Here is a 47,186-nt window from a genome sequence, read left to right on the forward strand (position 1 = left end):
AAATAAACAAGCAATTAACGATAAAAATCAAAATGGGGAATGAGCAAAAGCTCTCCCCCATTTTGTCAACAGCCCCCATGGAGCCCTTTCTTTAAACGGGCTCTTTATATGTGCTTTCCTTAATGGATGTGATTTATAAAGGAAGTTAATTCTTATCCTTATGTTATACTAGAAGAACTAAAATTAATTATAGAAGTATAGGAGTGCTGAAAGATGTTTGGAAATTCTTCCAATTTGACAGATGGCATTTATTTTGGAGAATCGTTACCACAACAAATCGCTAAACACATTTTAAAAAAAATCATTGAAGGTGAAATAGAAGCTGGAGAGAAAATCGTCGAAGAAGACATTTCCAAAGAATTGAACACTAGCCGTGCACCCGTACGGGAAGCCCTATATCTATTGCAGGTTGACGGTATTGTTGAGAGGATGCCGCGGCGGGGAACGATCGTCAAGCCATTTTCACAAAAGGAAATCATTGAATATAATGATGTTACGATCGGGTTGATCCAGATGGGCATTGATTTTTCCCAAGGGAAGTGGCATGCAGAAAATAAGCAATCATTACAAAGGCATTTGGAAAGTGCAACCGATGAGTGTGAAAATAGGAATGTAATCGAGTATCAAAAAAGGGCAACACAGATATTTCGCTATATTTTTTCAATCGCTAATAATAAAGCATTATCAAGATTTTTTGAAGAAGCCAGTCATATCCTCATGGTTTTTGCCCAAAGTCAGTGGAATACGGAAACGATGGAAAACTTCCATTTCAGATTAAAAATGTCCATTGAGGCCATTCTAGAAGATGATTTCGTTAAAGCAAAAAATGAAATTCATGAAGCCTTGAGTCGTGGAGTGATGTAGAGTCTTTGACTCTAAAATCAAATTGTCGACAATCGACAAAAATAATGTTATGATGTAATCGTATTCAAACAAGAATATCATCACCAAGATTAAAGGGAGAAGGGAGGATATTATGCAAGCATTCGATTTTACAGAAAAAGTAGCAATTGTTACCGGCGGCGGCGGGGGTATCGGCCGGGCAGCGTCTATTACACTTTCAGAAAATGGAGCCAAAGTGGTTGTTGTAGACCTTTCCGAAGAGGCTGGCCTGCTAACGGTAAATAAAATCAAAGAAAACGGCGGCGAAGCGAAATTTGTAAAGGCCGATGTTACAAAGGAAGACGACATTAAAAATTATGTTCAAAAAACGATAGATTCCTATGGCAAAATCGATATTTTCTTGAATAATGCCGGGTGGGAAGGCAAAATAATGCCTCTTATCGATTATCCTACTGAGGTTTTCGATCAATTAATGTCAATAAATGTACGCGGCGTTTTCTTGGGCTTAAAACATGTATTGCCCCATATGATTGAACAAAAAAGCGGGGCAGTCGTGAATACAGCTTCCGGAGCGGGTTTACTGGCAACGCCAAACATGGTGGCGTATGGCGCAAGTAAACATGCAGTTCTTGGAATGACGAAAACAGCTGGTGTCGAAGTTGCTCCACATTGTGTCAGGGTGAATGCGGTCTGCCCAGGTGTCATCAACACGGCTATGATGCGGTCGATTGAAAGCGGATTTGGCCAAGGTGATTCCGCGGCAGCAGAAACGGCTAGAAAACAGTTGGAAGCAACGACTCCGGATGGCCGGTATGCTGAGCCTCAGGAAATCGCAAATCTAATGATGTATCTAGTATCCGATCTTTCCAGCCACATTACGGGTCAAGAACTTGTAATCGACGGAGGGGCCATTTTAATCTGATAAGCAAAAAACTTTATTAAAGGGGGACCCATAGATGAGTTTAAAAGGAAAAGTCATAATAATTACAGGAGCGGGCAGCGGAATTGGTAAGGAAACGGCATATAAATTAGCTGAACAGGGAGCTATTGTCGTAGCGGCTGATTATAATGATGTTGCCGCTAAGGAAACGGCTGAATCTATTCAACAAAAGGGAGGCACGGCATCTTTTGTGAAAGTGGACGTAGCTAAAGCGGAAGAATTGGAAGCGATGGTCGAAGCAGCAATTGCCAATCATGGCACCATCAATGGCATATTCAACAACGCTGGAATTGGACTAGTAAAACCATTTTTGGAAATGGATCCAGAATCATACCACAGAGTCGTTGATGTTGACCAACACGGCGTATATTATGGCATGTATTATGCAGCAAGGAAGATGGTGGAGCTTGGTGTAACTGGGGCAACGATCGTTAATACCGCTTCTATATATGGGACAATGGTTTCAATTGGCAGCTTTAATTACCATGCCGCAAAAGCTGCAGTCATCGCCATGACTAAATCCGGTGCCATTGAACTTGCGCAATATGGGATTCGTGTCGTCGGCGTTGCACCAGGTTTCATCGAAACGCCGATCATTGGTGAAGATCCAGAGTTCCTGGACAGTTTGGCACAACTTCATATGAGGAAAAAATTGATTCAGCCAGAAAAAGTTGCTGAAGTTGTAACGTTCTTGTTCTCTGAAAAAGCGGACGCCATTAATGGACAAGTCATCCCTGTTGATGATGGATTCTTAAGCTTTAAAGGATAATTATAATCAAAGGATTTTCGAAATAACTTAAAAAGGGAGTTTTGACAAATGAGCGAACGATTCGATGACAAAGTTGTAATCATTACTGGGGCAGGATCAGGGTTAGGACAAGCAGCCGCATTGGAATTGGCTAAAGAAGGGGCTAAACTTTCATTAGTTGATTTAAACGATTCATCTTTGGAAGTGACAAAAAATTTAATCTTGGAAATTGCACCAAAATCGGACGTGCTTCTGGTCACTGCAGATGTATCGGATGAAGAAGCAGTAAAGAACTATGTAGACCAAACAATCAACAAGTATGGAAGAATCGATGCATTTTATAATAATGCGGGTATCGAAGGTAAACAAGCCCCTATGGCTGAATACGATAGCAAAGTTTTCAACAAAGTGACGGACATCAATATCAATGGTGTGTTCTATGGTATGAAATACATTCTGCCAATCATGAAAGAACAAGGATCAGGGGCAGTTGTGAACGTGGCTTCCGTAGGTGGAATTCGTGCTGTGCTTAACCAAAGTGCTTACGTTGCGAGTAAGCATGCTGTTGCAGGCTTAACGAAAACAGCTGCCATAGAATATGGTCAATATGGAATCAGCATAAATGCCATTGCACCAGGAGTTATCTTAACGGCAATGGTAGAAGGCTCATTCAGGCAAATAGGCGGGGAAAATTGGGAAGAAGCAATGGCGGATTTCGTCAGTGTGAATCCTAAGAAACGCTTTGGTAAACCTGAAGAGGTCGGCCGTTTAGTCGCCTTCCTATTATCAGGGGAATCGGAGTTCATCAACGGGGCTGTCATTCCGATTGATGGCGGACAATCTTCACAATACTAAACGTGTAAAGGGAGTGACAGTATTAGGTCACTCCCTTTTTAATCGTATCCTTTATTTTATGACCAAATGAATTCAAATTTTAAAAATCAGAAACGAAATACGAACCATTAGAATAGTAGCGGAACTCATAAAAAAACGCCATATTAAGGCGCTTAACCAACATTAAAGAAACCAATCGTTACTTTTCTTTATCGTGAAGATTATCTTCATATTCAGTTTCCAACATACCATACAGACCATTCATCTCTTGTTCATCTGGATCTGCTCCAAAGTCGTTCGTGGATTTTTCGTCAAGGATTTCTTCTTTATCATTCTTCTTATCCATACATAACACCTCCAACTATTAGGATGTCTCATTGTCCAAATAAATATACTAAAGTGACTCAGGTACTTTTAGGATTTCTTGCGGCTAAGTTCAGAGATTATAGATAGAATACCAATTTCATTATCCTGAACATTTAATGATATTCTAAATAGTTATTACTCTTACTATTTGTTAAGATATAAATATATAACCTAGAGATAACGGAGAGAGAATGTGAAGAAGAAACGAAAGAGATCTAAGAATGTTTTTGTCATTTTCATCCTGATTTTTGCATTTTTGCTTATAAAGGAGATCATGAAAAGCCCATATTCCGAAAATGTTTCCACATCAGTAAATTCGCTTGATTCTTTTGCGAACGTAAAAAAGTATAGTACACTTCTCCGCGACGAGCTGTCTAAATACGGACTTGAGGAGCATACTTCGACATTGATTGCCTTGATGCAGCAGGAAAGCCGAGGACGGGGCGGTGATCCAATGCAGGCATCTGAGTCGGCGGGGCTTGACCCGAATACAATCACAGATCCAACGGAAAGCATTAAGTATGGAGTGAAACATTTCAATAGGATCAATGAATATGGCAATGAAAAGGACGTGGATTTTGCTACGATCATTCAAGCTTATAACATGGGAATTGGTTATATTGATTTCGTTGCAAATAAAGGGGGCAAGCATACTGAAGAGCTTGCGAAGAAGTTCTCCCTGCTTCAGGTCGAAAAAAACCCCACCCTCTATGATTGCGGCGGAGACAAAGAGAATTTCCGATATCCATATTGCTACGGTGACTACTCATACAGTGCAAAGGTAACGAAGAATATCGATGAACTTGACAGTATATCGGCACAAGCCGATGGGGAGTGAGGGGGAACAAAAAGCCTACTGAATGAAGCAGGCTTTTTGTTCATGGTCTACCTCTTTTGTGGAGTTCATAAAAAACCATTGTCATGTATTGTTCAACCATGGAAGGAGAGCGTAATGTTTATAGAGTTTCCCGGATTCCTCAATGATTTGTGAAAGAAGGATATCAATGGAATCAAGTAAAGAGTTTAAGGCTTGTTTAACAGAACCACTTTCAAATTGCTCTAAGGGCACAGGTAACTCTTCCTCGTCCAAAATAAAATGTGACCCATCCGGAAGCACCATGATATCAATGATCAAATCTTCAAAAGATAACAACTTATCAGCCATATATGTATTTTTTACAATATTAAAATAGGAACCTAAATAATTACCTTCATTATCTCTCCAAATGTATAAATTATAAGGGCGGTCTTTCCAATAATAAGCAATCGTATAACTTCCAGTGGGTATATTTAATTCTATAGGACCCGCTTTCATCGTGAACGCATCCATGATTTCATGAAAAAGCACGACATGATGATTTTGTGCTTTTAACAGCAAACAGGTATGTTCTACAACAAAAGAGTCATAGCGGGTTTTTCTTTCAATTATTTCATCGCCACGTTGAAGTGTTGTTGTAAATATTTTGTCCATCATTTTATTTCTCCCTTAAAAACCATCTAGATCAGCCATTTGTTTCTTTTCTATTTTGGTAAATATCAAAACCTAATTTCACAAGTACCGAGAAATTAGGTGTTAACTTCTTCAAAATCGTTCACTCTTCTGAAATAATCATCTTACCAGAAAGGTGTTTATTGGAACTTATCCATGATACGCCTGCTTTAAAGTTTTAATGTCAATTTTCTTCATTTGGAGCAGCGCTTTCATCATTCTTTCCGATTTTTCAGGATTGGAGTCGTTTACCATCTCGGTTAGATTTTCTGGGATGATTTGCCATGACACGCCAAATTGATCTTTCAGCCAACCGCACACTTGCGCCTTTTCATCTCCCGCTTCGGAGAGTTTCCCCCAATAATAGTCCAATTCTTTTTGATCCTCGCAATGGATGATAAATGATATTGCCTCTGTGAATTTGAATTGCGGACCGCCATTTAATGCTACGAATGCTTGTCCTTCCAAATCAAATTCCACGGTCATCACAGATCCCTCTGGCTTTCCATGGATTTGGTTTCCTTCATTTCCATAGCTAGTGTTTCTTCGGATCCTAGAATTTTCGAAGATGGAAGTGTAGAACTTCGCCGCCTCTTCAGCTTGTGAATCAAACCACAGGTTAGTTGTGATTTTTTGAATTTTGTTTTTCATTATTTTTCTCCTTTATTGTTTTCATGTATAGCCAGGATAATTAAATTTGTTATTATGATTATGGAAATGCGAAAGATTAAATACCTTGAAATTACCGTTTTACTATACACCATTTATCATGAACCAAGAAAATGATATAAGGTTAGGGTATGTATCCAACCGATCATTTAACTAATCCCTTTAATCCTTGGTGATGGAAATACAAAAGGATATAGAAACTTTTCATTTGTGAAAAGTCCTATATCCAAATTTCGTTTCTCAGCTCTCGAAGTTAAATTGCCATTGGATTCCGAATTTATCCGTTAATTGACCGTAAATTTTACTCCAAAATGTTTCTTGAAGCTCCATCCCAACCTTACCGCCTTGACTAAGTTTATTAAAGATCGATTTAATTTCATCCAAATCCTTACTAACAAATGCCAAGCTGATATTATTTCCTTCGACAAAAGGCATGCCAGGAAAAGCATCGGAAAACATGACATTGCTTCCATTAATACTTAGCCTTGTATGCATGACTAAATCTTTTGCTTCTTCTGGAAGAGTAAATTCCGGATTAGGCGGTGTTTCCCCAAAGGTCATGATATTAGGTGATGCCGTTCCAAAAACCTCTGCGTAAAACTCTACTGCTTCTCTACAATTCCCATTAAAATTAAGATATGCATTAACTGACATTTGTTTCACTCCTATTATTTTATACTTTTTTGCCACAAGATTCATACACCTATTGTATTGAGTGTTGTTAAATTTTCTTGCAATAGATTTCCTTTTACCGGACGAAAAATTCCGGTGGCTCAATCCCGAGTGTTCTGAGATAAATATATCCCTGTCCTCTGTGATGGATTTCATTTTCGAGGGCATATTGAAGTCTCTCAAAGTGGCTTTGTGAGGGTCCGAAAAAGGGATCCTTTTCAACCGCTTCAAGTGTTTCCTCGGTAATTTCCTCCCACAGTTTTCTAGTATCTTGCCTTACTGCTTCGCATGCAGAGATTAGTGCCTCTTTTGTAGAAAGTGCAGCAAACGAATCTGGAAACTCCCATACACTAAGTGCAATTCCACGCATATATCCAGTTTCAATGTTCATGATTTCTTTAACCATCTCGGCGAAAGGGCGAAGCTTCACGGCCGGTGTATAGTGAAATAATTCTTCTTCAGGAAAGGCTTCAAGTACCCGCATTGTCAATCTCCTGTTGCCTTCTAATATATTTAACAATCCTTCTTTCGATAGAAACATTATTTACCTCCTTTGATAGATACTCTATAGAATTTCTGTGAAAAATCGAAAAGTCCTGCAAATTCCAGTATATAAAGATCGGTCAGTTTTTTTAATGTAACTACCTGGGCAGATTCAAGATTATTAATGGTATGAGTATGATTCTGTATATCATTTTTCTTCTACACTTGATGGAGTGCTAGTGACATAAAAAGAAGAGACGGTCTTTATTCCAAAAAGAGAGATAAAGTTATGTTACATTAACTGTGGAAGCGCAATTTCTGGAAGGTCATTTGAATTATGTAGGAGATAAAACTAAGCAAAATTCGTAAAATATTTGACTAATGGAGCATAATCAATTTATCCTTTTTTTACTTAAGGTGTACAGGTTTCAAAAACAGAAAATGATTGTTTTTAACATTATTTTACTTCTTAATAAGCGGAGAGAAGTTTGGTGGATATTGCTTAAATCTTACATTTATTATAGGATTCAAGTAGTCATATGTTTCCATCGCAAAATATGCTAAAAAGGAAAGAGTATCAATAATAATGGAACCATCAGAAAGGGAGAGTAGCAAATGATTAATAATGTCGGTCAAATTATGTTATATGTAAATAACCAGGATGAGTCATTGAAATTTTGGACAGAAAAATTGGGGTTTAGCGTAGTTTCTGAAGAAGATAACGGCCAAGGCTTGAGATGGATTGAAATTGCCCCAACAAAGGAAGCACAAACTAGTATCATCCTGCATAACAAGGAATTCATTGCTAAAATGCAGCCTGAATTAAATCTTAATACACCCTCGTTAATGTTTTACTCGGAAAACATTGATGAATTATATAAAGACTTTTCGGAGAAGAATATCAAACTGGGGGAACTTGTAAAGATGCCTTCTGGAAGAGTATTTAATTTTGCTGATAACGAAGAAAATTACTTTGCGGTCATGGAAAAAAAGTGACTCACATAGCAAATGATTAAAAACATCAAAACGACTATGGAAACTTTTTTAGTCGTTTTGATATGTCATGACATCATGTTATATCGCTTAATAAAGTATTGGTCCTATTTAGTCAGCAGGCCGTGGTCCAGCGGCAATTCCAGAGTTTTCAACAGTCATGATCGGTCGAATGGTTATATCTCCATTCACGTAAATTTGACAGGATAAACGCAAATGATCCTCCATTCCTTTTTCCTCAAAGACCTTTTTTTCTTTATTTGTGACTTCCAAAAAATCACCTGCCAATATTTCCACTCTGCAAGTTGTACATTTTGCCTTCCCTCCACATCTGTGGAGAATATTTATACCGTTATCTTCCATCGCTAATACTAACTTTTTTCCCATTTCAACTTCAAAAGTTCCTTGGTCAAATACAGTTACGTAAGGCATTTTATACCACCTCATATTAATTATAGGATATCTTCCAACGGGTCATTAACATATTTATTCTCTTACCTTGTCCATATGACAGAAAAAAATGTGAAAAAATCATTACTGATTGTTAAACCCCATTCTTTAAACAAAGTGCCTATCTCATTAGATGAATAATTAATTATCTTGAAGACAAACTTTAAGTAGATTGGAAATTATAGATTTAAAAAGCTTCAAGTAGGTCCAAATACGAAAATAATTATGGTTTACTTAAAAAAAGAGTGAAAAATAAAGGGGAGGCCCTGTCTGTGAATAATGGTAATTGTGATTTTTCACCAATGAAACAAGTTTTAAAAGAGGATATTCGCCAAGTAATAACGGCATTACAGGATAACTTAGAAGCAATGGGTGATGAAAATTATTGCCTTCTTGGAAATTTTGAAAAAATTAAAGAAAAGTTTGTATACATTGATATGAAAGCAGCAACATTTTATTTAAACTGTTATTTGTCACCGTTTACGGACAAATATCCCGAATTATCAACTTGCGTTCAAAATTTATCGAATTTGAGACATGGCGGGTTGATTGTGATTCAACGGGGAGATCCCCTTGATTCATTGATTCAGCCCGGTATTTCAATAGGAGCGGAGTTAACCCATTCTTTATTGGAATCGATTTTTTTTCCTGGAAATCCACTGCATGATGGTGCGGTTTTGGTTAGTCAAAACCAGATTGTTTCAGCAGCAAATGTCCTTCCGCTTTCAGACAGGTCAACCGGGGAAAAAAAACTGGGAACACGCCACCGCTCTGCTTTGGGTTTATCTGAACGGAGTGATGCCCTTGTATTGGTAGTATCAGAGGAAACAGGAAGAGTTTCATTTGCATTGAATGGGAAACTGTACCCAATTAATACACACGGGCCTATATAGAATTATTAAGACCATAAGTCACAGGGTAATTATAATGTTCCAGATAATTCACACCTGGAATATTCAATCGCATAAATAAGTAATCGCTGGATCCTTTTTAGGCTTTTGTAATTTATAGCTTATTTTATCAGAATTACAGGTACAGAAAATTTCATGAATTAATCAACCCGGTGATTTTTACCGGGTTTTTGGTTGCTTTTTATATAAAAAAAGGCATATGATAAAACAGGAGATTAAATCAGAAAAGATATAAAACGAAAGAGGATTTATAAATGATAACTATTAAAAGTGAACGAGAAATACATTTGATGCATGAAGCAGGCAAACTTCTTGCTGCGACACATAGAGAAATCGCTAAAATGATAAAACCGGGCATCACGACTTGGGAAATTGAAGAGTTTGTCGATAAATACTTGGCAGAGCATGGTGCGACACCTGAACAAAAGGGCTATAACGGCTACAAATATGCAACGTGCGCATCTGTGAATGATGTAATTTGTCACGGCTTCCCGCAAAAGAAAGCCTTGAAAGAGGGAGACATCGTAACGATTGATATGGTGGTAAACCTTAACGGCGGTCTGGCCGATTCAGCTTGGACATATGCAGTCGGGAAAGTTGAAGAAGAGGTTCAGCGTTTGATGGATGTAACCAAGGCTGCACTATATAAAGGCATCGAGGCTGCACGGGCAGGAAATCGTCTTGGGGATATTGGTCATGCAATTCAGTCATATGCAGAAGGTGAAAAGTTTTCTGTTGTCCGCGATTTTACAGGACACGGTATCGGTAAAACCATGCACGAAGACCCAACCGTTTTACATTATGGTAAACCAGGTAAAGGCGCCCGTCTAAAAGAAGGCATGGTCATCACGATCGAGCCTATGTTGAATGCAGGAACATGGCATATGAAAATGGACCAAGACGGCTGGACGGCGAGAACGGCAGATGGAAAGCTTTCCGCCCAATATGAACATACCCTCGTCATTACAAAAGAAGATCCGATCATTTTAACGGAACAGTAAACAAAAAGAAGAAACGGCCTTATCATAGGCCGTTTTCTTCTTTTTGTTTTAAACTATTTCACAATAAACCTCGACAGAATATTCGGAATTCTCCTATCCCACAATAGATCGAATCCAAAAAATTAGTACTAGGCAGTTTGGCATTAAAAACTTTACTATTATGTGGCAGCACAGGATAATAAGGGAGAAGGAAGAAATGTTTTTTGATGAGTTCATAAAACTGGATATAAAGGGGGTTTTGACAGTGAAGAAAGGGGAAAAACTGTCTACAACGGCTGAATCGGTCGGGTTGAGCCAGCGGGAATTTTTAACGATTTTTTTACTTCATTCTTTGAGAATTAAGGCGAATTATCCAAGGGCGATTCATCAGGACCTAAAAAATACGTTTACTGGAAAAGTGCATAGCTATGACTATTTATGTAAAATATCCAATACGCTTGTCGAATCCAACCATTTATCACTATATACGAATAAGGGAAGGAATTATTATCAGATAACTGAAAAAGGAAAAGAACTTTACATATGGTACCAAGAGAATTTCCTGGAACGGTTTTCCGAGGTGAAAAAGGTCATTGACCGGTTCATGTACGATTTAAGGGGATCTGGTGAAAATCCCTCGGTTCTCAATGAACTTCCTGAAGAATACAGGTCATATTTCTCGAAAATAATATCGGTAAAGGATCTTGTACGCTATGTTACTTTAAAAGCCGCTTTCACTAAGAAGCCCATTTACATGGGGGAAATTGGCGATCTGCTTAAAAATCAGTTCGGTTGGATAGCATCAAACGGCTATTTATATGATTTATCTCATGAAATGGAAGAGAACGGCCTTCTTGTCGGCAGGTGGGAAAGTGAAAAACGAACAAAACGATATTTACGAATCACCGATGAAGGGCAGCATCATTACAAACAGATTGCGGATTCGGCCGCTTTTCAAGTCCAGGAAATCCAAAAATACATGGCTAGTGTCGTTATGTTCTTAAAAGAAAAGTCTTAAAGGATTATTAGAAATGGGGCCCTTAAGTTTGTAAGGAGATTCAAGTTACATGCTTAAATTGACTCGATCAAGGGTAAATGTTACTTAAAAACACTTCTTAACAAGGGGGAATGCGTAATGGGAGAAAAACACGATGAAATAGGAAGCATATTCAGTTTCATTAAAGGCCAAGTAGATAAGCTTCCCATTTCACAATCGAAAAAGAACAAAATGCTCGACCAACTCTTAAAGCTTAAAACAATGACAGTTGATGCAAGGGAACCGCGAATTGCCCTTGTAGGAAGGCGCGGATCTGGAAAATCATCACTGATCAATGCGATGTTTGGTCAGGAAAGGCAATATGTCAGTTCTGTTAAATCTGGAACGGGTAAGGGAAAATGGCTTTGGTACCCGAGTGATGCTGAGCCCAAAATTCGTTTGCTGGATTCCCGTGGGTTGGGTGAGAGTGAAGCTCCTACGGAAGAATTTGAAGAAGAAACACCAATGGACGAATTGATAAAAGCGGTAACCGAAGAACAGCCCGATGTTTTTCTTTTCTTGATTAAAGCAAAAGAAACGGATTCACGGATTGAAGAAGATCTGCAAGAGTTGAACAAGCTGCGCAAGGTCGTAAAAGAGATCCACCATTATGATGTACCCGTCATCTGTGTGGTCACCCAAGTGGATGAACTAGATCCACCACATTATAAACAAGCACCTTTTGATGCCAACCCTAAGAAAAAAAAGAATATTGATGAAGCCATTGCTTTGATGTCCAAGCGATTTAACGAAAGTGAAATCCCACTATTGAACATTATCCCGATTTGCTCATATATTGACTTTGATGAAGGTGGAAATATTGATTATGATATGCGTTGGAACATCGATTTGCTTTCAGATTACTTGATCGAGGCCTTACCCAGCGAAGCGAAGCTAAAGACGGCCAAAGCGATTCAGAGCCAATTCGTTAAGAAGAAATTCGCGCGGACGATTGTGGGAACGTTTACGGCAATCACCGGATTAATAGGTGCAGAGCCAATACCTTTTGCCGATTTTCCCATATTGACCGGCATTCAAGGGTTGATGATTGTGGTAATTGGTTTTATCGCGGATAAAGACATCAATACCAAAACGGCAAGTGAATTCATTACAGCATTAGGGATCAATGTTGGAATCGGTCTTCTTGTCAGGGAAGGCGTCAGGGCTGCAATACGTTTCATACCAGGGGCCGGTCTAGCAGTCTCAGGTGCGGTAGCCGGCGCAGTCACGTATGGAATCGGGCAAGCTGCGATAGCTTACTTTATCGAAAACAAAGATATTGACCAGGCGAAGAAAGCTTATAAGAATGCTAACAAAGAATATAAAAATGAAGACATTGACTCTTAACGGGCAGATTCAAACCATTAACTACACTAAGGTGATATGATAAAGTGGTGTTTTGGCGGTTACTGTTTCTGTGGCTGAATGGTTCAGGATTTCTTTACTACAGGAGGGATGGTCTTCATGTCGTTTTTTCAATCACAAAAGCAAAAAGAATATATTCAAAAATTAGAGGAAGCGATTCAGCCCTTTTCCAGCCGATCTGAAGCACTGGATGATTCAAAGGGTTTTCCATTTGAAAACATCCAGGAGTTAAAGGAATTCGGATATCCTAAATTAACGTTAGCAAAAGCGGATGGGGGAAATGGCGGTTCATTATATGATTTTCTCCTATGCCAAGAAAAAATAGCTCAGTATTGTGGCCCAACAGCCTTAGGAATAGGCTGGCATGTCGGAACGGTCCTATCCTTAACTGAGAAAAGACCATGGGAAAAAGGAGTCATGAATGAATTGTTTGATGAGGTGTCGAAAGGCGCTCTCATCAACACGGCAGCATCGGAGGTTGGAACAGGAAGCCCGACGCGCGGAGGCCGTCCGGAAACGCTCGCTATCAAAAAGGGTGAACAATGGAATTTGAATGGCAGAAAGACTTTTACTACTCTCTCTCCCGTCCTTAATATTTTTCTTGTAACGGCATGGGTACCCGAGGACGAGCGGCTAGGCACATTTTTAGTTCATCGTGATTTAATGGGTGTAAGTATAGAAGAAACTTGGGATATGATGTCCATGCAGGGGACAGGAAGCCATGATTTGGTGTTAAATGATGTCAGCCTTCCTGAAAAGTATTATGTCATGAAAAGTAATCTTGGTGAAAAAAGGAAACCTGAAGCGTGGCTTTTACATATACCGGCTTGCTACTTGGGAATTGCAGTGGCAGCCAGAAATTATGCAGTTGAATTTGCTAAAACCTATTCTCCCAATAGCTTACCAGGACCAATCAGGGACCTTCCGAATGTTCAACGGACAATTGGAGAGATGGAACTGGAATTGAGCGAAGCACACCATTTCCTTTACTCTGTCGCAGAGAAATGGGAGCAGCACCCTGAAGATCGTGATGAATTATCGAAACAATTGGGTGCTGTCAAGCTATCGGTAGTCAACAAATCGATTTCGATTGTCGATAAAGCGATGCGAGTAGTCGGAGCCAAAAGTTTACAACGGAAAAATCCCTTGCAACGCTACTATAGGGATGTACGTGCAGGCCTTCATAATCCTCCGATGGATGATGCGACAATTACGATGCTCGCAAAATCCGCTCTTTATTAAGTGAGTATTCGGATATTCCTTATTTGCACTGAAATGACTTCGTCGTTTCAGTTTTTTCCTGTTTATTTACTAACTCTTAATCAACCGTTTATTTGTTCTGGTACCTCCATGCTTTAGCTATCTCTTTTTAATTCCAACCTGAAATTTTTACTAGCTTATCATTCTCTATCTTGTTATGATTTATATACCTTTTTAAATCTTCGGAAAATATCGAAAGTTCGGTGTGAAAATGAATCTGATTACAAAAGATTTACTGATTAACTTTTTAATTATCCTTTTTCCGCTCTTTTTATTGCAAATGAGCTATCTAGTAAAGTACGTGTACCGTTTAGATGCATTAAAAGGATCGTTCTTAACCATTTTTCCTATTCTTTCACTTGTTCTATGCATGCTATTCCCAGTGGTCATAGAAGAGGATTTTGTTTGGGATCTTCGATGGATCCCTTTTCTTTTAGGCGGTTTATATGGAGGCTATAGGTTAGGTATCATATTAATAGTCATCACTCTTTTTATCCGTTATATAACAGGGGGGGAAAATGGATTTTATGTATCATGCATCTCTTTTCCGCTAATGGGAGTTTCCCTGTTTTTTATATCTAAATACTATTTAAAAATGTCTGTCAGTAAAAAAATCCTCATCGGCATATCCTTAATCTTTATTGTTCACATTCTCACACAGTTTATTTCAACACAAATATTTGAACTTACTATTGGCATTAGTCTTTGGAAACAATATTTTACCATCCAAGTCATAGGAATCGTTGTTGTAATTTTATTATGGGAAGTCATCCTGACTAATTTTCAGGTTCTCGAGAAATTAGTGAAAGCAGAAAAATTGGAAATCGTTAGTCATCTGGCTGCAAGCATATCTCATGAAGTCAGAAACCCCCTTACAGTTACTAGGGGATATATACAAATGTTAAGCGAAGACGTTTCTTCACATACAAAGGTCCAGTATGCAAATATTGCGCTGAATGAATTAGATCGGGCCACGGATGTCATTAATGATTATTTGACATTTGCTGCCGTAAGCCCTGAAAACAAGGAACGATTAAGGGTATCCGAGGAAATTCAGCATGTCGTCAACCGCATAAAACCCTTGGCTAACGATAATGGAGCTGGATTGAAGTTGTCCTTATTTGAAGAAGAAGCATATTATATAATGGGGGAAAAGAAGAAATTTCAACAGTGCCTGTTCAATATATTAAAGAATGGCTTAGAATCGATGCAAGATGATGGCGAAATATACATACATTTAATTCCCGACGCAACCAACATCCAAATTATGATTCAAGATCAAGGAATTGGAATGACAAAGGAACAAATATACCGTCTAGGTGAGCCTTACTTTACGACAAAAAATAAAGGAACGGGATTAGGCCTAATGGTTTCATATAGCGTCATCAAAAGCATGGATGGAACGATACATGTGTCAAGTGTTCAAGGGAAAGGTACATGTTTCTCCATTAATCTGCCCATTCATAGATTTGAGCCTATTTGAGTATAGTGTAAATTGACGGTTTTATTCTCATACATTACAATTTATTTAATTGCCAATTATTATGAAATATTCAATGATGCATTTGATACCTAAGGGAGATGATTGAATGAAATCGCTTACAGACGGACAAATCATTTGGGAACCGACAAAAGAACAAATCGAGGACACGGTATTGACTCAATATGTGAAATGGTTAAAAGAAAAGAAAGGTTTATCATTTCATGATTATCATGAATTATGGAAATGGTCGGTTGATGAACTGGAGGAATTTTGGGCTTCAATTTGGGATTATTGTGATGTAAAAGCCGCCAGGAAATATGACAGGGTTTTAGCGGAGCAAGCCATGCCAGGTGCGAAATGGTTCGAAGGGGCAAGGCTTAATTATGCTGAAAATGCATTATTGAATGCTCAAGAAGAAAAAACGGCGATTTTTTTTCGTTCCGAACATATCAGGCAGCAAGAGATTAGCTGGAAAGAGCTGAAAGAAAAAGTGGCTTCTGTCGCCCATTCATTAAGGGAACTTGGTGTGAAACCGGGTGACCGTGTTGTTGCCTATATGCCAAATATACCTGAAGCGGTCATAGCTTTCTTGGCAACAGTAAGTATAGGTGCCATTTGGTCCAGTTGTTCTCCTGACTTTGGTGCAAGAAGCGTCATTGATCGTTTCAAACAGATTGAACCGGTTTTATTACTGGCAGTTGATGGGTATCAGTACAACGGAAAAGTATATGATAAAACATCCGTTGTTTCACAGCTTAAACAGGAATTGGGCACTGTCAAGCATACCGTGTTGGTTCCTTACATAGAAAAAAAGGTTGTGGAAGTGAATCTGGCAAATACAATCCCTTGGGATGACCTATTAAAAGAAACGGCGGAATTATCTTTTGAAAGTGTTCCGTTCAATCATCCGCTTTGGATTCTCTATTCATCAGGTACAACCGGAATGCCAAAACCAATTGTACAAGGGCATGGCGGTATATTATTGGAGCATTTTAAATCAACAAGATTGCATCAAGGCATGACTTCCGAGGATACGGTATTCTGGTTTACGACGACAGGCTGGATGATGTGGAATCTACTAATGGGAGGTTTGCTTAATGAAGGGACGATTGTTCTTTATGACGGCAGCCCTGCCTTTCCGAATATGGATGCCCTTTGGGAATTGGCAGAAGACACAGGCATGACTTTCTTTGGAACAAGTGCACCTTTCCTTACGAATTCCATGAAGTTAGGAATCAAGCCAATGGGAAGATATGATTTAACAAAATTGAAGGCTCTTTTTTCAACTGGGGCTCCATTGTCAGGTGACGGTTACAAATGGGTGTATGAGAATGTCAAGAAAGATATATGGCTCAGTTCATCTAGTGGCGGAACCGATGTTTGTGCCGGATTTGTAGGTGGTGTTCCAACATTACCTGTAAGAATCGGGGAGATACAAGGAAGGGCATTAGGTGTTCGTGCAGAAGCCTTTGATGAACAAGGTCAATCATTGATTAATGAAGTCGGTGAATTGGTCATTACTAAACCGATGCCGTCCATGCCGCTTTACTTCTGGAATGATCAAGACGGGTCAAGATATTACGAGAGTTATTTCGATACGTATCCTGGAATATGGAAACATGGAGATTGGATAAAAATCGACGACAAGGGCAGCTGCGTCATTTATGGACGTTCCGACTCGACCATTAACCGTTCTGGTGTACGGATGGGGACTAGCGATATCTACCGCGTCGTCGAAGCGATCGATGAAGTTATGGAAAGCCTTGTCATTGATAGAGAAGTGCTTGGCCGCGGTTCTTCCTTGCTGCTGTTCGTCGTCCTTAAGCCTGGTAAAATCCTGGATGCAGCATTGACAGCGAAAATCAATGAACAAATCCGAGGACATGTGTCCCCTCGTTTTATCCCAGACCAGATCCATGTCGTTGAACAAATACCTAAAACCTTGAACGGAAAGAAAATGGAAGTACCGATACGCAAAGTGTTGCTAGGTTTCGAGTTTGATAAAGTGGTGAATGCAGACTCCATGGGAAATCCAGAATCGCTTCAGTTTTTCAAAGAATTAGCTCTCGAGTTGAATGAGAAAAAAATATTCTGACATCCCAGGCGGAGCAAAAAGCTCCGTCTTTTTTATAAGACTTTATGAGTTTATTCTCATAAGGTCTTTTTTTGTTTCTGGAGGTGATAAATTTCTAAATATAAAAGGAAAGAGCAAGTTCAGCATATAGAAATTGCTAGAGATATTGCTGAAAGTTTCCATCATAACTATGGGGGAACATTCTTATTACTAGAGTACAAAATACAAGAAGAGACTGCTGTATTACCTGGATTAGATGGTCGGAAAATGAGTAAAAGTTATTATAATATAATTCCATCCATTGAAGAGCCAAAAAGTTACAAAAACTCATAAATAAAATCAAAACTGATTCATTACCACCAGAAACACCAAAAGATCCCGTTACATCTATTATATTCACATCTTATACTGAAACTGAAAAGATGAAAGAGCAAAATTTACAAGGAATTGGCTGAGGTGAAGCCAAAAAGGAATTGTTTAATGTAATAAATAGATTTATTGAAGTATCGCGCGAGAAATATAATGAATTAATGTCTTCTCCAAAAACTCTGGATAAAAATTTAAAAGAATGAACAGATAAAGCAAAAGAAATTAGTGTACCATTCTTAAAAGACATTAGAAGTAAGATTGGTATCAGGTGAGAGATTTGACCTATAAGGTATTTTGGACAAATGTACTAAACTAGCGGTAGCTTTTCTTTATAAGGGGAAAGCTTATAAAAAGGCAGGTTAGTGAAACTTCCCTGAGTAATTGATAAACTTAAAACACATTTGACACTAAAGTTTACTCATTATGGAGAGCAGGGATAGATCATCTTCACTTTTATTTATTTGGAAGAAGAACACTGGAATAATCAAATTTACCTTAGAGATATTTCAGATGCTTTTAAAAAAAACTATTATCAATTAAAGGTTAAATTATCTAAAACATTTATTCTTGACATATGATCTTATCCTGAAAAAAAGACAAGTTGGTCGTGGATTTTATTCATTCCAATCAGGTATGTTATCACTTGGTTATTAGTAGCCGTGCTTGCGATGATTCGTGTTGGAGAGTAAAAATTACAAAAGGTATGGCCAAATCACTAATGATTTGTAGTATCTTGATTACGACAGTAGGTGTGGCGGTGATGAGCTTAACCTTCTTACATGATCTTACCCAGACAATTGTCGCCTTCATTGGATATGCGCTATTTGGACTTGGAATTTAATATTATCTATTATCTTTTTGGTGCCAAAAGATGCCGGTAAAACATCTAATGCTTCTAAAAAATCACCGCTGGTAGTAACCGGAACCCTATTGCAGAATAATTAGCAGTTGGAAATGTAAAACGCTACATATAGTGGCGTTTTCAAAAAATAATGAAGGAATGAAGAGATTATGAGAAGTGAATTAATGGAAATTCTAGAATCCCGTAAAGAAGAAATGATAAAAATTCGTAGGCACCTACACGAAAATCCTGAGCTTTCTTTTAAAGAAGAAAAGACAGCTCAATATATTATTGATTTTTAAAAAGAAAAGGACGTAGAAGTTCAATCTAATGTAGGTAATGGATACGGAGTTATCGTGACCATTAAAGGTGGAAAGCCTGGAAAAAACATAGGTCTTCGAGCTGATTTTGATGCACTTCCAATCGTTGAAGAAACGAATATAGCCTTTAAATCAAAAAATGAAGGCGTTATGCATGCGTGTGGTCATGATGGACATACTGCCTACTTATTAGTCTTAGCCGATTGCCTCATTCAATTAAAAGATGAAATTCCAGGTACAATCAAAATTATTCATCAGCATGCGGAGGAAGTTCCGCCAGGCGGGGCAAAGAGTATTGTAGAATCCAGGGTGCTTGACGATTTAGATAATATATTTGGCATCCATCTGCTGCCAATGGACGAAGCAGGAGTTGTTGGTTATTATGCTGGATATTCTTTTAACGGCAGGGCTTATTTGAAATTAAAAGTTCAAGGTAGAGGTGGACATGGTTCCTCACCACATCTAGCGAATGATGCCATTGTCGCTGGTGCTCATTTTGTTACCGCTGCTCAAACGATTATTAGCCGTCGATTAAGTCCTTTTGATATTGGTGTGATTACGATTGGATCTTTTGATGGAAAAGGAACATTTAATATAATTAAAGACAGCGTAGAGCTTGAAGGCGATATTCGTTATATGACTGTTGAAACAAGAGATAAAATTGAAAAAGAAGTTAAACGTCTTGTAAAAGGACTTGAAGAAGAATTTGGTGTAACATGTGATCTAACTTATACGAATGACTATCCACCTTTATATAATGATCCTGAATTAACAGGAAAGGTTGCCGAGTCACTTAAGAATGCAAATGATAAAGATATTAAAGAAGTAAAGGAATTTCCAGCAATGCCGCCATCTGAAGACTTTGCTTACTATGCTGAAAAAATTCCTTCCTGCTTCTTTTACATTGCTTGTACACCTAAAGGAGTAGAAAAACCTTATTTTAATCATAATCCTAAATTTGATATCGATGAAGATGCCCTTCTCGTGGCAGCAAAAGCAGTAGGATATGTTGTTTGTGGTTATTATGAGTTAGATTAGGAAAAAGAATAGAATATTTGTAAGACGTGGTACAGATGATGACATGCTTTGCTGTATTAGATAATTCTATTGATAATAAGCAACTGATACCGAGAAAGGCTAAAGAATGGGTTGTAGCTGATAGTCGGATCTCCGTGTGAAGGGAAACTTTCATGCATGGTGAAGGGAGGGGCTAACTGGAAAAGGCAATGATAACTTCGAATTTTCACCTATTTTTATGAATGGGAATACAAATAAATCATCCCCTTTTATAAAAGAATGCTTCAATTGAATTTCTATAAGGGCGTGTTTTGATAAATCTAAACACGCCCTTATAATCTGTTATTTTATCAGGGTAAGGTATAGATTTGATCATACTTTATAGACATGTTTTAAAAGGTGCCTGCTAACCAAATTAAAGTCCCAGTTTGACGCTGGTAAACAGTAATGGAAAATCGTTTTGTTAACACGTCAAGTATTGTAGAATAATCATTTACCTTTGGGTTTTTTGGCCGAAAAGATAGATGTGGTTCAATACCAAAAGTTATAGTTTCAGCTCTTAAATACTTGGTCTTTTCTTTTTAATCTGGACAAAACTGTAAACTATACTACTTAGGAGTATTCATTAACTCCCTTTCATGAAATTCCAAATAAAGGATTCTCAAATCTCCTTTTTTGTATTTGGTTCGAATACATAATGATTTAACAAAGAAAGTGAAAATAAATACGTGATGATAAATATAAACCTTATTGATCTAAATTATGTTATTCTATTTCTGTTTACAACAGTCCGTCTGCAAAACTGAAATGGGGGTAAGAGGTAAATGGATAAGGAAAAGGAAATCAAACTAAAGAAACCAAAGAAGTCGTGGGTATGGGTTCTAGCAATTATCATCATTGCTAATATAGCAGGTGGTGGGGACAAAGAGGAAGTTGCAAAAGAGAAAGCTTCTGCAACTACTGCTGAACTTAGGGAGGAAGCTTCTAACCAATCTTTACTGCTGCAAGCATTCTCGCGTGTCGCGAATTTTCTCTTTTTCCATACATCAATTATGTTAAAACTATAGACTTATGTAATTTCCTATCTTAAAAATTTAGCCTTATAGTCAATCGGAAAAATGCAAAAATGTTTCGCTTATACATAAGCTTGTTAGGATTCCTTGCGAATAGAAAAGCAGCTAATAAGTTTGATTTTTCGCAGCTAATAACTTCTAAATTATATACTGTTCATAAAGTTGAAAATTGTCTGTGGTGAAATTTCAGAAAATAAAGTTTTTTCAGATAACCATTGAAATGTCCATTAAAAACCGATAGTATACAACTATTAAAACAACTTTATATCAGCGGATGATGATTGTGGGAGAGACTAAACATTGTTTAGCACCGAAGGAGCAAACCCTAAAAAGCAGGGGACTAATCTCTCAGGTAAAAGGACTACAATAGGACGCGTCTCTGAAGAGAGCCATAGGCCACCGAAGGAGTTAAACTCTCAGGTAAAAGGACAGAGGAAGATAGGAAAATCCCTATCTTTCCTCTGTCCTTTTTTTACTAGGAAAGATAAAAAGAAAGGAGGTGCATTAATGATAAATGAGTCTATCTTTTGATTTGTACAATTAACGCTATATTTTCAAAAAGGATGGTAGATCTATTTCACTATATCTAGTACCTATCCAAGAAAGCGCTTACAGTGGTGGACAGTTTCCCAGTACGCTAATAATTCACACTCATTGAAAGACAGACTCTTTATTGGGGAAAAATCCAAGTATCCTATAAAAGTAGAAAGTGGGAATTCGTATGCAGGAACAAAAGTTAGATAGAGGGCTAAAAAACAGGCACGTACAACTCATCGCTATTGGTGGGGCAATCGGAACGGGATTATTTCTTGGAGCAGGAAAATCTATTCATTTAGCCGGGCCATCCATTTTAATTGCTTACATGATTACAGGCGTCATTTGCTTTTTAATCATGCGCGCACTTGGAGAACTACTCTTATCTAATTTGCACTATCATTCCTTTGTCGACTTTGTAAGAGACTATTTAGGTAATATGGCTGCATTTGTAACCGGCTGGACCTACTGGTTTTGCTGGATTTCAATCGCAATGGCCGACTTAACAGCAGTTGGTCTTTATACTCAATACTGGTTTCCCTCTGTACCACAGTGGATGCCAGGATTAATTGCACTTGTCATTCTGCTATTTATGAATCTTGCAACGGTAAAACTATTTGGCGAAATGGAGTTCTGGTTCGCATTAATTAAAGTCATAGCTATTCTAGCACTAATTGTTATCGGTATTTTCATGATTATTAAAGGCTTTTCCACTGATTCAGGCGCAGCAAGTTTCACGAATCTATGGAGTCACGAAGGTATCTTCCCAAATGGAATAAATGGTTTTATCCTCTCATTCCAGATGGTAGTGTTTGCGTTTGTTGGCATTGAACTTGTAGGACTAACAGCAGGTGAAACAGAGGATCCAGAAAAAGTTATCCCCAAAGCGATCAATAATATTCCTATTCGGATTATAATTTTCTACATTGGCGCACTTATTGTCATTATGAGTGTTTATCCGTGGAACGCAATCATCCCAATGGAAAGCCCATTCGTCCAAGTATTTTTGGCCGTAGGTATCGCTGGAGCTGCTGGTATCATCAATTTTGTCGTCTTAACATCGGCGGCTTCGGCATGTAACAGTGCAATCTTCAGTACAAGCCGGATGGTATACTCACTTGCCAAAGATAAAAATGCACCTGTACCGTTTGCAAAACTTAATGACCGTAAAGTACCTTCCAATGCATTGGTCTTTTCAACGGTTGTCATTTTAATTTCCGTTGTTTTGAATTATTTAATGCCTGAAGGAGTATTTACCTTGATTACAAGTATCTCTACAGTATGTTTCATTTTTATTTGGGGAATTACAGTCATCAGCCATTTGAAATATCGTAAAACAAGACCAGATCTAGTGAAAATGAACAAATTTAAATTACCACTTTATCCATTTTCCAATTACTTGATCCTTGCTTTCCTAGCGTTCGTCCTTGTTGTTCTTGCACTTGCGAACGATACTCGTGTTGCCTTAATCGTAACTCCTGTTTGGTTTATTATGCTGATTGCGATTTATAAGATGCGCAAAACGAAGGTAGATCAGGCGAATCAGAGAGAGGCAGCGGGGAATTAAGTGGCAAGAAACCCTTTGATCCCATTAACGATGTTTGTCCAGATAGCTGCCGCTCCATATTTTCCAACTCGGTGGGTAAAAAACTGCCCGTTATAAAAAGCTTAAGATATCTGGATGATCATATTAAAATTCAAAAAAATATCTTAGAATATTATTGTTAGCGCTTTCAAAAATGCTTGACATAATTATTATCAACAACTATTCTAAATGTACCAATTGAATAAGCGGATGACAGTTGTGGGAGAGTGCAAAGCGACAAGCCACCGAAGGAGCAAGTTCCAAAAAGACCCTTGGAACAAATCTCTCAGGTAGATGGAACCACAAATGGACGCACCTCTGGAGAGCGCGTATAAACATTTACGCCACCAAAGGGGAAAGGCTCTATTAAAAATGGAGCTAAACTCTCAGGTAAAAGGACAGAGAAGGGTAGAGAACGCTACGACCCTTTTCTGTCCTTTTTTGCGTGCAAAAAAGGGTGTAAAGCATACTGTTATTAACAGTTTTCATAGAAAAGTAGGCCTGTAGGGGGAAAGAAACTTAAGTGTTTAGTACCATATTGAAATTAATTGAGCGAAAATTCAGAATTAGGTAAAAACGTTGAGGAGGAAAATAAAATGAGTTTACAACAAAATGATTTAACCATTTTTGAAGCCATTGAGAAGGAAGGACAACGTCAACATCAAACACTGGAATTGATTGCATCAGAAAACTTTGTTAGCCCTGATGTATTAGAGGCCATGGGAAGCGTGATGACAAATAAATATGCAGAAGGTTATCCAGGAAAGCGCTATTATGGTGGATGTGAATTTGTCGATGTGGCAGAACAAGCAGCTCTTGAGCGATTAACAAAGCTTTTCGGTGCCAAATATGCAAATGTTCAGCCTCACTCAGGTGCACAAGCCAATTTCGCAGTTTTTTTCGCACTGCTTCAGCCTGGTGATAAGGTGATGGGGATGAACCTTTCACATGGTGGCCACTTAACTCATGGAAGTCCAGTCAGCGTTTCAGGAAAATGGTTTGAAGTTGTGTCTTATGGAGTTAGAGAAGATACTCAGCTAATTGATTATGATGAGTTGGAAGCTATTGCAAAGAAAGAACAACCTAAATTGATTATTGCTGGGACAAGTGCCTATCCAAGAACGATTAATTTTGCACGATTTAGAGAAATTGCCGATCAAGTTGGTGCAAAACTTATGGTGGATATGGCTCATATAGCCGGGCTGGTAGCTACTGGTCTTCATCCATCCCCAATCCCATATGCAGATGTTATTACAAGTACAACTCATAAAACATTAAGAGGACCACGGGGGGGGATCATTTTAACGAACGATGAAGTAATAAGCAAAGCGATTAATAAATCCGTATTCCCGGGAATTCAAGGCGGTCCACTAATGCATATCATTGCAGCAAAAGCAGTTGCTTTCAACGAGGCTTTACAACCAAGCTTTAAGGATTATGCGAAACAAGTCATTGAAAATGCTACAACACTTGGCGAAACATTAAAAAATGAAGGTGCAGCCCTTGTTTCTGGCGGAACAGATAATCATATTGTCCTTTTGGATTTACGTCCGTGGAATTTAACAGGAAAAGAAGCAGAGAAGTTATTGGAAGACGCGGGCATTACCGTTAATAAAAATACGATTCCCTATGATCCAGAAAAGCCATTTGTTACTAGCGGTATCCGAATGGGGACAGCAGCTTTAACAACTCGAGGCATGAAGAAGGAAGAGATGGTGAAAATTGGCGAAGTGATTGCAACGGTTCTAAAAAGTAAAGGGAATAAAGCCGTTATTGAGAAAGCAAGAGTAACAACTAAAGAGATTTGTGGTGTTTATCCGTTATTTCAAGAGCCAACGACTGTGTGAAGAAAGGGGCAGCAATTATGCCTTTGCTGAAACCTGAGCAACGGCCATGGCAGCGAGATATGTCTTTTGGAATCATGGCAATGAAAGAAACCGGTAACAGGTGAAAGAACATCTATTTTACAAAAAATCATAATTGGGGGTAGATCATGGGTATTGAAACAGCATTAAAGCAAACACCGCTTTTTGAAGTATATAAAAAATACGGAGCAAAAGTTATTAATTTTGGTGGCTGGGCTCTGCCGGTTCAATTTACTAGCATTTTAGAAGAGCATGAAGTTGTTCGAACTGAAGCAGGACTTTTTGATGTTTCTCATATGGGAGAAGTACTTGTGGAAGGGAAAGATGCCGAGAGTTATATTAACTACCTTGTTACAAACGATGTAACAAAGCTTAGCATCAATCAAGCACAGTATACCGCAATGTGTTATCCAGACGGTGGAACCGTCGATGATTTATTAGTTTATAAATTAGGGAATGAAAAATATTTACTCGTCATTAATGCCGCAAATATTGAGAAAGATTACGAATGGATGAAGCAGCATGTAAAAGGAGAGATGGCACTCCAAAATATTTCTGAAGACATCGCTCAGCTTGCCATCCAAGGACCAAAGGCAGAAAGCATTTTGCAAAAGTTAACGGAAATAGATTTATCAGAAATTGGTACTTTTAAATTCGCCCAACATGTCAACATCTCGGGGATTACCGATGTACTTGTATCCCGTACAGGTTACACAGGAGAAAATGGATATGAACTTTATTTATCTGCAGACAAAGCGGAAGTACTTTGGGAAAAGATCTTAGAAGCAGGAGCCACGAATGGATTAAAACCATGCGGACTTGGTGCACGGGACACGCTTCGGCTGGAAGCACGTCTTGCACTCTATGGCCAAGAACTAAGTAACGATATCAGCCCGCTGGAAGCAGGAATCGGCTTTGTAGTAAAGACTAACAAAGAAAGTGACTTTATTGGAAAATCTGCTCTTACACAACAAAAAGAAACTGGATTAAAACGAAAATTAGTAGGGATTGAAGTAATAGGCCGGGGAATTCCGCGTCATGGTTACAAGATAATTTCTAAAGATGGAGAGGAAATAGGTATTGTGACATCAGGAACACAATCACCATCTTTGAAGAAAAGCTTAGGTCTTGCCTTGGTATCAGCCGATCAAGCTGAAGTAGGGACGCCGATACAAGTGGAAATCCGAAATAAACAGATTGAAGCCGTTATTGTTAATGCACCATTCTATAAAAGGTAAGCGGAAATATTTTAATAGAGTTATCTTGCAGTTTTCAGGAGTCGATTGCGGTTACCTTGCATGTAGCCTTGAAATCGGCAAATCATCCAAACTATATTCTGAATTATGGCAATAGTGAAAAAAACCAAAAGAAAAGGGGAAAATACAATGACGAAGGTAATATCAAGTTTTAGATATAGCAAAGAACATGAGTGGGTACAACAATTAGAAGGAAATCGTGTACGTATTGGAATCACTGATTATGCACAAAAAGCGTTAGGTGATATCGTCTTTGTTGAAAACCCAGCGATTGATGATGAAGTAGCTGTAAATGAATCGATGGGAACGATCGAGTCGGTTAAAGCAGTTTCCGAACTTTACTCACCTGTTTCAGGTACGGTAGTTACTGTAAACGAAGAGTTAGAAGGCGCTCCAGAGACGATTAACGAGCATCCATTTGAAGCAGGGTGGTTAGTCGAAGTAGAAATGTCCAATCCAGAAGAGTTAGACTCGCTTCTAAACGAAGATGAGTATCAAGCATTTACTAATGAAGGAGAGGAATAATATGGCAGCCACTTATAGATACCTTCCTGATACGAAACAAGACCAAGACGAGATGCTCACATTTTTAAATATTTCTTCGATAGATGAGTTATTTGAAGATATTCCAGCTGAAATCAGATTGCAGGGTGAGCTAAACATCCCAAAGGCGGTTCCTGAACCTCTGCTTGTGAAAAGAATGAACCAGCTTGCTATCAAAAACAAAAATGCGAATCATTATCCGACTTTCCTAGGTGCGGGTACATATGATCATTACATTCCAAGTGTGGTAAACCATATGATTTCACGCTCCGAATTTTACACAGCCTATACACCTTACCAACCGGAAATCAGTCAAGGTGAATTACAAGCAATTTTTGAATTTCAAACGATGGTTTGTGAGTTGACAGGTATGGATGTGGCTAATTCTTCCATGTACGATGGTTTTACATCGCTTGCAGAAGCTGCATCACTTGCTGTTGCATCTACAAGACGTTCGAAAGTTCTTGTATCCAAAGCGGTACATCCTGAATCCAGGGCAATTTTACATACAGTAGCAGGAGGCCCGGGATATACAGCTGAGGAAGTAAACCTAGCTGATGAGGTTACAGATTTAGGGAAGCTGCAAGAACAAATAGATAAGGACACTGCTGCCGTAATTGTTCAATATCCGAATTTCTTCGGTTCCATTGAGGATATAAAAGCAATTAAGAAAATTGCGAAAGAACATGGTGCCCTTTTAATCGTAAGCGCCAATCCTCTTGCACTAGCACTCTTGCAGGCTCCTGGGAAGCTTGGGGCAGATATTGTAATCGGTGATATGCAGCCATTAGGAATCCCAATGTCCTTTGGCGGTCCGCACTGCGGCTATTTTGCGGTAAATAAAAAACTCATGCGCAAAATCCCAGGACGCATTGTAGGCCAAACAGCAGATGAAAAAGGACAGCGTGGATTCGTGTTAACACTTCAAGCACGTGAACAGCATATTCGCCGTGATAAAGCCTTATCCAATATTTGTTCCAACCAGGCATTAAATGCTCTTGCCTCTTCTATTTGTATGACATCACTTGGTAAGCAAGGGATTCGTCAAATGGCACAGCTAAACATTGAGAAAGCTGATTACATGGCGAAAACTCTAGAGCAGAAGGGCTTTACCATAATCAATGAGGCACCATTCTTCAATGAGTTTGTTGTCGAGCTTCCTCGTCCGGTAAAGGAAGTCAATGCAAAACTTCTTAAGGCGGGTATTATCGGTGGATTTGATTTAGAAAGTGATTACGGTTTTGAAAATAAAATGCTGCTAGCTGTGACTGAGCAGCGAACAAAAGAAGAAATTGACCAATTTGTTGATGCTTTGGAGGCGATTGTAAATGGTTGAATATAATGAGTTAATTTTTGAAATAAGTCGTCCAGGACGGGTAGGATCAAGTATACCGGATAGTGACGTTGACTATGTTGATATAAATGAAAAATTTCCAAAGCATTTAATTCGTGACGAACCGGCTGAGCTGCCAGAAGTATCAGAGTTGCAGCTTGTCCGCCACTACACAGCGCTCTCAAATAAAAACCATGGAATCGATAATGGATTCTATCCACTGGGTTCTTGTACGATGAAGTACAATCCGAAAATAAATGAAGATGTGGCACGGTTGGAAGGCTTTAGCCGCATTCATCCATATCAGCCCGTTGAAACAGTACAAGGTGCATTAGAAGTTTTATATGAATTACAGGAAGAGCTAGCCGTCATTACAGGAATGGATGCTGTAACATTACAGCCATCCGCAGGGGCTCAAGGGGAATGGACAGGTTTAATGATGGTTAAGGCGTATCATGCTCAAAAAGGTGAAACCAGAACGAAAGTACTTGTTCCAGACTCAGCGCACGGTACAAATCCAGCAAGTGCAAGTGTTGCTGGTTTTCAAACGATCACGATTCCATCCGATAAAAATGGATTAGTTGACCTAGAAGAATTAAAGAAACATGTGGGATCTGATACAGCTGCGCTAATGTTGACAAATCCGAATACCCTTGGACTTTTTGAAAAAGAAATTGTTGAAATTGCTCAGGTTGTTCATGAAGCAGGGGGCCTATTATACTATGACGGAGCGAATGCCAATGCCATTTTAGGTAAAACAACACCAGGTCAAATGGGCTTTGACATCGTGCACTTAAATCTGCACAAAACATTTACTACGCCTCATGGAGGTGGCGGCCCAGGGGCAGGTCCTGTCGGTGTGAAAGAGAAACTTATTCCTTACTTACCAGTGCCTCGCATAGAAAAAGAAGGTGATAAATATGTGCTGAACGCTAATTATCCGCACTCTATCGGAAGGGTAAAAGGGTATTATGGAAACTTCGGAATTCTCTTGCGGGCGTATACGTATATTCGCACGATGGGTCCAGAAGGGCTGCGCCAAGTATCAGAAAGTGCCGTGCTTCATGCTAATTACCTTCGTAAAAGATTAGAGCCATACTTTGAAGCGCCATATTCACAAATTTGCAAGCATGAATTTGTCCTATCCGGATCCAGGCAGAAAAAGCTGGGTGTAAGAACACTTGATATGGCAAAACGTCTGCTAGATTTCGGCTACCATCCGCCGACCATCTATTTCCCGTTAAATGTAGAGGAATGTTTGATGATTGAACCGACAGAAACAGAGTCGAAAGAAACACTCGATGCATTTGCGGATGTAATGATTCAAATTGCCAAAGAAGTAGAAGATAACCCTGGGGTTGTTTTAGACGCACCACATACTACGGTGATTGGGCGATTGGATGAGGTCCAAGCAGCTAGACAACCAATCTTGCGTTATTCCAAAGAGGAAGTAGTAGAGGAAGCAACGGTAACGTCATAAATGAATGATTGAACATGGACCACCAAGGATGGATTATAAAGAAAAGAATCTCAATATTTCATTCTAGGTGGTTTCATAAGCGTGTTTAAAAAGGATATTGAGAACTAAAAAGACAGAGCAATGGAGAAACTCAATCGGCCTTTTTATTAGCCCTATTGACCAACCTATTTAAAGCTAAAATTACATCTGCTCATAGGAGTGAGAAATAAAATGTCCATCACTGATCTTCGTAAACCAGAATGGCTTAAAATTAAATTAAATACGAATGAACAATATACAGGCTTAAAGAAAATGATGCGTGAAAAAAAACTTCATACTGTTTGTGAAGAAGCAAGATGTCCTAATATTCATGAATGCTGGGCGGTACGAAAAACGGCAACTTTCATGATTTTAGGAAGTGTATGTACTCGGGCTTGCAGATTCTGTGCAGTTCAAACAGGGCTACCATCAGAGCTTGATTGGGAAGAGCCCGAACGTGTCGCAGAATCAGTAAAGCAAATGAACTTAAAGCATGTGGTGATTACCGCTGTTGCTCGTGATGATTTAAAAGACGGCGGAGCAGAAGTATTTGCAGAAACTGTAAAGGCAGTGAGGCGGCAAAATCCATTTTGCAGCATTGAAGTTCTCCCCTCCGATCTGAATGGGGAATATGACAACTTAAAAATATTAATGGATGCAAGGCCAGATATTTTGAATCACAACATTGAAACAGTAAAACGCTTATCTCCCAGAGTTCGTGCACGTGCAACATACGAACGTTCACTAGAGTTTTTAAGGCGGGCAAAGCAAATGAATTCCACTATCCCGACGAAATCAAGCATCATGATTGGTCTAGGAGAAACAAAAGAAGAAATTATGGAAACAATGGATGATCTTCGTGCAAATGATGTGGACATTATGACTATTGGTCAATATTTGCAGCCGACTAAACGACATTTGAAGGTCGAAAAATATTGGAGCCCAGAAGAGTTTGAAGAACTGAAAAACATTGCCATGTCAAAAGGGTTTAGTCATTGCGAAGCCGGTCCGCTTGTTCGCTCCTCCTATCATGCAGATGAACAAGTTCGTGCAACTAAGGTTAATGCGTAATCATTTTTCAATAAACCATTAAGAAAGGGGAGAATCAGATGATAGTCAAAATAAAAATAACAGAGGCAGCCATGAATAAACTGAAGGAAATGACATGTAAGGGTGCCCAAATTCCTCGCATTGACGCTGATATTGCCGGCGGCTGCGGGCTGTCGGTGAAGTTCTCCCTCTTATTGGATGAACCCCGCCGAAACGATGTAATTATTGAATTTGAGGGACTTCAGCTTAGATTAGATCATTTTACAAAACGCTATTTAAATGAAGAAACACAAATTGATTATATAGAAGATAGTGGCTTTATTGTTGGAAAAAGCTTTGCATCCAATGCATGTGCCATTGAAATAAATTAAAGTATCGTAATCGTTTACCTATTAATAGAATAGATCGTGTTTAATAAGTTAGTTGTTTTCTTACACTATCCATATATCTATCTGTGGTTATGAAAACCAAAGGAGGAAGTATTAGGTGAATCAAAAATATGACGTTGTTATCATCGGTGGCGGCACCGGTGGATATGTTGCGGCCATTCGTGCGTCTCAATTAGGATTAAAAACGGCGGTCGTTGAACAAGGAAAACTTGGTGGAACATGCCTTCATGCAGGTTGTATTCCAAGTAAAGCATTATTAAGAAGTGCAGAGGTATATTCAAATGCAAAAAATGCAGATAAATTTGGTGTTATTGCACCGGAAGTTGGACTGGACTTCTCAAAAGTACAGGCCAGAAAAGAAGAAATAACAGAACGCTTATTTAAAGGTGTACAACATTTAATGAAAAAAGGGAAAATAGATGTGTTTGAAGGGAAAGGCAGTATTTTACAGTCAAAAGATGTTTTAGTGAGACTGATTAATGATGAACGGGAAACAATATTAAACCCTCGACATATTTTAATAGCTACAGGATCTCGTCCAAGGACATTACCCGGCTTAGAAGCAGATAGCGAATATGTGATGACATCGGATGAAGCGCTACAAATGAAAGAGCTCCCAAATTCCATCATTATTGTCGGCGGCGGTGTTATTGGAATAGAATGGGCTTCGATGCTTATTGACTTTGGAATAGAAGTGACTGTGATTGAGTATGCCGAGCGCATTTTACCGACAGAAGATAAAGATATTTCAAAGGAAGTACAGCGACTAATGAAGAAAAAAGGTGTGAAAATCGTAACAGGGGCAAAGGTACTTCCAGAATCGTTAGAAAAAGGTGACGGTGTCTCTATAAAGGCGGAATATAAAGGGAAAGACACGACATTTTCAGCAGAAAAATTATTAGTATCTGTCGGAAGATTAGCAAACATAGAAGGCATTCACCTTGAAAATACCAAAGTTGAAGTCGAGAGTGTTATTCAAACAAATGAGTATTATCAAACGAATGAGCCAAACATTTATGCAATTGGAGATGTGATTGGAGGATTACAGCTCGCCCATGTTGCTTCACATGAAGGGATCATCGCAATTGAACATATGGCAGGAGAAAACCCTGTGCCACTTGATCAAACTCTTGTTTCAAAATGCATATATAGTAACCCAGAGGTAGCTAGTGTAGGCTTAACAGAAGAGGATGCGAAGGAGAAAGGATATCAAGTAAAAACAGGAAAATTCACCTTCCGTGCGATTGGAAAGGCTCTTGTTTTTGGTGAATCAGACGGTTTTGTCAAACTCGTTGTTGAACAAGAGTCTAGTAAGTTGTTAGGAGCGCATATGGTTGGGCCACATGTAACCGATATGATTTCAGAAGTTGGTCTTGCACGAGTATTAAATGCAACAGCTATGGATATTGCGCATACGATACACCCTCACCCTACATTAGCGGAAGCAATTGGGGAAGCTGCCCTAGCTGTATATGGTAAGGAAATACACTCATAGATATAAAAATATTAAAAGAAGAGTTGAATACTTCTTCCTTAAGGGGAGGCGAGCCATATGATAGGTGGGAGAAGTTCGATATTAAGTATCAAGTAGTTTCACTATGAAAACCGGGGATGTTAAATCACGGAAGCGGAAGCGTCTGTCAGTAAAAAAATTTTAAGGTCTATCGCCCCTCTCACCGTAGTTCAAGATTGCTAGAAATGAAATTGTAGTAACGGTTTTGTTCGGACACCTATAGCGGTAGAGTTTAGCCACCCCTTCTGAATTCGAAAGTTTTTACATATTTTAATTACAAATCTAAAGGATGGTGAGAGACCATTGTATAAAGAAGTAAATGTTAACCGTGCTAAATTATTAATATCTTGTCCAGAGAAACCAGGTATTATCTCAGCTGTATCTAACCTTTTATTAGAAAGCAGAGCAAATGTTGTTCATTTTGACCAACATACGACGGATCCACAAGCAGGTATGTTTTTTATGAGGATCGAATTTGATTTAAACGACTTTGATGCTTCCTATGCAAAACTTGAAGAGGACTTACATGTGCTGGCCCAGGCTTATGCGATGGAATGGAACTTAAGCGGTAATAATAAAAGAAAACGAATGGCTATCTTTGTATCCAAAATGGATCACTGTCTTATGGAGCTTATATGGCGTTGGAAATCGAATGAACTTCCAGTGGAAATTCCGATGGTGATCAGTAATCATCCTGATTTAAAAAAAATAGTAGAAAGTTATGGCATCCCTTATTATCATATTCCTTTAGCTAATGAAACGAAGCAACAAGCAGAACAGAAAGCACTCGATCTATTGAAAGGGAAAGCAGACTTTATTGCCTTGGCTAGATATATGCAAATTCTTTCCCCTACATTTGTATCGGAGTTCCCAAATCAAATTATTAACATCCATCATTCTTTCTTACCGGCGTTTGTCGGTGCAAATCCTTATGCGAGGGCCTATAACCGTGGTGTTAAGTTAATTGGAGCAACTGCTCATTATGTTACGAATGATCTTGATGAAGGACCCATTATTCAGCAAGATGTAAAGCGCGTTAATCATAGACATACAATCGAAGAATTAAAGGTTACCGGAAGTCATGTGGAAAGACAGGTTCTTGCCCAAGCTGTTTCTTGGCATATTGAAGATAGAGTTATTATTCATGGTAATAAAACAATCGTGTTTGATTAAATACAATATTATGATGTTCAATGATAGGAGATAAACTTTAATTTTAAAGATAATTGAGGAACTTATTATTTTCCAATATTTTTAAAGATTTTTCTCTACTATTCTATTAGAGCAGACAAAATACTCGTGCTTGGTAGTATTTTGTCATATCTCAACGGGACATCATTACTATTTATACCTATTCCTATATTAATACCCACATCTCAATCTCTATTATAATTGAAATCAATTCCATAAAAGTTTTGCCACGTTTACTTAAACGAAAAACAGCTTGATTCATTTTGTGCATTTGTTGATTGAGGCGATTCACTGCTAATTTCTGAGCATTATAAATATAAATAAGCATCGTAAAATCAACATGTACTTTACCTTTTTCGTCTGTTCGATAACTGAAATTATTATAGTTAAAAGAACTCTTTTTAAGCATTGACTTGCTCAAGGGAAGTTCTCGTCTTGTAGAGCTTTTTCCATACTTTTTGAACATGTAACCGGGACGGGCCATACCAATCGCAGGGTTGGAAGTTATGTGTGGCTTCCATTATCCTGTAAAGGCGACGATCACATCTGGGCTATGTTCAGTTGTGGGAGCTGCGGTTGGTTTCCTTTGCTTAATCGTGTTCAGAATTAAAAGATTAGGACCATTTCACAAATAACGGCGAATTAGAACATAAAGCGGCATAATGAAGGCGGTTAAACAAATCTTTTCCCAGAAAAGGGGCATTACACGATGAAATATAGATCTGCATTCGATATAATCGGTCCCGTCATGATTGGACCTTCTAGTTCACATACAGCAGGAGCTGCCAGAATCGGCAGAGTAGCACGGACATTATTCGAAAAGCAACCGAAGAAAGCCATCATTTCTTTATATGGTTCTTTTGCAAAAACATACAGGGGACACGGTACGGATGTTGCTGTCGTAGGCGGGATATTGGATTTCGATACGGATGATGAACGAATCCCCACTTCATTGACGATAGCGGAAGAAGCCGGTATGGAAGTTTCCTTTACAATTGAGGATACGGTGATGGATCATCCTAATACAGTCAAAATCAGACTGTTCGACGAAAGTAAAGAATTAGAACTTGTTGGGATCTCGATAGGCGGCGGAACGATAGAAATAACAGAGTTGAATACGTTCAAGCTAAAATTGTCAGGTGAAAACCCAGCTATTTTAGTGGTACATAACGATGTTTATGGAATTATATCTTCCGTTTCAACGGTTTTAGCCAATCATGAAATTAACATTGGGCATATGGAAGTTTCACGTAAAGAAAAAGGTCAAATGGCTCTCATGGTGATTGAAGTCGATCAGAAAATCAAGAGCGATGTCATGAAGGAAATTGAAAGTTTGGAAAACGTGTCGCAAGTCATAAGGATGGTTGAATGATTAAAAGTGTGGGCACAGATATGGAGGTAAAAACATGTTCCGAAATGTAACAGAGTTGGTTGAACTTGCTGAAAGTAAAAATGTAAAAATTGCGGAAATCATGATTTTACAAGAAATGGAGTTCTCAAGCCTGTCGAGAGAACAGGTCATTGAAAAGATGGACAGGAATTTGACAGTGATGGAGCAAGCGGTGGAAAGAGGTCTTAAAGGTGTGCAATCCGTTACAGGTCTAACCGGCGGGGATGCCGTTCTTTTGCAAAATTATATTAAAACAGGCAAGGCACTCGGGGGCAACTTGCTACTGGATGCCGTCAGTAAAGCCGTTGCGACGAACGAAGTCAATGCAGCAATGGGAGTGATATGTGCAACTCCAACTGCCGGTTCTGCTGGAGTAGTTCCCGGTACGTTATTTGCCGTGAAAGAAAAATTACACCCAACCCGAGCTGAGATGATTGATTTTCTTTTCACTTCCGCTGCCTTTGGATTCGTGGTTGCAAACAACGCTTCCATTTCTGGAGCAGCTGGTGGCTGCCAAGCAGAAGTGGGCTCGGCAAGTGGAATGGCGGCAGCTGCGATAGTTGAACTTGCAGGCGGTACACCGAGCCAAGCCGCAGAAGCGATGGCGATCACATTGAAAAATATGCTTGGACTGGTTTGTGATCCAGTTGCTGGATTGGTCGAAGTTCCTTGCGTGAAACGAAACGCAATGGGTGCTTCCAACGCGATAACGGCAGCTGATATGGCACTTGCAGGCATTACGAGCCGCATTCCATGTGACGAAGTTATCGACGCCATGTATAAAATAGGATTGACCATGCCAGTTGCACTTCGTGAAACGGCAGAGGGCGGCCTAGCTGCGACTCCGACTGGGCGTAGATTGGCAAAGGAAATTTTCGGTTCATATAAATAAACCTACACCTTAAGCTCAGTTATGAAATCCTTGTCCTCAAAAGTTCTCTGTATTGCAATACATTGGAGAAATAACAAAGTCACCTCTAGGTACAAAATTGAACCCTGTTCATGACTAATCAGGGATATAACGTGAACCCTAGCTTCAGTTACGGAGCCTTCAGGTTTCAGAGGACTCGCATTGTAGGATTGAAACCCTTTGATTTTCAAACCTTGATGACGGAATCCGATCAAAATCGTATTACTTGGTGGATGAACTTTTTCTGGTTTTGGACACTGATTAAATTTGTCCCTTTTTTATCATATGCATGGCCTCAGACTACTCAATATAGAGGTTACTGTTTGAAACCCAACATAGAACGCACGCGCTTCTTAATAAAACGAAGATTTTGTTCCACTTTAACTAACTTGCCCCATAAGTAAGTACGAGCATCTAAGTAAATGGTGCATAAAGAGCTTGTTCCTTAAAAGACTGCTTCCACATTCAAACCATCTTTTCACTTCAGTGGTAAGTGAATTGGGATAATATATTTTTAAAAAACGAGACAAAACGAGACAACAATCTCATTTTGTCTCGTTTTGTTTCGACTGAAAATAGAAAAAGTCCTAATTTACCGAACTTCCATTTTGGCACACTATTTGCAATATAGATCATTGACTCATTATTAATGATTGGGGGCTGAAATATGGAAACGGTTCAAAAGAATGAAATGAAGTTATCACAAGACAAAGCTTATTGGATGTACAAAAAAATGCTGGAAATAAGAAAATTTGAAGACCAGGTTCATGAATCATTTGCAAAGGGGATTTTACCAGGGTTTGTCCATTTGTATGCCGGGGAAGAAGCGGTAGCTGTAGGAGTATGTGCACACCTATCCGATAAAGACAGCATTACAAGCACTCATAGGGGGCATGGCCACTGTATTGCAAAAGAATGCGACCTAAACGGAATGATGGCTGAAATCTATGGGAAAGTGACAGGGCTTTGTAAAGGAAAAGGCGGTTCCATGCATATTGCCGATCTCGATAAGGGGATGTTAGGCGCGAACGGGATAGTCGGTGGAGGCTTTCCGCTCGCATGCGGTGCAGCATTGACGGCCAAATATAAAAAGACTGATCATGTTAGTGTTTGTTTTTTTGGTGATGGTGCCAATAATCATGGGACATTCCATGAAGGCATAAATCTGGCGGCAATCTGGAAGTTACCCGTTATATTCATCGCTGAAAATAATGGGTATGGGGAAGCAACGCCTTTCAACTATGCTTCTAGCTGTAAAACGATAGCCGATCGTGCGATTAGCTACAATATCCCAGGTGCCCGGGTGGATGGGAAAGATGTAATGGCTGTGTATAAGGCTGCTGAAGAAGCCGTTCAGAGAGCTCGCAGGGGAGAAGGACCCTCATTAATCGAATGCGTTACTTATCGTAATTATGGACACTTCGAGGGAGATGCACAGAAATATAAAAATGAACTAGACAAAAAGGAGCATAAACAAGAGAAAGATGCGATTGCCCTGTTTCGGAATTACTTACTGAATCAGAATTTGCTGGGGGAAAAAGAATTGGTTTCTCTTGAGAGTGCCGTTGAGGAATCTATTAAAGAGGCAGTAAAGTTCAGTGAAGAAAGCCCGTATCCAGATGAATCCGATTTATTAAAAGATGTGTATGTATCCTATTAAACCAAAAAAGGAGGAATTTTAGATGAGTAGAAAAATCAGTATGTCACAAGCGATAAATGAAGCAATGGCCATTGCAATGAGAAAAGATGAAAATGTCATCCTTATGGGAGAGGATGTAGCGGGCGGTGCTGAAGTTGATCATCTGCAGGATGACGAAGCATGGGGTGGCGTTTTAGGTGTCACAAAGGGATTGGTTCAAGAGTTTGGCCGGGACAGGATCCTCGATACACCCATTGCAGAAGCAGGTTATATGGGAGCGGCAATGGCAGCCGCTTCAACAGGTTTACGACCGATTGCCGAGTTAATGTTCAACGATTTCATTGGCAGCTGTTTAGATGAAGTATTGAATCAAGGTGCTAAGTTCCGTTATATGTTTGGGGGGAAAGCACAAGTTCCTGTGACGATCCGTACGATGCATGGTGCAGGATTCAGGGCTGCAGCTCAGCATTCACAAAGCCTTTATGCCTTGTTTACAAGCATTCCTGGATTAAAGGTGGTCGTTCCATCTTCCCCATATGATGCAAAAGGGCTCTTGCTATCAGCCATTGAAGATAATGATCCAGTCATATTTTTTGAAGATAAAACGCTATATAACATGGTAGGGGAGGTCCCAGAAGGCTATTATACAATCCCGATCGGCAAAGCCGAAATTAAAAGGAATGGCTCGGATTTGACGGTCGTTGCCATCGGTAAACAAGTTCACACGGCAATGGAGACTGCTGAAAAACTTGCAGCGAAAGGAATTGAAATTGAGATTGTAGATCCAAGGAGCTTGTCACCGCTGGATGAAGAATCGATCCTCTCCTCTGTGGCAAAAACAAATCGTTTGATCGTGATGGATGAAGCGAATCCTAGATGCAGCATGGCAACGGATATTGCCGCATTGGTTGCGGATAAGGGATTTGACACGCTCGATGCGCCAATAAAAAAGATTACAGCTCCACATACACCTGTACCTTTTTCTCCTCCGCTAGAAGATATTTACCTTCCAACATCGGAAAAAGTGATACAGGTCGTTTCGGAGTTATTGGGGGAGCCATCCATTCTGGGGGTGTAATTCAATAGTATGATGCTCCAGCTTTTTAAGCCGGAGCAAGCAAACCAATAATGGACACAGAAACCAATCTGAAGGGAGAAAAAAGATATGGCGGTCGAAGTGGTAATGCCAAAATTGGGCATGGCAATGAAAGAAGGCACTGTTTCGTTATGGAGTAAGGAGGTTGGGGATTCGGTCGAAAAAGGTGAAGCAATAGCCAGCATCAATTCGGAGAAAATAGAAATGGATATCGAATCTCCAACGGAAGGTACCATTCTGAACATAGCTGTTCAAGAAGGACAAGGTGTACCCCCAGGAACCGTTATCTGTCACATTGGCAATCCGAACGAAAAAATTATGATCAAAGAACCTGTTGCTGAAAAAATCGATTTGGAAATTGATGAACAAGAAAAGCCGAAAACCAAAGAGTCACCCATTTTGCCACAGGGGGCCCGATTATTGATCACCCCAATTGCACGAAAAATGGCACAGGCAGCCAATCTTGATATTGAGAAGATACAAGGTACAGGACCAGGCGGAAGAATCACTAAAGATGATGTACAGAAAGAAATGGAGAAAAGGGATTCCAAGTCAGTAAATAAAGAAGAAAGAATAGTGGACCCCCAACATCCTTTAGAAAGTCCACAGCAAATTCCAGTGTCAGGAATGAGGAAAATCATTGCCAAGCGTATGAAGGAGAGCTTGCAAAACAGTGCCCAATTAACTCTCACGATGAAGGTTGATGTCACCGATTTAGTCATACTGCAAAAACAAGCCAATGAAATCCTACAAAGACATGAATCAACTAAACTGACGATAACGGACTTTGTTGCCAAAACTGTCGTACTTGCACTAAAAGAGCATCCTAAAATGAATAGTGCTTATATTGAAGATAATATCCATTTGTATGAGCATATACATCTTGGATTAGCAGTGGCCTTGGAGAAGGGGCTTGTTGTTCCGGTCATAAGAAACGCCGAAAGTTGTACCATAAGACATTTATCGAAAAAGGGTAAGGAACTGGCTAGGCGTGCACGTGACGGTCAATTGCCTAGTAAAGACATGCAAGGGTCAACTTTTACCATCAGTAACCTGGGGGCATACGGAGTTGAGCACTTTACACCGATTCTGAATACACCGGAAACAGGGATACTTGGGATTGGATCTGCTTACGATACCCCGCTTTATATTGGCGATGAATTGGAAAGAAGAACAATCTTACCACTCAGTTTAACTTTTGATCACCGTGTACTTGACGGAGCACCTGCTTCTGCCTTTTTACAAACACTAAAAAGGTATTTAGAAGAGCCGATCACCGTGATTTTATAGAAAGGGAGGGAAAGCACTTGAATCGTATAGCCATTATAGGCGGAGGTCCTGCTGGGTATGTAGCGGCAATCACTGCTGCCCAGCAGGATAAGGAGGTCATATTGGTAGTCGATGGGCCATTAGGTGGAACCTGTTTAAACGAAGGGTGCATGCCAACGAAGTCACTATTGGAAAGTGCCGATACGTATGAATTGGTGAAAAATGCTGGCCAAATGGGAATTCGGCTCTCCCCCAATTCCATTGAAGTCGATTGGGAAACCGTTCAGGAACGTAAAAAAGATGTCGTGTCTAAACTGTTGAATGGCATTCAATATTTAATGAAAAAGAATAAAATAAAAGTCATTCAGGGAAGAGCGTCAATCCTTTCGAGCCATCGTCTGAGGATCGAGAACGGAAATAAGAATGAAGAGATTGAAGCTAGTAAGGTCATCATTTCAACTGGGTCTGAACCGATTCCATTACCTTTTGCGCCGTTTGATGGAGAATGGATCATCCACAGTGGTCAAGCCATGTCACTTCCTGCTATTCCAGCTTCGTTACTAATTATCGGAGGCGGAGTCATCGGATGTGAATTTGCCAGTATTTATAGTAGGATGGGCACCAAGGTAACAGTTATCGAGATGGGGGAAAAGCTGCTTCCAGAGGAAGATGATGATATCTCGAGCATCTTGCATAAAGAATTGAAAAGCCAAGGCGTGACAGTCCATACCTCCACATCTGTAAAAAATATCAATTCAACTAGTAAGACGGTGTTTTTGGAGAAAAGCAATGGGGAATTGGAAGATTTTCATGCTGATTACGTACTCGTATCAATAGGGAGAAAACCAAGAGTACACGGGATGAACCTAGAGGGAAACGGTATTGATTTTTCCCGAATTGGCATCTCGGTGAATGATCGAATGCAAACAAGCAATCCCTCAATTTATGCCTGTGGTGATGTGATCGGGGGTATACAACTTGCCCATGTTGCTTTTCATGAAGGGCGGGTGGCGGCTCTGAATGCCTGTGGTCAATTTACACAAGTTAATTACCGGGCAATCCCTCGCTGCATTTACACCTCCCCGGAGATTGCCAGTGTAGGCTTGACGGAAAGAGAAGCGCGTAAAAAATATGGAGGGATTAATGTTGGGGAGTTTGCTTTTTCAGCAAATGGGAAAGCCGCCATTTCCAATAAACCGGCAGGAAAGATCAAAGTCCTTGTAAACCCTCAATATAATGAGATTTTAGGCTTTTCCATCGTTGGTCAACATGCAACGGAATTGATCGGTCAAGGAACAATCATGCTGCATGCGGAAATAACGGCAGAAATGATGGAAGATTTAGTGGCGGCGCATCCAACCTTGTCGGAATCCATCCATGAAGCTCTTTTAAATGTTGTAGGTCAAGCAGTACATTCTTAAAACTATTCATGTAACATAAGGGGGATTTTGTATGGCTAGCGGTCATCGAACGGCGGTAGTCACTGGTGCAGGACGTGGTATCGGACGTGCCATTGCTTTAAGATTAGCTCAAGATGGATTGAATGTGGTGATTAACGACGTCAATCTGGAAACGGCAAAATCGGTCGTAAATGAGATTAGGGAACTTGGACGTGAAAGCTTTGCCATTAAAGCAGATGTAAGCAATAGACGGGAAGTATTCGAAATGGTTGATCAAGTGGTGGAACGTTTTGGACAACTGGATGTAATGGTTTCAAATGCAGGAATTGCTCAAATAAAGCCGTTATTGGAAGTAACTCAAACAGACCTTGAACAGATTTTCAAGATAAATGTCAATGGTGTCCTTTATTGCCTGCAAGCCGCTGCTGAACAAATGAAAAAGCAAGAAGGCGGGAAAATTATTAGTGCTGCCAGCATTGCCAGTTTTAAAGGCTTTAGCTTGCTTGGTACATACTCAGCCACAAAATTTGCCGTGAGAGGCCTTACACAAGCGGCAGCACAGGAATTGGCCCAGTATGGCATCACGGTGAATGCATACTGTCCAGGAATTGTCGGGACGCAAATGTGGGATTTAATCGATGAAAAAATGGGGCATTATATGAATCTTGAAAAAGGGGAAACATTCAAAAAGTTTACTGATTCCATAGCCTTAGGACGCTCCGAAACCCCAGAAGATGTTGCCAAGTTCGTATCATATCTTGCTTCACCTGATTCTGATTATATGACAGGTCAATCCATCATGATTGATGGGGGTGTCCTTTTTTCATAAGCTAGCAAATATAAGGATCGATAGAGAAGCTTCATGTGAATAATCACATGAAGCTTTTTTAGTAAACTCAATCAATATATTGTAAGCGGATACATAATCTACTATAATTAAATGGACCTCGATTAACATCCTTATTTATAACTCCATGGTATTTTTCCGCTAGATTTACTAAGTGTATTTTCATTTTTGAAGGTTCAAACCAAATGATTAGAGGAGGATTATATGCTGTCCACTAGTTGTTATCTACGTACATGGGAACGCTTTATCAGTGAAGGTGTTCTAGATTCAAATCGTCTGAACAAGCGAATAATGGAATCTTGGCATCGTTGCAAAAAAGATCAAGTCAACCCGTACCTTAATAAAGGCAAGCACATATTGACAAGTGAATTATTGGACATTCAAAAGGAAAAAAACTCATTCCTATTAGAATTGGCATCACCCCAATTATCAAGGATGAATCAATCTATAAAAGAATCGGGAATGATGGCTTTATTAGTCGATCCCGATGGATATGTCCTATCACTTTCCGGAAACGAGAAAATCCTCAATGAGGCAGGCAAAATAAATTTTGTGGAGGGTGTACGCTGGACGGAGGGTGAGGTAGGAACGAACGCAATTGGAACAGCTTTGAAAACGGGTGAAGCCGTCATGATCCAAGGTACTGAACACTATTCCATTGCTTCACATAAATGGAGTTGCTCTGCTATGCCCATTTTAAATGAAGACGGGAAGATATTAGGCGTTTTGGATATATCGTGTCCAGTAGAATATTCCCATCCTTCCATGCTGGGGATGGTAGCCAATTTAGCGTATACGATCGAACAGGAAATGGGAGTGCGTTCCTATAAAAAGGAGCTGGAACTGATCCAGCACTCAATAGAACTTGCAGAAACCTATCCAGATCGTTTCTTTATCGTTTGTAATCATAAAGAAATGATCATATCCGCCAGCAAACTGGTTCGCAAAAAAATCCCTCAATCCATTGGCATGGCATTGGCCGATCTATTAAATCATGGCTATCGAATCGTTAAGGAAAACTTGCTTCTATCTAAAGAAGATAATAGGATTTCCGGTAAGTATTTACTCTTATCTGAAAATCATGGTCATAAAATCAATAGGCTTTTTCCTGCTTCAATGCCATCTGAAGTGTTTGACTTCAAGGGAGAAAGCGGGATTAGCGAATCCTTTCAAAACACATTGCAGAAAATGAAGCTTGTTGCACCGACAGAAGCTAATGTGTGCATATTTGGTGAAACTGGGGTCGGAAAAGAGCTTATTGCCATGGCTATCCATGAAAATGGCTCTCGAAAAAATGGACCGTTCATCACTATAAATTGCGGTGCCATCCCTAAAGATTTAATGGAGAGTGAACTATTCGGTTATGTTGATGGTGCATTTACAGGGGCTAAACGGCAAGGGCACAAAGGGAAGTTCGAGCAGGCGAATGGAGGGACCATTTTTCTTGATGAAATTGGTGAAATCCCACTAGCTATGCAAGTTGCCTTACTGCGTTTACTTCAGGAAAGAAAAATCGTTCCGATCGGTGGTACCAAAAGCATTTCATTGGATATTCGCATTATCACTGCAACACACCGTAATCTTGAAGAGCTTGTCAATGATGGGTCCTTTCGTCAAGATTTATATTATCGATTGAACGTTTACCCCATTCATGTACCCTCCTTAAGGGAAAGAATCGAAGACATTCCTTATCTAGTCAACTACTTGTGTTTAAAGAATGATTGGAATATTCCATTAACGGAAGAGTTAATGAAGCGATTAAAGGATTACAATTGGCCAGGCAATATAAGGGAGCTACAGAATGTACTCCAGCGATTGACCATCTTACTCGCGGAAGGACCTCTGGATTATATTCAAGTGTTGAATTCCATGCATTCACTGCCCAGTGCCCGGCATGATGATATCCCTTCATTGAAGGAAGGCGGTAAAAAATGCATCAAGGGGAATGAACTGACGATCCGTGAAAAAATCCAACGGGATCTAATGTTAGAGGCATTACAAAGATCAAGAGGAAATGTCACCGCTGCAGCAAAGTTTATGGATATACCAAGAAGTACATTTTACAAGCGGCTCCATAAGTATGGTTTATAGACAGGGCAATGTACATTATGTAAGAAAGGATTAAGGGAAATCCGTGAAAATTGAAAGTGGTCAATTAATGCCGTCGGTAAAGAAGAGGACAAACTTGAAAGTGGGACTGATAAAAAAAGTAATGGCCGTCAAAGAATTTTTAAAACAAATCGTCCAAGAAGCAACAATCTCGTTTGAATTCATCCAAAGCCGGATCAAATCCATTTGAACATGAATTTCCCATATTTCAAAATGGAACATGAGATCACAAGTGATTCCATGTTCCATTTTTTTCTGATGTATATTGTTCTTAGGCTTCTAACGACATACAGCTACGTAATTGAAGTAATGAATGTGAAGGATCTACCAACAATCTTCACTACCTTAATGTAAAACATAACATTTATATAGAGACTCCTAAAAAGCATTAAATGTCGTGCAAATTCACTTTAAAAGCTTCTCAGTAACTTTACTGGTCCATAAATAAAAGGGAATATATTAATTATGCCAATAACCTGGCTATTTACTTAAATAAGGAGGTCCTGGTTATGTAACTGAGCTAGCTATGTATTAATCCGTTGTATGCAGGCTAATATTTAGGCAAGTAAAGACCAATTGTAATATATATTCACTCACTTAAAAATAAATGGTGCACAGTTTAAAATAGCTACCAATTATCATTTTACCAAGATAAATGTGCTAGAACTTATTAAGTTAATGAATCAAGACTGTCATATTAATCTTACTATGCTCTTTAAGCTGCTGAACTTTATCCTAAATAAAAAAATGAAATTAATCGTAACGGAAATAAACGATATAAATTCCATTTGAGTAAGTATGGAATTAAAGCTGTATGTAATCTTATTAATAACAGAACGGATTCGATATTTAATGGCTAATTCTTTTATTTTAACGACTGGAGGGAATCATGTGCATAGACGACCCTATGATTATTTTTGGTAGGAAAGCGGTACATTGGAGAGATTCGTCGTAAAATTAAATTATATTTATATAATTTAATCGAAATGTAACCCCGTAATTTTTCTCATTTATCCATTATATTTATATATCAATATAATAAAACAAGAAGAGGCAGGATGGTTATACAGGAAAATGTACCGTTTGCAGAGAATATGTAGATATTGATTCGTATTGTCTCGCCTTAAATAAGGTCTATGAAAGGAAGGATAAGCAAAATGAAGAAAAAGATTGGTTGGACACTAGCTATAGCTGCGCTTTTGATAGGTGGGGGAATAATTTATTATTTCATTAATTTATCACTATACGAAACTACAGAAGGTTTATATGAGGTCCCTGTACCTAAAAATGCTAAGCTTGTAATGGAAAATGAACACGGGAAAAATTATGAGTGGTCAAGGGCGTCGGAAGAAAACGGCATACCATATGGTTATGAATTAGCCCTTAAAGCGAATGGATGGAAAAAGGGAGAAAGAGAAGGCGCTTCCGTTTTTTACACAAAGGGTCAGCAGAAAATAGATGTAATTTCTACAACGAAGCATTTAGATATCCTGAGAGTGAATTGACTAGTAGGTAAATGCTAACTAAAGTGCTTTAATGGAGTAAATCACGACTATAAAATAATTCTTCGCTAAAAAATCACATTATATATGCAATTAACAGAAAATTATAAGGAACAACTAAAAAATAGCCAATTAAATGACATTGAATATAATTAATTTAATTCATTATAAACCGTCAATTTTTAATAAAGATTAAAGATCTTTTTAAATTAGATAATATAACGACAGTCAATTAAATTTTTTTTGCTAAATTTAATTAGTAATTAGAATAAGATGAATATTGGATTATTAGAATCTAATATTCAATATTCGTCTCACTAAGTTAAGTATTCTTAAGATGTGAGATAAAAATAACAATTAAAACACAACTTCCTATAATATATATTATGTAAACTAGAAACAAACATAATAGTACCAAATGGTCACGCCTTCAAGTTCTCATAAGATTCATTATTGTCCCCTAACGTGGCTCAAGTTGACTATAATATTCAATGCTACTTCTAATAACACTCGGGGATCTTTCTATAAGTCGGCTAGGTCTCATAATTAATGGTTTCGAACATACTTCCTTGGGTTGGAATGAATAATTCCCAGTAGGTCTGATAATTATTAATTAAGTTCAAGCTTCGGATGATTATCTCATATACTTAGAAGTTGAGAAAAATTATTCTGTGAACACCTTAGCTAGTTATGCATTCGATTTAAAACTTTATGGTGAGTTTTTAACAGCTAACGACCGATCATTGGACTTAGCTGAACTCACATCGTATAGTGTGCGTCGTTTTGTACAAAATCAGGTCATCAATCATAGTATTAAGCCGAGAACGCTACAACGCCGTATTTCGTGCTTAAAATCATTTAGTGAATATTGTTTAAAAGAAAATTACCTAAATCAGATAAGAAATTACCTAAATATATGACCTTACAGGAGCTTCACAAATTATTTACCTAAGGCTGTTTTCACATACTTTGTTCTATTTACCAGGTAGTGAGTTGTGGTTGATTTCCCCTCCAGATGCTCGCTTTCCGCGGGGCGGGCGGTGAGCCTCCT

Annotated in this window: 43 protein-coding genes, 2 pseudogenes and 3 riboswitches; of the genes and pseudogenes, 37 read left to right on the forward strand and 8 right to left on the reverse strand. The window is 39.0% G+C overall.

Translation table 11 applies throughout. The annotated features are described in order from the left end of the window. Positions 1-213: 213 nt before the first annotated feature. The 4 genes from ACFX4L_RS17865 to ACFX4L_RS17880 all read left to right on the forward strand — a co-directional run bounded on the left by ACFX4L_RS17865 (position 214) and on the right by ACFX4L_RS17880 (position 3,386). Complete coding sequence (locus ACFX4L_RS17865) at positions 214-864, forward strand: GntR family transcriptional regulator (RefSeq protein WP_377384400.1); 651 nt, start codon at positions 214-216, stop codon at positions 862-864. A gap of 112 nt (positions 865-976) precedes the next feature. Continuing rightward, positions 977-1,765: an SDR family NAD(P)-dependent oxidoreductase gene (locus ACFX4L_RS17870; protein ID WP_377405771.1), complete on the forward strand. Its 789-nt coding sequence runs from the start codon at positions 977-979 to the stop codon at positions 1,763-1,765. 34 nt (positions 1,766-1,799) lie between these two features. After that, a complete protein-coding gene (locus ACFX4L_RS17875) occupies positions 1,800-2,552 on the forward strand; it encodes an SDR family NAD(P)-dependent oxidoreductase (RefSeq protein WP_377384398.1) in 753 nt (250 codons plus the stop codon). Between the two features lie 48 nt (positions 2,553-2,600). Continuing rightward, entirely contained in the window at positions 2,601-3,386 is a 786-nt protein-coding gene (locus ACFX4L_RS17880; protein WP_377405773.1) for a glucose 1-dehydrogenase, read from the forward strand. Between the two features lie 178 nt (positions 3,387-3,564). On the opposite strand, the gene ACFX4L_RS17885 is transcribed toward ACFX4L_RS17880, so the two are convergent. Further along, positions 3,565-3,711, reverse strand: coding sequence for a DUF4021 domain-containing protein (locus ACFX4L_RS17885; protein WP_377405775.1), 147 nt, complete (start codon positions 3,709-3,711; stop codon positions 3,565-3,567). Positions 3,712-3,924: 213 nt separating this feature from the next. Here ACFX4L_RS17885 and ACFX4L_RS17890 point away from each other — a divergent pair, with 213 nt between their 5' ends. Then, on the forward strand, positions 3,925-4,569 hold the full coding sequence (locus tag ACFX4L_RS17890; protein WP_061463172.1) for a lysozyme family protein: 645 nt from the start codon (positions 3,925-3,927) through the stop codon (positions 4,567-4,569). An 81-nt stretch (positions 4,570-4,650) separates the two neighbouring features. On the opposite strand, the gene ACFX4L_RS17895 is transcribed toward ACFX4L_RS17890, so the two are convergent. The 4 genes from ACFX4L_RS17895 to ACFX4L_RS17910 all read right to left on the reverse strand — a co-directional run bounded on the left by ACFX4L_RS17895 (position 4,651) and on the right by ACFX4L_RS17910 (position 7,102). Beyond that, positions 4,651-5,202, reverse strand: a complete 552-nt coding sequence (locus ACFX4L_RS17895; RefSeq protein ID WP_284472068.1) for a ribonuclease FAU-1 family protein — start codon at positions 5,200-5,202, stop codon at positions 4,651-4,653. A 168-nt stretch (positions 5,203-5,370) separates the two neighbouring features. After that, positions 5,371-5,871 (reverse strand): VOC family protein, encoded by a 501-nt coding sequence (locus ACFX4L_RS17900; RefSeq protein ID WP_377405776.1) that lies wholly within the window; start codon positions 5,869-5,871, stop codon positions 5,371-5,373. A 258-nt stretch (positions 5,872-6,129) separates the two neighbouring features. Next, on the reverse strand, positions 6,130-6,543 hold the full coding sequence (locus ACFX4L_RS17905) for a VOC family protein (RefSeq protein WP_284470782.1): 414 nt from the start codon (positions 6,541-6,543) through the stop codon (positions 6,130-6,132). A 94-nt stretch (positions 6,544-6,637) separates the two neighbouring features. Continuing rightward, entirely contained in the window at positions 6,638-7,102 is a 465-nt protein-coding gene (locus ACFX4L_RS17910) for a DinB family protein (RefSeq protein WP_284470781.1), read from the reverse strand. Positions 7,103-7,659: 557 nt separating this feature from the next. On the opposite strand from ACFX4L_RS17910, the gene ACFX4L_RS17915 reads away from it, so the two are divergent. Continuing rightward, the gene (locus ACFX4L_RS17915; protein WP_377384385.1) at positions 7,660-8,040 is read left to right on the forward strand and encodes a VOC family protein; all 381 of its coding nucleotides are present in this window, start codon (positions 7,660-7,662) and stop codon (positions 8,038-8,040) included. Between the two features lie 108 nt (positions 8,041-8,148). On the opposite strand, the gene ACFX4L_RS17920 is transcribed toward ACFX4L_RS17915, so the two are convergent. Continuing rightward, on the reverse strand, positions 8,149-8,469 hold the full coding sequence (locus ACFX4L_RS17920) for a 2Fe-2S iron-sulfur cluster-binding protein (RefSeq protein ID WP_089362198.1): 321 nt from the start codon (positions 8,467-8,469) through the stop codon (positions 8,149-8,151). Between the two features lie 290 nt (positions 8,470-8,759). Here ACFX4L_RS17920 and cdaS point away from each other — a divergent pair, with 290 nt between their 5' ends. The 20 genes and pseudogenes from cdaS (at position 8,760) to purU (ending at position 33,955) form a co-directional block, all read left to right on the forward strand. Next, the gene (gene cdaS, locus ACFX4L_RS17925) at positions 8,760-9,380 is read left to right on the forward strand and encodes a sporulation-specific diadenylate cyclase CdaS (protein ID WP_284470779.1); all 621 of its coding nucleotides are present in this window, start codon (positions 8,760-8,762) and stop codon (positions 9,378-9,380) included. A gap of 272 nt (positions 9,381-9,652) precedes the next feature. Next, positions 9,653-10,399 (forward strand): type I methionyl aminopeptidase, encoded by a 747-nt coding sequence (map, locus tag ACFX4L_RS17930; protein WP_377384383.1) that lies wholly within the window; start codon positions 9,653-9,655, stop codon positions 10,397-10,399. Between the two features lie 244 nt (positions 10,400-10,643). Further along, complete coding sequence (locus ACFX4L_RS17935; RefSeq protein ID WP_061463184.1) at positions 10,644-11,396, forward strand: PadR family transcriptional regulator; 753 nt, start codon at positions 10,644-10,646, stop codon at positions 11,394-11,396. 117 nt (positions 11,397-11,513) lie between these two features. Next, positions 11,514-12,761 (forward strand): GTPase, encoded by a 1,248-nt coding sequence (locus tag ACFX4L_RS17940; protein WP_377405779.1) that lies wholly within the window; start codon positions 11,514-11,516, stop codon positions 12,759-12,761. 117 nt (positions 12,762-12,878) lie between these two features. Next, positions 12,879-14,021 (forward strand): acyl-CoA dehydrogenase family protein, encoded by a 1,143-nt coding sequence (locus ACFX4L_RS17945; protein ID WP_284470776.1) that lies wholly within the window; start codon positions 12,879-12,881, stop codon positions 14,019-14,021. A gap of 229 nt (positions 14,022-14,250) precedes the next feature. Then, on the forward strand, positions 14,251-15,522 hold the full coding sequence (locus ACFX4L_RS17950) for an ATP-binding protein (RefSeq protein WP_377405781.1): 1,272 nt from the start codon (positions 14,251-14,253) through the stop codon (positions 15,520-15,522). Between the two features lie 106 nt (positions 15,523-15,628). Next, complete coding sequence (locus ACFX4L_RS17955) at positions 15,629-17,617, forward strand: acetoacetate--CoA ligase (protein WP_377405783.1); 1,989 nt, start codon at positions 15,629-15,631, stop codon at positions 17,615-17,617. A 144-nt stretch (positions 17,618-17,761) separates the two neighbouring features. Continuing rightward, positions 17,762-17,929, forward strand: coding sequence for a hypothetical protein (locus ACFX4L_RS17960; RefSeq protein ID WP_317777467.1), 168 nt, complete (start codon positions 17,762-17,764; stop codon positions 17,927-17,929). A 1,047-nt stretch (positions 17,930-18,976) separates the two neighbouring features. Then, a pseudogene (locus ACFX4L_RS17965) lies at positions 18,977-20,164 on the forward strand (amidohydrolase). Between the two features lie 803 nt (positions 20,165-20,967). Beyond that, complete coding sequence (locus ACFX4L_RS17970; protein WP_061463190.1) at positions 20,968-21,210, forward strand: hypothetical protein; 243 nt, start codon at positions 20,968-20,970, stop codon at positions 21,208-21,210. A gap of 280 nt (positions 21,211-21,490) precedes the next feature. Continuing rightward, positions 21,491-21,590, forward strand: a riboswitch (glycine riboswitch). Between the two features lie 3 nt (positions 21,591-21,593). Continuing rightward, positions 21,594-21,650: riboswitch (glycine riboswitch) on the forward strand. A 287-nt stretch (positions 21,651-21,937) separates the two neighbouring features. After that, a complete protein-coding gene (locus ACFX4L_RS17975; RefSeq protein ID WP_377405785.1) occupies positions 21,938-23,317 on the forward strand; it encodes an amino acid permease in 1,380 nt (459 codons plus the stop codon). A gap of 326 nt (positions 23,318-23,643) precedes the next feature. After that, positions 23,644-23,747, forward strand: a riboswitch (glycine riboswitch). Between the two features lie 184 nt (positions 23,748-23,931). Next, positions 23,932-25,182: a serine hydroxymethyltransferase gene (gene glyA / locus ACFX4L_RS17980; protein WP_377405787.1), complete on the forward strand. Its 1,251-nt coding sequence runs from the start codon at positions 23,932-23,934 to the stop codon at positions 25,180-25,182. Positions 25,183-25,328: 146 nt separating this feature from the next. Next, entirely contained in the window at positions 25,329-26,438 is a 1,110-nt protein-coding gene (gene gcvT, locus ACFX4L_RS17985; RefSeq protein ID WP_377405789.1) for a glycine cleavage system aminomethyltransferase GcvT, read from the forward strand. 147 nt (positions 26,439-26,585) lie between these two features. Next, positions 26,586-26,981, forward strand: a complete 396-nt coding sequence (gene gcvH, locus ACFX4L_RS17990; RefSeq protein ID WP_318688054.1) for a glycine cleavage system protein GcvH — start codon at positions 26,586-26,588, stop codon at positions 26,979-26,981. 1 nt (position 26,982) lies between these two features. Further along, positions 26,983-28,335, forward strand: a complete 1,353-nt coding sequence (gene gcvPA / locus ACFX4L_RS17995; protein ID WP_089362214.1) for an aminomethyl-transferring glycine dehydrogenase subunit GcvPA — start codon at positions 26,983-26,985, stop codon at positions 28,333-28,335. Further along, complete coding sequence (gene gcvPB, locus ACFX4L_RS18000; RefSeq protein WP_377405791.1) at positions 28,328-29,812, forward strand: aminomethyl-transferring glycine dehydrogenase subunit GcvPB; 1,485 nt, start codon at positions 28,328-28,330, stop codon at positions 29,810-29,812. Before gcvPA ends, gcvPB begins: the two co-directional genes overlap by 8 nt. A gap of 210 nt (positions 29,813-30,022) precedes the next feature. Further along, positions 30,023-30,901 carry a lipoyl synthase gene (lipA, locus tag ACFX4L_RS18005; protein ID WP_377405793.1) on the forward strand — a complete coding sequence of 293 codons (879 nt, stop codon included), beginning with the start codon at positions 30,023-30,025 and terminating at the stop codon, positions 30,899-30,901. 38 nt (positions 30,902-30,939) lie between these two features. Next, entirely contained in the window at positions 30,940-31,251 is a 312-nt protein-coding gene (locus ACFX4L_RS18010; protein WP_377384361.1) for an iron-sulfur cluster biosynthesis family protein, read from the forward strand. Between the two features lie 115 nt (positions 31,252-31,366). Then, positions 31,367-32,764 carry a dihydrolipoyl dehydrogenase gene (lpdA, locus tag ACFX4L_RS18015; protein WP_377384359.1) on the forward strand — a complete coding sequence of 466 codons (1,398 nt, stop codon included), beginning with the start codon at positions 31,367-31,369 and terminating at the stop codon, positions 32,762-32,764. A 321-nt stretch (positions 32,765-33,085) separates the two neighbouring features. Next, the gene (gene purU / locus ACFX4L_RS18020) at positions 33,086-33,955 is read left to right on the forward strand and encodes a formyltetrahydrofolate deformylase (protein ID WP_317777450.1); all 870 of its coding nucleotides are present in this window, start codon (positions 33,086-33,088) and stop codon (positions 33,953-33,955) included. Positions 33,956-34,139: 184 nt separating this feature from the next. On the opposite strand, the gene ACFX4L_RS18025 is transcribed toward purU, so the two are convergent. Then, positions 34,140-34,394: a hypothetical protein gene (locus tag ACFX4L_RS18025; protein WP_377405795.1), complete on the reverse strand. Its 255-nt coding sequence runs from the start codon at positions 34,392-34,394 to the stop codon at positions 34,140-34,142. A 288-nt stretch (positions 34,395-34,682) separates the two neighbouring features. Here ACFX4L_RS18025 and sdaAB point away from each other — a divergent pair, with 288 nt between their 5' ends. Together sdaAB and sdaAA are read left to right on the forward strand one after the other, a co-directional pair. Then, a complete protein-coding gene (gene sdaAB / locus ACFX4L_RS18030; RefSeq protein WP_377384353.1) occupies positions 34,683-35,345 on the forward strand; it encodes an L-serine ammonia-lyase, iron-sulfur-dependent subunit beta in 663 nt (220 codons plus the stop codon). 34 nt (positions 35,346-35,379) lie between these two features. Continuing rightward, entirely contained in the window at positions 35,380-36,255 is an 876-nt protein-coding gene (gene sdaAA, locus ACFX4L_RS18035) for an L-serine ammonia-lyase, iron-sulfur-dependent, subunit alpha (RefSeq protein ID WP_061463202.1), read from the forward strand. 229 nt (positions 36,256-36,484) lie between these two features. On the opposite strand, the pseudogene ACFX4L_RS18040 reads toward sdaAA, so the two are convergent. Then, positions 36,485-36,652: pseudogene (locus ACFX4L_RS18040) on the reverse strand (IS6 family transposase); the annotation flags it as partial. Between the two features lie 288 nt (positions 36,653-36,940). On the opposite strand from ACFX4L_RS18040, the gene ACFX4L_RS18045 reads away from it, so the two are divergent. The 9 genes from ACFX4L_RS18045 to ACFX4L_RS18085 all read left to right on the forward strand — a co-directional run bounded on the left by ACFX4L_RS18045 (position 36,941) and on the right by ACFX4L_RS18085 (position 47,055). Further along, positions 36,941-37,933, forward strand: coding sequence for a thiamine pyrophosphate-dependent dehydrogenase E1 component subunit alpha (locus ACFX4L_RS18045; protein WP_377384351.1), 993 nt, complete (start codon positions 36,941-36,943; stop codon positions 37,931-37,933). A 22-nt stretch (positions 37,934-37,955) separates the two neighbouring features. Then, on the forward strand, positions 37,956-38,990 hold the full coding sequence (locus ACFX4L_RS18050) for an alpha-ketoacid dehydrogenase subunit beta (RefSeq protein ID WP_377405797.1): 1,035 nt from the start codon (positions 37,956-37,958) through the stop codon (positions 38,988-38,990). Positions 38,991-39,077: 87 nt separating this feature from the next. Continuing rightward, entirely contained in the window at positions 39,078-40,298 is a 1,221-nt protein-coding gene (locus ACFX4L_RS18055; protein WP_377405799.1) for a dihydrolipoamide acetyltransferase family protein, read from the forward strand. Positions 40,299-40,315: 17 nt separating this feature from the next. Continuing rightward, entirely contained in the window at positions 40,316-41,698 is a 1,383-nt protein-coding gene (gene lpdA / locus ACFX4L_RS18060) for a dihydrolipoyl dehydrogenase (RefSeq protein ID WP_377405801.1), read from the forward strand. 31 nt (positions 41,699-41,729) lie between these two features. Further along, positions 41,730-42,506 carry an acetoin reductase gene (locus ACFX4L_RS18065; protein WP_377405803.1) on the forward strand — a complete coding sequence of 259 codons (777 nt, stop codon included), beginning with the start codon at positions 41,730-41,732 and terminating at the stop codon, positions 42,504-42,506. 222 nt (positions 42,507-42,728) lie between these two features. Then, entirely contained in the window at positions 42,729-44,615 is a 1,887-nt protein-coding gene (locus ACFX4L_RS18070) for a sigma-54-dependent Fis family transcriptional regulator (RefSeq protein WP_377405805.1), read from the forward strand. A gap of 67 nt (positions 44,616-44,682) precedes the next feature. Next, complete coding sequence (locus ACFX4L_RS18075; RefSeq protein ID WP_377384341.1) at positions 44,683-44,823, forward strand: hypothetical protein; 141 nt, start codon at positions 44,683-44,685, stop codon at positions 44,821-44,823. Positions 44,824-45,790: 967 nt separating this feature from the next. Continuing rightward, positions 45,791-46,138 carry a hypothetical protein gene (locus ACFX4L_RS18080; protein ID WP_377384339.1) on the forward strand — a complete coding sequence of 116 codons (348 nt, stop codon included), beginning with the start codon at positions 45,791-45,793 and terminating at the stop codon, positions 46,136-46,138. A 638-nt stretch (positions 46,139-46,776) separates the two neighbouring features. Next, positions 46,777-47,055, forward strand: coding sequence for a site-specific integrase (locus ACFX4L_RS18085; protein WP_377384420.1), 279 nt, complete (start codon positions 46,777-46,779; stop codon positions 47,053-47,055). The last annotated feature ends 131 nt before the right edge of the window (positions 47,056-47,186 follow it).

Origin of the sequence: Peribacillus sp. YIM B13482 (assembly GCF_042787975.1) — a bacterium.
Classification (GTDB): domain Bacteria; phylum Bacillota; class Bacilli; order Bacillales; family DSM-1321; genus Peribacillus; species Peribacillus simplex_A.

Excerpts from the sequence above, each read along its gene's own strand:
- ACFX4L_RS17865 (WP_377384400.1), top strand. The coding sequence starts at position 214 with ATGTTTGGAAATTCTTCCAATTTGACAGATGGCATTTATTTTGGAGAA.
- ACFX4L_RS17870 (WP_377405771.1), top strand. The coding sequence starts at position 977 with ATGCAAGCATTCGATTTTACAGAAAAAGTAGCAATTGTTACCGGCGGC.
- ACFX4L_RS17875 (WP_377384398.1), top strand. The coding sequence starts at position 1,800 with ATGAGTTTAAAAGGAAAAGTCATAATAATTACAGGAGCGGGCAGCGGA.
- ACFX4L_RS17880 (WP_377405773.1), top strand. The coding sequence starts at position 2,601 with ATGAGCGAACGATTCGATGACAAAGTTGTAATCATTACTGGGGCAGGA.
- ACFX4L_RS17885 (WP_377405775.1), bottom strand. The coding sequence starts at position 3,711 with ATGGATAAGAAGAATGATAAAGAAGAAATCCTTGACGAAAAATCCACG.
- ACFX4L_RS17895 (WP_284472068.1), bottom strand. The coding sequence starts at position 5,202 with ATGGACAAAATATTTACAACAACACTTCAACGTGGCGATGAAATAATT.
- ACFX4L_RS17900 (WP_377405776.1), bottom strand. The coding sequence starts at position 5,871 with ATGAAAAACAAAATTCAAAAAATCACAACTAACCTGTGGTTTGATTCA.
- ACFX4L_RS17905 (WP_284470782.1), bottom strand. The coding sequence starts at position 6,543 with ATGTCAGTTAATGCATATCTTAATTTTAATGGGAATTGTAGAGAAGCA.
- ACFX4L_RS17910 (WP_284470781.1), bottom strand. The coding sequence starts at position 7,102 with ATGTTTCTATCGAAAGAAGGATTGTTAAATATATTAGAAGGCAACAGG.
- ACFX4L_RS17915 (WP_377384385.1), top strand. The coding sequence starts at position 7,660 with ATGATTAATAATGTCGGTCAAATTATGTTATATGTAAATAACCAGGAT.
- ACFX4L_RS17920 (WP_089362198.1), bottom strand. The coding sequence starts at position 8,469 with ATGCCTTACGTAACTGTATTTGACCAAGGAACTTTTGAAGTTGAAATG.
- map (WP_377384383.1), top strand. The coding sequence starts at position 9,653 with ATGATAACTATTAAAAGTGAACGAGAAATACATTTGATGCATGAAGCA.
- ACFX4L_RS17940 (WP_377405779.1), top strand. The coding sequence starts at position 11,514 with ATGGGAGAAAAACACGATGAAATAGGAAGCATATTCAGTTTCATTAAA.
- ACFX4L_RS17945 (WP_284470776.1), top strand. The coding sequence starts at position 12,879 with ATGTCGTTTTTTCAATCACAAAAGCAAAAAGAATATATTCAAAAATTA.
- ACFX4L_RS17950 (WP_377405781.1), top strand. The coding sequence starts at position 14,251 with ATGAATCTGATTACAAAAGATTTACTGATTAACTTTTTAATTATCCTT.
- ACFX4L_RS17955 (WP_377405783.1), top strand. The coding sequence starts at position 15,629 with ATGAAATCGCTTACAGACGGACAAATCATTTGGGAACCGACAAAAGAA.
- ACFX4L_RS17970 (WP_061463190.1), top strand. The coding sequence starts at position 20,968 with ATGGATAAGGAAAAGGAAATCAAACTAAAGAAACCAAAGAAGTCGTGG.
- ACFX4L_RS17975 (WP_377405785.1), top strand. The coding sequence starts at position 21,938 with ATGCAGGAACAAAAGTTAGATAGAGGGCTAAAAAACAGGCACGTACAA.
- glyA (WP_377405787.1), top strand. The coding sequence starts at position 23,932 with ATGAGTTTACAACAAAATGATTTAACCATTTTTGAAGCCATTGAGAAG.
- gcvT (WP_377405789.1), top strand. The coding sequence starts at position 25,329 with ATGGGTATTGAAACAGCATTAAAGCAAACACCGCTTTTTGAAGTATAT.
- gcvH (WP_318688054.1), top strand. The coding sequence starts at position 26,586 with ATGACGAAGGTAATATCAAGTTTTAGATATAGCAAAGAACATGAGTGG.
- gcvPA (WP_089362214.1), top strand. The coding sequence starts at position 26,983 with ATGGCAGCCACTTATAGATACCTTCCTGATACGAAACAAGACCAAGAC.
- gcvPB (WP_377405791.1), top strand. The coding sequence starts at position 28,328 with ATGGTTGAATATAATGAGTTAATTTTTGAAATAAGTCGTCCAGGACGG.
- lipA (WP_377405793.1), top strand. The coding sequence starts at position 30,023 with ATGTCCATCACTGATCTTCGTAAACCAGAATGGCTTAAAATTAAATTA.
- ACFX4L_RS18010 (WP_377384361.1), top strand. The coding sequence starts at position 30,940 with ATGATAGTCAAAATAAAAATAACAGAGGCAGCCATGAATAAACTGAAG.
- sdaAB (WP_377384353.1), top strand. The coding sequence starts at position 34,683 with ATGAAATATAGATCTGCATTCGATATAATCGGTCCCGTCATGATTGGA.
- sdaAA (WP_061463202.1), top strand. The coding sequence starts at position 35,380 with ATGTTCCGAAATGTAACAGAGTTGGTTGAACTTGCTGAAAGTAAAAAT.
- ACFX4L_RS18045 (WP_377384351.1), top strand. The coding sequence starts at position 36,941 with ATGGAAACGGTTCAAAAGAATGAAATGAAGTTATCACAAGACAAAGCT.
- ACFX4L_RS18050 (WP_377405797.1), top strand. The coding sequence starts at position 37,956 with ATGAGTAGAAAAATCAGTATGTCACAAGCGATAAATGAAGCAATGGCC.
- ACFX4L_RS18055 (WP_377405799.1), top strand. The coding sequence starts at position 39,078 with ATGGCGGTCGAAGTGGTAATGCCAAAATTGGGCATGGCAATGAAAGAA.
- ACFX4L_RS18065 (WP_377405803.1), top strand. The coding sequence starts at position 41,730 with ATGGCTAGCGGTCATCGAACGGCGGTAGTCACTGGTGCAGGACGTGGT.
- ACFX4L_RS18070 (WP_377405805.1), top strand. The coding sequence starts at position 42,729 with ATGCTGTCCACTAGTTGTTATCTACGTACATGGGAACGCTTTATCAGT.
- ACFX4L_RS18075 (WP_377384341.1), top strand. The coding sequence starts at position 44,683 with ATGCCGTCGGTAAAGAAGAGGACAAACTTGAAAGTGGGACTGATAAAA.
- ACFX4L_RS18080 (WP_377384339.1), top strand. The coding sequence starts at position 45,791 with ATGAAGAAAAAGATTGGTTGGACACTAGCTATAGCTGCGCTTTTGATA.